Raw genomic sequence first — 55698 nt, 5'->3', positions numbered from 1 at the left:
CGCTCCGTACGACGTGGTCGAGGCGTTCAGTGATCTCACCACGACGACGGAGAGCATCGACACGGCCCAGCTGGCGAAGGCGCTCGACACGTTGAGCACGACGTTCGCGGACACGCCGGAGGAGGTGCGCGGCTCGCTCGAGGGCCTGTCGAGGCTTTCCCGCACGATCGCCTCCCGTGACAAGCAGCTGCAGGCTCTGCTGGCCCGGGCCAACACCGTCTCCAAGGTGCTGTCCGACCGCGACCAGGAGCTGGCGAAGCTGATCCGCGACGGCGACCTGCTGCTGAAGGAGGTCCGTGCCCGCCGCGCGCTCATCCACCAGCTGCTCGTCACCACGCAGGAACTGTCCCTGCAGATCACCGGCCTGGTCGAGGACAACCGCAGGCAGCTCGAACCCGCGCTCCAGCGCCTCGCGGCGGTGGTGAAGCTGCTCCGCGACAACCAGGAACACCTCGACAAGAGCATCGAGCTGCTCGCGCCGTTCCTGCGGGTCTTCGCCAACACGGTCGGCACCGGACCGTGGTTCGACACCTACATCCCCAACCTGGTCCCGTTGCCGGGCACGCCGCGGCTGCCTGGCCTGCCGGATGGGACGGGTTCGCTGCCTGATGGCGCGGCCGGAAACGGAGGCGGCCGATGACCTGGTCCGAACCCCGCCTCTCGTTCGTACGCCGGTTCTCCCGTGGCACCCACGCCCTCGCGGTCGTCGTCGCGCTGGCGGTCGTCGCGACCCTCACCTACGCCCTGTGGCCGGACGAGCCGCGCAAGCGACTCACCGCGCACTTCCCCCGGACGGTCGGGCTCTACGAGGGATCCGACGTCCGCGTCCTCGGCGTCCCGATCGGCCGGGTCGAGCGGGTCGTACCCGACGGTCGGGCGGTCCGGGTGGAGATGACCTACGAGGCGGAGTACGACATCCCGGCCGACGCCAGGGCCGCGGTCATCTCTCCGTCGATCGTCAGCGACCGTTATGTCCAGCTCACACCGGTCTACCGCAAGGGTCCGGTCCTCGCCGACGGTGCCGAGATCGCGCTCGACCAGACGGCGGTGCCGGTCGAGCTGGACCGGATCTATGCGAGCCTCGACGACCTCGCCGTCGCCCTGGGGCCGGAGGGGGCCAACAAGGACGGCTCACTGTCGCGGCTGCTGCGGGTGGGCGCGGACAACCTCGACGGTCAGGGGGAGAAGCTGCACGGCACCATCGGCGACCTCTCCGACGCCACGCAGACGCTCTCGGGGTCCCGGGACGATCTCTTCGCGACCGTACGCCAGCTGCAGCAGTTCACCAGCACCCTCGCCGCCAACGACGCTCAGGTCCGGGAGTTCAACACCGACCTGGCCGCGGTCGCCGACCAGCTGGCCGCCGAGCGTGGTGACCTGCAGCTCGCCCTCGACCACCTCGCGAAGGCACTGACGGAGATCTCGACGTTCGTCCGCGACAACCGCGGGGAGCTTCGGGCCAACGTCGACGGCCTCACCGAGCTCTCCAAGACCCTGGTGAAGCAGCAGGACGCCCTGCGTGAGGCACTCGACGTCGGGCCGGTCGCGCTCGCCAACCTCGACCATGCCTACAACGCCCAGACCGGCACGCTGGACACCCGCGACAACTTCGCCCAGCTCGACGATCCCGGTCTGTACCTCTGCTCGCTGCTGCTGCAGGCCGGTCAGCCGCAGTCGGTGTGCGACGACCTGCGCGGGGTCCTCGACGACCTTCCCCTGCCCGAGGTGCCCGGCGGGGTGGCGTCCCGGGTCCCCAGCGGTACCGCCGGACAGCCTCCGCGTGACCTGACGTTGGGGGGAATCCTGCGATGAGCCGCCTACTCAGCTGCGTTCGCCGGACGGTCCTCGCCGTCCTCGCGGGTGGGCTGCTCGCCGGATGCGCGTTCTCGGCGTACGACCTGCCCCTGCCGGGAGGTGCAGGCCCGGGCGGCGACAGCTACCAGGTCACCGTCCGGTTCGCCGATGTCCTCGACCTGGTTCCCCGCTCCGCGGTGAAGGTCAACGACGTCACCGTCGGCGAGGTCGAGGAGATCTGGCTCGACGGCTTCACGGCCAACGCCAGGCTCCGGCTCGACCGGTCCGTACGCCTGCCCGACAACGCGACGGCACAGATCCGCCAGACCAGCCTGCTGGGGGAGAAGTTCGTCTCCGTCTCCGCTCCGCGCGGCGGCCAGCGGTCCTACGGCCGGCTCGCGGACGGCGACGTCATCCCGCTCGCCCGGACCGGCCGCAGCGTCGAGGTCGAGGAGGTGCTCTCCGCGCTGTCCCTGCTGCTCAACGGCGGCGGCGTCGCGCAACTCAAGACCATCAACGTCGAGCTCACCAAGGCCATGGACGGCCGCGAGACCGACATCAACCAGCTGCTCCGCCGGCTCGACACGTTCGTCGGCGAGCTGGACGCGCACAAGCGGGAGATCAGCCGGGCGATCGACAGTCTCGACCGGCTCTCGGCGTCGCTCGCCAAGCAGCGGAGGACGATCGGGACCACCGTCGACGAACTGCCGGCCGCGCTGACGATCCTCGCCGACCAACGGGAGGACCTCACCCGGATGCTGGTGGAGCTGTCCAGGCTGGGCGACGTCGGCACCCGGGTGATCGAGGGGACCCGTGCGGACCTGCTCGCCAACCTCGAAGCCCTCGCGCCGATCCTCACCGAGCTGGCCAGGGCTGGCGACAGCCTGCCGAAGTCGCTGGAGTTGCTGTTCACCTATCCGTTCGCCGATTCGGCCGCCGACGCCGTGCAGGGTGACTACACCAACCTGCAGATCACGCTCGACGCCGACCTCGAGGGCCTGCTGTCGGGCTCGACACCGCCACCGCTGCCCCAGGTGCCGCAGCCTTCCGACGACGACCCGACGTCGCTGCCGACCGACGTCCCCACCCTCCTTCCGCTCCCGCCGCTCGGTGGTTCCGGTGCCTCGAGCGAGGACCAGTCCGACCTGACCGACCTGCTGTTGGGAGGCCTGGGATGACGACGAGGACGGTACGCATCCAGCTGGTGCTGTTCGTGATCCTCACTCTGGTCGGCGTGTCGATCGCGGGTTCCCGGTACGCCGGGATCGGGGAGGCGCTGTTCGGTGGCCAGCAGCGGGTCCGCGCCGAGTTCGCCGACGCGGGCGGGATCTTCGAGGGCGCCGAGGTCACCTACCGCGGCGTCGGCGTCGGCCGGGTGACAGAGCTCGCCCCGACCAGCACCGGTGTCGAGGTGACCCTCGCGTTGGAGCCAGCGGCCCGCGTACCAGCCGACACCCTCGCGGTGGTCGCCAACCGGTCGGCGATCGGCGAGCAGTACGTCGATCTCCAGCCCCGCGGGTCCGGCGGCCCGTACCTCCGCGACGGTTCGGTCATCGCGCGCGCCGACACCCGCACCCCGCTGTCGACCACTGCCCTGCTGCTCGACCTCGACCGGTTGGTCGCGTCGGTGCCGCGGCAGGACCTCGTCACGGTGATCGACGAGCTGGGCACCGCCTTCCGCGGCACCGGCCCCGACCTGTCCCGCCTCGTCGACGCGGGCAACGCGCTGGTCGAGAGCGCGGACGCGAATCTGACGCAGACCGTCGACCTGATCGAGGATGGTCGTACGGTCCTCGACACCCAGCGCGAGTCCGGCAGCGCGATCACGAGCTTCTCGGCCGACCTCGCCGACCTGTCCGACACCCTCGTCGAAGCCGACCCCGACCTGCGGACGACCCTCGACTCGGGTGTGGCGACCGCCCACCAACTGCAGGCGCTGATCGACGAGAACGCCGGCGACGTGCCGGTCCTGCTCGGCAATCTCCTCACCACGGGCCAGATCGTCCGGGCCCGGCTCGACGGGGTCCAGCACATCCTGATCCTGTACCCCTACGTCGTACGCGGCGGCTACACCGTCATCGCCCCAGACCCGAAGACCGGCGACTACACCGCACATTTCGGGCTCCAGCTCGGACCGGTTCCCGCTGCCTGCCGGAAGGGCTACGAGAGCACCCACAAACGTCCGCCCGAGCAGGTCGAACCCACCCCCGCCAACGTCGACGCCAGGTGCGACGACCGCACGAGAAACAAACGAGGTGCCCAGTTCGCACCGCCCTCCGCACCTGAGGGTGGTGACGACGACACGTACGCTGCCGCGGCGTACGACCCGGCAAGCGGTAGGGTCCGGCTGCCGGACGGCGGATCCGCACGTGTCGGCTCACTCGGGGGGCAGCGCAGCGCCTTTGGAGAGGATTCGTGGAAGTGGCTGCTGATCGGACCGCTCACCCAGTGAAGGACGGCGTCGGCGCCGAGCCGGCCGTCGACGAGGCGGCGGCCAACGAGTCTGCCGTGGCCAACGCGGTGGGTGACCAGCCCACCGCCGCCCAGTCTGTTGCGCCGCTCGCCGGCCATGCGGAGTCGGGCGACGAGGCGGTCCATGCCCGCCGGGTCAGGAACGTCCTCGTCGGCGTCCTCGCGGGCCTGTTCGTCATCGCGCTGGTCGGCGCGGCGATCCTCGGCCAGCGAGTCGCCGCGGCGCAGGACGAGGAGCGCCTGCGTACCGAAGCCGTCCACGCCGCCCGGCAACTCGTCGTCAACTTCACGACCGTCGACCACCGGTCGTTCGACAAGAGCACGAAGGGTGTGCTGGCGCTGTCGGCCGGCGACTTCCGCCAGCAGTACGCCAATGCGTCCAAGGAGCTCGAGCAGCTCGTCAAGGAGAACAAGACCGTCTCCTCCGGCAAGGTCCTCTATGCCGGCGTCGTGAGTTTCGACCCCGACTCGGCGCGCGTTCTGGTCGTGGCCGACGCCGACGTCACCAATGTCGCGGCCGACAAGCCGCAGCTGCGCACCTACCGCCTGCAGCTCGACCTGAGCCGGGAGCCTGACGGCTGGCGGGTCGTCGACCTGTCGTTCGTCGGATGAGGGGTCGGGAGCGGGCCGTGAGCGGTTCAACGGAGCATCGGGACGAAGGGAGCTGGCGGCAATGAGCGCGAGCACGTACATCCAGCCGGCGGAGGGCCCGCCGCCGCCCCCCGGAGGGAAGAGCTGGCTGCCGGTCGCCCTGGTCATCGGGCTCGCCGTGGGCGTGGTCGTCGCGCTGCTGGCGTGTGCCGCCCTCGGCTACCGCGCGCACGCGGCGAGCCAGCTGGACACGGCCCGGTCGGAAGGACTGGACGCCGCCAGGTCCGCGGCACCGGTGTTCATGGCGTACGACTTCCGCCATCTCGACCGCGACTTCTCCCGGGCGCGGAAGCTACTCACGGGCGAGTTCCGCAAGGAGTACGCCTCCACCACCGCACGGGTCGTCAAGCCGACCGCCGCCAAGACCCGGGCGGTGGTGGTCGCCGAGGTGCGGGCATCGTCGGTGGTGTCGGCGACGCCTGACCGGGTGGTCGCGCTGCTGTTCGTCAACCAGACGACGACCAGCAACCGCGCGGACGAACCGCGCACCGACCTGAACCGGGTTCTCATGACGGTCGAGCGGGTCAATGACCGGTGGCTCGTCAGCAAGGTCGACGCGCTCTGAGGCATCACCCGCGCCTTCCGGGCAACTAGCTCAAGTCGGGCGGTACGCACGGGCGAAAGGCCGGCAAACGGTCGCCGGGATGCTTGACGTGGCCTCACAGTAGGGCTCATGCTCGGCGAATAGGTCGTATCGGGGTCGGCAGGACTCCCCGCATTGGTGTCGGGCGACGGAGCAGTGGCAAGTCCAAAGAAATCTGAGGGGACTAGACAGCAGTGGGCGCTGTAGCTACACTGTCGCTTTGCCCTGCCTTCCGACCGCGCCTGGGAAATTCTTAGGTCGGTCCGGCATGTGAGAGACCCGCCATCTGCGAGATGAGCCGCAAGCCTCGGAAGGACCCCTTTTGGCCGCTTCGCGCACCAATGCGTCCACCACGTCCGCCCGTCCGAACAACTCCACCCGCGTCGAACCACCGCGCCGGATTTCGTTCGCCAAGATCAAGGAGCCTGCCGAGGTTCCCGACCTGCTCGCGCTGCAGGTCGAGAGTTTCGACACCCTGGTCGGCAACGACAGCTGGCAGGCCCGGGTGGCCGAAGCCCTCGAACAGGGCCGCACGGACGTTCCCGGCAAGTCCGGCCTCGAGGAGATCTTCGAGGAGATCTCCCCGATCGAGGACTTCTCGGGAACCATGTCCCTGTCGTTTCGCGATCATCGGTTCGAGCCGCCGAAGAACTCCGTCGACGAGTGCAAGGACCGCGACTTCACCTACGCCGCGCCCCTGTTCGTCACCGCGGAGTTCATGAACAACGAGACCGGCGAGATCAAGTCCCAGACCGTGTTCATGGGCGACTTCCCGCTCATGACGCCCAAGGGGACGTTCGTGATCAACGGCACCGAGCGTGTCGTGGTCAGCCAGCTCGTCCGTTCGCCCGGCGTCTACTTCGAGCGCGTACCCGACAAGACGTCCGACAAGGACGTCTTCACCGCCAAGATGATCCCCTCGCGGGGTGCTTGGCTCGAGTTCGAGGTCGACAAGCGCGACACCGTAGGCGTACGCCTCGACCGCAAACGCAAGCAGAACGTCACCGTCCTCCTGAAGGCGCTCGGCTGGACCGACGCGCAGATCCTCGAGGAGTTCGGCGACTACGAGTCGATGCGGCTCACCCTGGAGAAGGACCACACCTCCGGCCAGGATGACGCGCTGCTCGACATCTACCGCAAGCTGCGGCCAGGTGAGCCACCCACCCGGGAGGCAGCCCAGGCGCTGCTGGAGAACTACTACTTCAACCCGAAGCGGTACGACCTCGCCAAGGTCGGTCGCTACAAGATCAACAAGAAGCTCGGGTTGGAGCTGCCCCACGACCAGTCGGTGCTCACGATCGACGACATCGTGGCCGCCATCCGTTACCTCGTCGCGCTGCACGAGGGGCGGACCGAGCTGCCCGCACCGCAGGGTCCGATCGTGGTCGAGGACGACGACATCGACCACTTCGGCAACCGGCGCCTGCGCACGGTCGGCGAGCTGATCCAGAACCAGCTCCGCACCGGCCTCGCCAGGATGGAGCGGGTCGTCCGCGAGCGGATGACGACCCAGGACGTCGAGGCGATCACGCCGCAGACCCTGATCAACATCCGCCCGGTGGTCGCGGCGCTGAAGGAGTTCTTCGGCACCTCCCAGCTGAGCCAGTTCATGGACCAGACCAACCCGATCGCCGGGCTGACGCACAAGCGGCGGCTCTCCGCGCTCGGGCCCGGTGGTCTGTCCCGTGACCGGGCCGGCATGGAGGTCCGTGACGTCCACCACTCCCACTACGGCCGGATGTGCCCGGTGGAGACGCCCGAGGGGCCGAACATCGGTCTGATCGGGTCACTCGCCACCTACGGCCGGGTCAACCCGTTCGGCTTCGTGGAGACGCCCTACCGCAAGGTGGTCGACGGTCGGGTCACCGACCAGGTCGAATACCTCACGGCCGACGAGGAAGACCGCTACGTCATCGCCCAGGCCAACGCGCTGTTGAACGCCGACAGTACGTTCGCCGAGGACCGCGTTCTGGTCCGCAAGCGGCACGGTGAGGTCGACGCGATCGCCGCCGCCGAGGTGCAGTACATGGACGTCTCGCCGCGGCAGATGGTCTCGGTCGCGACGGCGATGATCCCGTTCCTCGAACACGACGACGCCAACCGCGCACTCATGGGTTCCAACATGCAACGCCAGGCGGTGCCGTTGATCCGTTCGGAGTCGCCGTTGGTCGGCACCGGCATGGAATACCGTGCCGCCGTCGACGCCGGTGAGGTCGTGACGGCCGAGAAGCCCGGTGTGGTCCGCGAGGCCTGCGCCGACTTCGTCGAGGTCGCCAACGACGACGGGACCTACCAGACCTACCGGTTGGCCAAGTTCCGTCGTTCCAACGCCGGGACCAACATCAACCAGCGGCCGCTGGTGTCCGAAGGCTCTCGGGTCGAGGTCGGCACGGTCATCGCCGACGGCCCGTGCACCGAGAACGGCGAGATGGCGCTGGGGCGCAACCTGCTGGTCGCGTTCATGTCGTGGCAGGGTCACAACTACGAAGACGCGATCATCCTGTCCCAGCGGATCGTGGAGGAGGACATCCTCACCTCGATCCACATCACCGACCACGAGGTCGACGCCCGCGACACCAAGCTGGGTCCGGAGGAGATCACCCGGGACATCCCGAACGTCTCCGAGGAGATGCTCGGTGATCTCGACGAGCGCGGCATCATCCGGATCGGCGCCGAGGTGACCACTGGGGACATCCTCGTCGGGAAGGTCACACCGAAGGGCGAGACAGAGCTGACGCCAGAAGAGCGGCTGCTCCGTGCGATCTTCGGAGAGAAGGCGCGGGAGGTCCGCGACACCTCGATGAAGGTGCCGCACGGCGAGAGCGGCACGGTGATCAAGCACCGGGTCTTCGACCGTGAGGAAGGCGACGAACTGCCGCCGGGTGTCAACCAGCTCGTTCGCGTCCACGTCGCCCAGAAGCGCAAGGTGCAGGACGGCGACAAGCTCGCCGGCCGGCACGGCAACAAGGGCGTCATCGCCAAGATCCTTCCGGTGGAGGACATGCCATTCCTCGAGGACGGCACGCCGGTCGACATCATCCTCAACCCGTTGGGCGTGCCCGCGCGGATGAACGTCGGCCAGGTGCTCGAGACGCACCTCGGGTGGGTCGCGAACGCCGGCTGGAAGATCGAGGGCGACGACGAGGACTGGAAGTCCAGGCTCGCGGCGATCGGCGCGGCCGAGGCGGAGTCCGGCACCAACGTCGCGACACCGGTGTTCGACGGTGCTCGCGAGGAGGAGATCACCGGGCTCCTGTCGTCGACCCTGCCCAACCGTGACGGCAACCGCATGGTGGCCCCTGACGGCAAGGCGAGGCTGCTCGACGGTCGGTCGGGGGAGCCGTTCCCCGAGCCGGTCGCGGTCGGCTACATCTACATGCTGAAGCTCAACCACCTGGTCGACGACAAGATCCACGCCAGGTCGACCGGCCCGTACTCCATGATCACTCAGCAGCCGCTGGGTGGTAAGGCGCAGTTCGGTGGTCAGCGCTTCGGCGAGATGGAGGTGTGGGCGCTCGAGGCCTACGGTGCCGCCTACGCCTTGCAGGAGCTGCTCACGATCAAGTCCGACGACGTCATGGGCCGGGTCAAGGTCTACGAAGCCGTCGTCAAGGGCGAGAACATCCCTGAACCCGGCATTCCGGAGTCGTTCAAGGTGCTCGTCAAGGAAATGCAGGCGCTCTGCCTCAACGTCGAGGTGCTCTCCAGCGACGGCATGGCCGTGGAGATGCGCGACAGCGAGGAAGACGTCTTCCGCGCAGCGGAAGAGCTCGGAATCGACCTGACCCGGCGTGAGCCGAGCAGCGTCGAGGAGGTTTGACGGCGGCCTGGCCGGACGATCGCGGGTTGTGCGACGTCCGGCCAGACCACCGACTTTGAGCGAATCCACAGTGCTGGCCCGGGGGGCAACCCCCGGACCCCCGAGCGACAACATAAGGGGTTCGAGAACACGTGCTCGACGTCAACTTCTTCGACGAGCTTCGAATCGGCCTTGCGACCGTCGACGACATCCGCCAGTGGTCGCATGGCGAAGTGAAGAAGCCCGAGACCATCAACTACCGCACGCTGAAGCCCGAGAAGGACGGACTCTTCTGCGAGAAGATCTTCGGGCCCACCCGCGACTGGGAGTGCTACTGCGGTAAGTACAAGCGGGTCCGCTTCAAGGGCATCATCTGCGAGCGGTGCGGTGTCGAGGTGACCCGTGCCAAGGTACGCCGGGAGCGGATGGGCCACATCGAGCTGGCCGCGCCGGTGACCCACATCTGGTACTTCAAGGGCGTGCCGAGCCGGCTCGGCTACCTGCTGGACCTCGCGCCCAAGGATCTCGAGAAGGTCATCTACTTCGCTGCGTACATGATCACCAGGGTCGACGACGAGGCGCGCACCCGCGACCTGCCGTCGCTCGAGGCGCGCATCGATGTCGAACGCAAGCAGCTCGAGCAGCGCCGCGACAACGACGTCGAGCAGCGGATGAAGAAGCTCGAGGAGGACCTCGGGCAGCTCGAGGCCGAAGGCGCGAAGGCCGACGCTCGCCGCAAGGTGAAGGAAGGTGCTGAGCGGGAGATCCGCCAGCTCCGTGACCGCGCCCAGCGTGAGCTCGACCGGCTCGAGGAGGTCTGGACGAGGTTCAAGAACCTCAAGGTCCAGGACCTCGAAGGCGACGAGATCCTCTACCGCGACATGCGCAACCGGTTCGGCAAGTACTTCGACGGCGACATGGGTGCCGCGGCGATCAAGCAGCGCCTCGACACCTTCGACCTCGAGGCGGAGGCGGTCAACCTTCGCGACATCATCAAGAACGGCAAGGGTCAGAAGAAGACCCGGGCGTTGAAGCGGCTCAAGGTCGTGTCGGCGTTCCTCACGACCAGCAACAACCCGCTCGGGATGGTGCTCGACTGCGTGCCGGTCATCCCACCGGACCTGCGCCCGATGGTGCAGCTCGACGGTGGCCGGTTCGCGACGAGTGACCTCAACGACCTCTACCGCCGGGTGATCAACCGGAACAACCGGCTCAAGAGGCTGCTCGACCTGGGCGCGCCAGAGATCATCGTCAACAACGAGAAGCGGATGCTGCAGGAGGCCGTCGACGCACTGTTCGACAACGGCCGCCGCGGCCGTCCGGTCACCGGGCCGGGCAACCGTCCGCTGAAGTCGCTGTCCGACATGCTCAAGGGCAAGCAGGGCCGGTTCCGCCAGAACCTGCTCGGCAAGCGGGTCGACTACTCCGGTCGTTCGGTGATCGTCGTCGGTCCGCAGTTGAAGCTGCACCAGTGCGGCCTGCCCAAGGGCATGGCGATCGAGCTCTTCAAGCCGTTCGTGATGAAGCGGCTGGTCGACCTCAACCACGCGCAGAACATCAAGAGCGCCAAGCGCATGGTCGAGCGAGCCCGCCCCGTCGTGTGGGACGTGCTCGAAGAGGTCATTGCCGAGCACCCGGTGCTGCTCAACCGGGCACCGACGCTGCACCGACTCGGCATCCAGGCGTTCGAGCCGCAGCTGATCGAGGGCAAGGCGATCCAGATCCACCCGCTCGTGTGTACGGCGTTCAACGCCGACTTCGACGGCGACCAGATGGCGGTGCACCTGCCGCTGTCGGCCGAGGCGCAGGCCGAGGCCCGGATCCTGATGCTCTCGACCAACAACATCCTCAAGCCGTCCGACGGTCGACCGGTGACCATGCCGACGCACGACATGATCATCGGGATCTTCTTCCTCACCATGGACCGCGACGATCTGCCGGGAGCGGGTCGGGCGTTCGGGTCGGTCGCCGAGGCGTTGATGGCGTTCGAACGGCACGAGATCCACATCCAGAGCAAGATCAAGCTCCGGTTCAAGGACCTCACACCACCGGTCGGCTGGACGGCTCCCGAGGGTTGGGAGCCCGGCCAGTCGATCACGCTCGACACCACGCTGGGCCTCGCGCTGTTCAACGAGGTCCTGCCGGCCGACTACCCGTACGTCGACTACGAGGTGGGCAAGAAGCAGCTCGGCGTGATCGTCAACGACCTCGCCGAGCGCTACCCCAAGGTCGAGGTGGCAGCCTGCCTCGACGGCCTCAAGGACGTCGGCTTCGGCTGGGCCACCCGGTCCGGTGTGACGATCTCCATCGGCGACGTGATCACGCCGCCGCGCAAGCCGGAGATCCTCGCGGGCTACGAGGACAAGGCGGCCAAGGTCCAGAAGCAGTTCGACCGTGGCCTCATCACCGACGACGAGCGCCGCCAGGAGCTCATCGAGATCTGGACCCAGGCGACCAGCGAGGTCGGCAAGGAGATGGAGGCGGGGTTCGACAAGATCAACCCCATCTACATGATGGTCCACTCCGGTGCCCGCGGAAACATGATGCAGGTACGCCAGATCGCCGGCATGCGTGGTCCGGTGGCCAACCCGAAGGGCGAGATCATCCCGCGCCCGATCAAGTCCAACTACCGCGAAGGCCTGTCCGTCGTCGAGTTCTTCATCGCGACGCACGGCGCCCGTAAGGGTCTGGCCGACACGGCGCTGCGGACGGCGGACTCCGGGTACCTCACCCGGCGGCTCGTCGACGTCAGCCAGGACGTCATCGTGCGCGAGGACGACTGCGGCAGCGAGCGCGGTCTGCTCAAGCGGATCGCGAGCAAGCAGCCGGACGGGTCCCTGCGCCGTGCGGACGACGTGGAGACGTCGGTCTACGCCCGGGTCCTCGCCGAAGAGGTCAAGGGCACCAACGGCGAGATCGCGGCCCCGGCCGGGACCGACCTCGGTGACCTTGTCATCGACCGGCTGGTCCTTGCCGGAGTCGAGGAGATCCGGGTCCGCAGCGTGCTCACCTGTGACTCGCGGGTGGGTGCCTGCGCGGCGTGCTACGGGCGTTCGCTGGCGACCGGCAAGCTCGTCGACATCGGCGAGGCGGTCGGCATCATCGCGGCCCAGTCCATCGGTGAGCCGGGCACCCAGCTGACCATGCGTACCTTCCACACCGGTGGGGTTGCCGGTGAGGACATCACGCACGGTCTGCCCCGGGTGGTCGAGCTCTTCGAGGCGCGCCAGCCCAAGGGGAAGGCGCCGATCGCCGAGACGGCGGGCCGGGTCCGGATCGAGGACTCCGAGAAGAGCCGGAAGATCGTGGTGATCCCCGACGACGGCAGCGAGGAGAAGGGCTACCCCGTCTCCAAGCGGTCACGTCTGCTGGTCGACGAAGGCACCCACGTCGACGTCGGTCAGCAGCTCACCCACGGCACTCCCGACCCGCAGGACGTGCTCCGCGTCCTCGGTATGCGTTCGGTCCAGCAGCACCTCGTGGACGAGGTGCAGGAGGTCTACCGCTCGCAGGGTGTGGCGATCCACGACAAGCACATCGAGACGATCGTCCGGCAGATGCTCCGCCGGGTGACCGTGATCGAGTCCGGCGACTCCGAACTCCTCCCGGGCGAGCTGGTCGACCGGATGAGGTTCGAGGAGGAGAACCGCCGCGTGGTCGCCGAGGGCGGCACACCGGCGTCCGGGCGTCCGGTGCTGATGGGTATCACCAAGGCGTCGCTCGCGACCGACTCGTGGCTGTCGGCCGCGTCCTTCCAGGAGACCACGAAGGTCCTCACGGAGGCCGCGATCAACGCCAAGAGCGACTCGCTGCGGGGTCTGAAGGAGAACGTCATCATCGGCAAGCTCATCCCGGCAGGTACCGGTATGGAGCGTTACCGCAACATCCGGGTGGAGCCGACCGAAGAGGCGAAGGCCGCGATGTACTCCATGGTGGGCTACGAGGGATACGACGCCGACTACTCCTTCGGCGCTGGCTCAGGAGAGGCCGTCCGCCTGGAGGACTTCGACTTCGGCGGCTACACCAGCTAGCACCACCCGCACGACACGCAGTGGGATGCGGCGGCCGCACGTAGACGTGTGGCCGCCGCTTTCGTGCCGAACGCAACAGAAGATCGACACCACCTGCCCGCCCGGCGGGCGCGGGGACGCCATCCGTTTTGACCAATGCCTGCCAGGCGGGGTAAGGTTCAACGTCGTGCCCGGCTGGTAGCTGGGCATTCGCGTGTGCCCTTCAAGGACGCACGTGTTGGTCTTCGAGATCCAGCTGATCGAGTCAGAGGCCGCCCGACTGGGCGCCGCAGCGACACTCCCGACCGCGGGGGTCGCGCGGGCCGCACGGCGTCGACAGCGCGAAGACGATCGACAGCCTGCCGAACGCGACAGTCCACACCGAAGAGACAGTCCTGACTAAAGAGATTGAGGAACGACGCGGTGCCCACGATCCAGCAGCTGGTCCGCAAGGGCCGCAAGGACAAGGTGTCCAAGAACAAGACGCCGGCGCTCAAGGGATCACCCCAGCGGCGTGGCGTGTGCACGCGCGTTTACACCACAACTCCTCGTAAGCCCAACTCTGCGCTCCGCAAGGTGGCCCGCGTCCGCCTGACGAGCCAGATCGAGGTCACGGCATACATTCCCGGTGTGGGACACAACCTGCAGGAGCACTCGATGGTGCTCGTGCGCGGCGGTCGGGTGGCTGATCTCCCCGGAGTCCGTTACAAGATCGTCCGCGGTTCCCTCGACACCCAGGGCGTCAAGGGACGCAAGCAGGCGCGCAGCCGCTACGGTGCGAAGAAGGAGAAGAGCTAATGCCGCGCAAGGGCCCGGCTCCCAAGCGTCAGCCGATCGTCGACCCGGTGTTCGCGTCGCCGTTGGTGAGCCAGCTGATCAGCAAGGTGCTCAAGAGCGGCAAGAAGCAGCTCGCGCAGCGCATCGTCTACACCGCCCTGGAAGGTTGCCGCGAAAAGACCGGCACCGACCCGGTGATCACGCTGAAGCGCGCGCTCGACAACGTCAAGCCGACCATCGAGGTGAAGAGCCGTCGGGTCGGTGGCGCTACCTACCAGGTGCCCGTCGAAGTGCGCCCCGGGCGTTCGACGACCCTCGCGCTGCGGTGGCTGGTGAGCTACTCCCAGTCCCGGCGAGAGAAGGCCATGTCCGAACGCCTGATGAACGAGATCCTCGACGCCTCCAACGGGCTCGGCGCGAGCGTGAAGCGGCGCGAGGACACCCACAAGATGGCGGAGTCCAACAAGGCGTTCGCGCACTACCGCTGGTAGGCGTCGCGGACCCGCGGAGCACGATGGGCAGGAGAGCCGCCGCACCCACGGGCGCCCTGCTCCACCCACACTGACCGAGAACCCACGGAAGACCACAAGCCTGATGGCGACTGACCTTCGCACCGTCGACCTGGCCAAAGTCCGCAACATCGGAATCATGGCCCACATCGACGCGGGCAAGACGACCACAACCGAACGCATCCTGTTTTACACCGGCATCACCTACAAGATCGGTGAAGTCCACGAGGGCGCTGCCGTCATGGACTGGATGGAGCAGGAGCAGGAGCGCGGCATCACGATCACGTCCGCCGCGACGACGGTCCACTGGAAAGACCACACGATCAACCTGATCGACACCCCCGGCCACGTCGACTTCACCGTCGAAGTGGAGCGCAACCTCCGGGTCCTCGATGGCGCGGTCGCGGTCTTCGACGGTGTGGCCGGTGTCGAGCCGCAGTCGGAGACCGTGTGGCGCCAGGCCGAGCGTTACGGCGTGCCCCGGATCTGTTTCGTCAACAAGATGGACCGGGTGGGCGCTGAGTTCCACCGCTGTGTCGACATGATCGTCGACCGGCTGAACGCCACGCCCCTGGTGCTCCAGATCCCCCTCGGCGCCGAGGGCGACTACATCGGTGTCATCGACCTCGTCCACATGCGTGCGCTGACCTGGCGCGGTGAGACGCAGAAGGGCGAGGACTACACGGTCGAGGAGATCCCGGCGACCCACACCGAGGCCGCCCGCGAGTGGCACGACCGGCTCTTCGAGACGCTGGCCGAAGCCGACGACGAGATCATGGAGCTCTACCTCGAGGGCATCGAGCCCACGGTGGAGCAGCTCGAGGCCGGGATCCGCCGCGCGACCCTCGCCAACAACCTCACGCCGGTGCTTAACGGCACGGCGTTCAAGAACAAGGGTGTGCAGCCGCTGCTCGACGCGGTGGTCGCCTACCTCCCGTCGCCGCTCGACGTCGGCAACGTCAAGGGTCACTCGATGCGTGACGAGGCCGAGATCCTCGAGCGCGAGCCGGACGAGGAGGCGCCGATGTCGGCGCTCGCCTTCAAGATCATGAGTGATCCGCACCTCGGCAAGCTCACCTATCTCCGGATCTACTCCGGCACTCTGACCTCCGGATCCCAGGTGCTCAACAGCACCAAGGACCGCAAGGAGCGGATCGGCAAGATCTACCGCATGCACGCCAACAAGCGTGAGGAGATCGAGAAGGCCTCCGCCGGCCAGATCGTCGCGGTGATGGGTCTGAAGCAGACCACGACAGGCGAGACGCTCTGCGGCCCCGAGGCTCCGGTCATCCTGGAGTCGATGAACTTCCCGGCCCCGGTCATCTCGGTGGCGATCGAGCCGAAGACCAAGGGTGACCAGGAGAAGCTGTCTGGCGCCATTCAGCGGCTGGCCGACGAAGACCCCACTTTCCAGGTACGCACCGACCAGGAGACCGGTCAGACGATCATCTCCGGGATGGGCGAGTTGCACCTGGACATCCTGGTCGACCGGATGAAGCGCGAGTTCCGCGTCGAGGCCAACGTCGGCAAGCCGCAGGTGGCCTATCGCGAGACAATTCGTGCCAAGGTCGAGAAGGTCGAATACACCCACAAGAAGCAGACGGGTGGTTCGGGCCAGTTCGGTCGGGTCATCATCGACCTGGAGCCCACTGGTGGGGACGGCGACGGCGGTTACGAGTTCGTCAATGCCGTGAGTGGTGGCCGGATTCCGAAGGAATACATTCCCGCGGTCGACGAGGGCATTCAGGAGGCCATGGAGTTCGGCGTACTCGCCGGATATCCGATGGTCGACATCAAGGTCACCCTGCAGGATGGTGCCTATCACGACGTCGACTCCTCCGAACTCGCCTTCAAGATTGCCGGTTCGATGGCCTTCAAGGAGGCGGCGCGGAGGGCGAAGCCGACGTTGCTGGAGCCGGTCATGAAGGTCGAGGTCACGACGCCGGATGACTACCTCGGTGATGTGATCGGCGATATCAACAGTCGCCGGGGACATGTCCAGAAGATGGATGAGTTGTCCGGCAACCGGGTCATCACGGCCCTGGTCCCGCTGTCGGAGACCTTCGGGTACGTTGGCGACCTGCGCAGCAAGACCCAGGGTCGGGCCGTACCCCATATGGAATTCCACTCGTACGCCGAGGTTCCGAAGACCGTGGCGGAAGAGATTGTGAAAAAGGCGCGGGGCGAGTGAGCCTCACGCCTGTCAGTCCCGTAAAGTTCGCTGCCCCGCGTCTCGCAACGGCGTAGCAAGCAAGAAACCAGGAGGAGCCCGAAGTGGCGAAGGCGAAGTTCGAGCGCACTAAGCCGCACGTCAACATCGGCACCATTGGGCATATCGACCACGGCAAGACGACTCTCACCGCGGCGATTACCAAGGTGCTGCACGAGAAGATGCCGGACGTCAATCCCTTCTACGCCTTCGACCAGATCGACAAGGCGCCGGAAGAGAAGCAGCGTGGCATCACGATCACGATTGCCCACGTCGAGTACCAGACGGACAAGCGCCACTACGCGCACGTCGACTGCCCGGGTCACGCCGACTACATCAAGAACATGATCACCGGTGCCGCGCAGATGGACGGTGCGATCCTGGTGGTCGCGGCGACCGACGGTCCGATGCCGCAGACCCGCGAGCACGTGCTGCTCGCTCGCCAGGTCGGCGTTCCTTACATCGTGGTCGCTCTCAACAAGTCCGACATGGTCGACGACGAGGAGATCCTCGAGCTTGTCGAGCTCGAGGTCCGGGAGCTGCTCAACGAGCAGGAGTTCCCGGGCGACGACTGCCCTGTGGTCCGCGTCTCGGCGCTGAAGGCGCTCGAGGGCGACGACGCGTGGGCAGAAAAGATCATGGAACTCATGAACGCCGTCGACGAGTCGGTCCCCGAACCGGTCCGTGAGATCGAGCGGCCGTTCCTCATGCCTGTCGAGGACGTCTTCACGATCACCGGTCGCGGCACGGTAGTTACCGGCCGGGTCGAGCGCGGCGTTCTGAAGGTCAACGAGGAAGTCGAGCTGGTCGGTATCCGTCCCGGCCCGGCCCCGAAGACCACGGTCACCGCGGTCGAGATGTTCCGCAAGATCCTCGACGAGGCTCGGGCGGGCGAGAATGTCGGCCTGCTGCTTCGTGGCACCAAGCGCGAGGACGTCGAGCGCGGCATGGTCATCGTGAAGCCGGGGACCAACACCCCGCACACGGACTTCGACGCTCAGGTCTACGTCCTGTCGAAGGAAGAGGGCGGTCGGCACAAGCCCTTCTTCAACAACTACCGCCCGCAGTTCTACTTCCGGACCACGGACGTCACCGGTGTTGTCCACCTTCCGGAGGGCACCGAGATGGTGATGCCGGGCGACAACACGGAAATGAAGGTCGAGCTGATCCAGCCGATCGCCATGGAAGAGGGTCTGAAGTTCGCGATCCGTGAAGGTGGCCGTACCGTCGGTGCCGGTCGGGTCATCAAGATCCTGAAATAGGCCAGTCAAACGAGGTGGGCCGCGCAGCCCTGGCGGGTGAGCGGCCCACCTCGCTTGGTCGGAGGGCCCGATTGGTCAACAATCGGGGCGCTCTGGCATACTGGTGCAGTTGCCTAGGCGGGCCGCCGGGGCGTGCTTCCGCGGGACTGTTCGTTTCGTGGGCAGCGCCGAGCCGGAGACCCCGCCCTGATCCCGAGGTGGTCTGGCAGGCGCGGATCCGCGATGCGGTTCGGCGCTGGTGGGTAAGCCGCGGGACAACTTGGCGCCCGGCACGACCGGCGTTTTCGATCTCCCTCACGGGTTCCGCAGCTGGGGATTCGTGCGGTTCGGGTGGGCGACACACCCGACCGCGGGGGTCGGAGGAACCGGACGCGGAGCGCCACCCAAGCGAAGCTCCACCCAGGAGTCTCGCGCTGACTTTGGGCCACGGCCGGCCGACGACCGAACGGCACTCGGGGGCCGCACAGCTCCCGGCGTACGAGAGAAGGACGCGAACACGCCATGGCGGGACAGAAGATCCGCATCAGGCTCAAGGCCTACGACCACCAGGTGATCGACAGTTCGGCGCGCAAGATCGTCGACACGGTGACCCGGACGGGCGCCAAGATCGCCGGGCCCGTGCCGCTGCCCACCGAGAAGAACGTCTTCTGCGTGATCCGCTCACCGCACAAGCACAAGGACAGCCGCGAGCACTTCGAGATGCGTACGCACAAGCGGCTCATCGACATCATCGACCCCACGCCCAAGACGGTCGACTCGCTGATGCGACTCGACCTGCCTGCGGGCGTCGACATCGAGATCAAGCTCTGAGGACCTCACTTATGAGCAGCGTTAAGACTGTGAGCCAAGGCGCGGCGCGTGAAGTACGCGGCCTGCTCGGCGAAAAGGTCGGCATGACCCAGACGTGGGACGACCAGAACCGTCTGGTCCCCGTCACCGTGGTCAAGGTCGGGCCGTGCGTCGTCACGCAGGTCCGCACTCCCGACAACGACGGCTACGCCGCGGTCCAGCTGGCATTCGGTGCCATCGACCCGCGCAAGGTCAACAAGCCGAAGCAGGGCCACTTCGCGAAGGCTGGAGTGACGCCGCGGCGGCATGTGGTCGAGGTGCGTACCGCTGACGCCTCGTCCTACACGACCGGGCAGGAGCTGACCGCCGACGTGTTCGCCGCCGGCGAGACCGTCGATGTGACGGCGACCAGCAAGGGCCACGGCTTCGCGGGCGTGATGAAGCGGCACGGCTTCCACGGCCTCCGCGCGAGTCACGGCGTCGAGCGCAAGCACCGTTCGCCCGGCTCGATCGGCGCGTGCGCGACGCCAGGACGGGTCTTCAAGGGCGTGAAGATGGCCGGCCGGATGGGCGGCGAGCGGGTCACGACCCAAAACATCACGGTCCACGCGGTGGACGCCGAGAAGGGCCTCGTCCTGCTCAAGGGCGCGGTGCCCGGCCCTCGTGGCGGCCTCGTGCTCATCCGCAGCGCGGCGAAGGCGAAGGGAGCGGCCAAGTGACGGCGACCATCGACCTGCTCGACCGCGAAGGCGGCAAGGCGGGCACTCTCGAGTTGCCGGCCGAGATCTTCGACGTCCAGGTCAACGTCCCGCTGATCCACCAGGTGGTTGTCGGCCAGCTGGCGGCGGCGCGGCAGGGCACCCACGCCACCAAGTCGCGTGGCCAGGTCCGTGGCGGTGGCGCGAAGCCCTACCGCCAGAAGGGCACCGGTCGCGCGCGGCAGGGCTCCCGGCGGGCTCCGCAGTTTGCCGGCGGTGGCGTCGTCCACGGCCCGCAGCCGCGGTCCTACACCCAGCGGACGCCGAAGAAGATGAAGGCCGCGGCACTTCGGGGCGCGCTGTCAGACCGGGCGCGGCACGGCCGTGTCCACGTCGTGACGGCGTTCGTCGACGGTGACGTACCTTCCACGAAGCAGGCGCTCGCGACACTGCGCTCGGTGACCGACCGCGACCACGTGCTCGTCGTCGTCGACCGGACGGACGCGGTGACCTGGCTCAGCCTGCGGAACCTCCCCGAGGTCCACCTGATCGCCGCCGACCAGCTCAACACCTACGACGTGTTGACGTCGGACGACGTGGTGTTCACGACACAGGCGTACGAGGACTTCACCGGCGCCGAGGTCGCAGTCGACGAAGCGCCGGCGAAGAAGACCGCCGCCAAGAAGGCGACCTCGGACGAGGCTCCGGCCAAGAAGACGGCGGCCAAGAAGACCACGGCCAAGAAGGCGACCGCCAAGAAGGCGACGGCGACGAAGGCCGCCGAGACCTCCGGCGCGGATGCCAACGCTGGGGAGGCTGACGAATGAGCAACATCCACAAGGACCACCGCGATGTGCTCGTCGCTCCGGTGATCAGTGAGAAGAGCTACGGCCTCCTCGACCAGAACAAGTACACCTTCCTGGTGCTACCCACCGCCAACAAGACCGAGATCAAGATCGCGGTCGAGAAGGTGTTCAACGTCAAGGTGACCGGTGTCAACACGCTCAACCGACAGGGCAAGCGCCGCCGTACCCGCTACGGCTGGGGGCAGCGCCCGAGCACCAAACGGGCGATCGTGACCGTTGCCGACGGGCAGCGGATCGACATCTTCGGTGGGCCCGTTTCTTGATCCCCACGAAAGCGCAACGCAAGCTCCGCGTTTTCGCGGGGGCCCCGAGAAGAGGGTTGAAGGGCTAAGTAGACATGGCTATCCGCAAGTACAAGCCGACGACACCTGGTCGTCGCGGGGCGAGTGTCTCGGACTTCGCCGAGATCACCCGGAAGACCCCGGAGAAGTCGCTGCTGCGTCCCCTTCCCAAGAAGGGCGGACGTAACAGCAGCGGCCGGATCACGACCCGGCACCAGGGCGGCGGTCACAAGCGGGCGTACCGACTGATCGACTTCCGGCGCTATGACAAGGACGGCGTGCCGGCGAAGGTCGCGCACATCGAGTACGACCCCAACCGCACGGCCCGGATCGCCCTGCTCCACTACGCCGACGGCGAGAAGCGCTACATCATCGCGCCGGCGCGTCTCGGCCAGGGTGCGGACGTGGAGAGCGGCACCGGTGCCGACATCAAGCCGGGCAACAACCTTCCGCTCCGCAACATCCCGGTCGGCACCACGGTGCACGCCATCGAGCTGCGTCCCGGCGGCGGTGCCAAGATCGGCCGCTCGGCCGGTGCGAGCGTCCAGCTGATCGCCAAGGAAGGCGCGATGGCGTCCCTGCGGATGCCGTCCGGTGAGATCCGGATGGTCGACGTACGCTGCCGTGCCACGGTGGGCGAGGTCGGCAACGCCGAGCAGAGCAACATCTCCCTCGGCAAGGCCGGTCGTAACCGGTGGAAGGGCAAGCGGCCGTCCGTCCGCGGTGTGGCGATGAACCCCGTCGACCACCCGCTGGGTGGTGGCGAGGGCAAGTCCTCCGGCGGTCGGCACCCGGTATCGCCGTGGGGCAAGCCCGAGGGGCGTACCCGCAAGAACAAGTCCAGTGACCGGCTCATCGTCCGTCGTCGCAAGAGCGGCAAGCAGCGCTAGAGGGAGCCTGACTGATGCCACGCAGCCTGAAGAAGGGCCCCTTCGTCGACGATCACCTGATGAAGAAGGTGATCGCCCACAACGACAAGGGGAGCAAGCAGGTCATCAAGACCTGGTCGCGCCGTTCGATGATCGTCCCGGCCATGCTCGGTCACACGATCGCCGTGCACAACGGCAAGACCCATGTGCCGGTCTTCGTGACCGAAGCGATGGTGGGGCACAAGCTCGGTGAGTTCTCGCCGACCCGCACCTTCCGTGGTCACGAGAAGGACGACCGAAGGAGCCGGCGCCGGTGACCGCCACAGCGAGGAGTGACGAGATGGAAGCCGCCGTGGAGGCCAGGGCGGTGGCGCGGTACGTCCGCATGACGCCGACCAAGGCCCGCCGGGTGGTCAACCTCATCCGCGGGTTGCCGGCCGAGCGTGCGGTGGATCTGCTTCGTTTCGCGCCCCAGGCCGCGAGCGAGCCGGTCCGCAAGGTGCTCGAGAGCGCCATGGCCAACGCCGAGAACAACCTGCAGTTGTCGAGAGCCGGTCTGAAGGTGGCGCGGGCCTACGTCGACGAAGGACCTACCGCGAAGCGCTGGCGCACCCGTGCCCAGGGCCGTCCGGGTCCGCTGCTCATGCGTAGTTGCCACATCACCGTGGTCGTCGAACCTGTCGACGAAGAGCCGGCGACTGCCGGCCGTACGTCCACCCAGAAGAAGCGGAGGGCCCGATAGTGGGACAGAAAGTCAACCCGCACGGGTACCGCCTCGGCGTCACGACCGACCACAAGAGCCGGTGGTACGCCGACAAGCTGTACAAGGACTACGTGTCCGAGGATGTCGCGATTCGGCGGCTGCTCACCAAGGGTATGGACCGGGCCGGTATCTCGAAGGTCGAGATCGAGCGCACCCGTGAGCGGGTCCGGGTCGACATCTACACCGCCCGGCCGGGCATCGTCATCGGCCGGCGTGGCGTCGAGGCCGACCGGATTCGCGGCGAGCTGGAGAAGCTCACCGGCAAGCAGGTGCAGATGAACGTCCTCGAGGTGAAGAACCCCGAGGTGGACGCACAGCTTGTCGCCCAGGGCGTCGCCGAGCAGTTGGCCAGCCGGGTGGCGTTCCGCCGGGCGATGCGCAAGGCGTTGCAGAGCGCGGCGAAGGCCGGTGCACAGGGCATCAAGGTCCAGTGCTCGGGTCGCCTCGGCGGTGCCGAGATGTCGCGGTCGGAGTTCTACCGCGAGGGTCGCGTGCCGTTGCACACCCTGCGCGCGGACATCGACTACGGCTTCTACGAAGCACGGACGACGTTCGGCCGGATCGGCGTGAAGGTCTGGATCTACAAGGGCGAGGTCCCCGTGTCGCGGGCCGAGCGCGAGGCGCAGCAGGCGGCGGCCAGGGCCGCAGCGCAGCGGCGTCCGGGTGGCGAGCGGCCACCGCGCGGAGGCCGTCGCGGCGGCGAGCGCGGCGGCGAGCGTGGCGAGCGCGGTGGGGGCCGCGACCGGCGCGAAGGCGGCCGGCAGCCACAGCAGGCGAGCGCGGAGGCGAGCAGTGGTTCGGCCGGCGCCGAGGCCGCTGGTACTCCTGCGGGCACTGCGAGTTCGGGACAGGAGAGCTGAACCATGCTGATCCCGCGGAAGATCGTTCACCGCAAGCAGCACCACCCGAAGCGGGGTGGCAAGGCCAAGGGCGGCACGTCGCTCGCGTTCGGCGAGTACGGCATCCAGGCGCTCGAGGGTCACTACGTCAGCAACCGCCAGATCGAGTCGGCGCGTATCGCGATGACCCGGCACATGAAGCGTGGCGGAAAGGTGTGGATCAACATCTTCCCGGACCGTCCGCTGACGAAGAAGCCCGCCGAGACGCGGATGGGTTCCGGCAAGGGCTCGCCCGAGTGGTGGATCGCCAACGTCAAGCCCGGACGGGTGATGTTCGAGCTGTCCGGCGTACCGGAGGCGACCGCGCGTGAGGCCCTGCGGCTCGCCATCCACAAGCTCCCTATGAAGTGCCGCGTCGTCGCACGTGAAGGAGGCGAGGGCTGATGGCCATGACGTCGAAGGCCCACGAACTGCGCAGCCTCTCCGCTGACGACCTCGCCGACAAACTGCGCGAGGCGAAGGAGGAGCTGTTCAACCTGCGCTTCCAGGCGGCGACCGGCCAGCTGGAAAGTCATGGTCGGCTCCGCGCCGTACGTCGCGAGATCGCCCGGATCTACACGGTGATGCGGGAGCGCGAGCTCGGTATCACCGCGCCGGCCGATGCCGAGGCCGCATCGGAGACGGTCGCATGAGTGAAGGGGTGGAATCGGTGACTGCCGAGACAGGTGTCGAGACGACGGCCGGCGAGAAGCAGCAGCGTGGACGTCGGAAGACCCGTGAGGGTCTCGTCGTGAGCGACAAGATGGACAAGACCGTGGTGGTCGAGGTCGAAGACCGCGTGAAGCATGCGCTTTACGGCAAGGTCATGCGGCGGACCAACCGGCTCAAGGCGCACGACGAGGCCAATGAGTGTGGCGTCGGCGACCGGGTCTTCTTGATGGAGACCCGTCCGTTGTCGGCGACGAAGCGTTGGCGCGTCGTCGAAATCCTGGAAAAGGCCAAGTAGCGCAGTGTCAGCCGGGGGACCCCCCGGTGCCCCCGCAGAGAAACGAAGAGGCCGGCCGGCAAGCTGGTCGTTCGAATGGGAGAAGTGCCGTGATCCAGCAGGAGTCGCGACTCAAGGTCGCCGACAACACCGGTGCCAAGGAAATCTTGTGCATCCGGGTGCTCGGTGGCTCCGGTCGACGCTACGCCGGGATCGGTGACGTGATCGTCGCCACCGTGAAGGACGCCATACCCGGTGGCAACGTCAAGAAGGGTGAGGTCGTCAAGGCCGTCATCGTGCGTACCGCGAAGGAACGCCGCCGTCCTGACGGGTCCTACATCCGCTTCGACGAGAACGCTGCGGTGTTGTTGCGCGATCATGGCGAGCCGCGCGGCACGCGCATCTTCGGACCGGTCGGTCGCGAGCTTCGTGAGAAGCGGTACATGCGCATCATCTCGCTCGCCCCGGAGGTGCTCTGAATCATGGCTCAGTCGCGCAAGAAGGGCCTGCACGTCAAGAAGGGCGACGTCGTACGTGTCCTGACCGGCCGTGATCGCGGCGTCGAGGGCAAGATCATCGACGTCGACACCACGCGTGGCCGGGTGTTCGTCGAAGGTGCCAACCGCGTGAAGCGGCACACGAAGGTCGTCCAGTCGCAGGGCCGCCAGGGCACGACCGGTGGCATCGTGACGCAGGAAGCTTCGATCCCGGCGTCCAACGTCACGCTGCTCGTCGAGGTCGACGGCAAGAAGGTGCCCACCAGGGTCGGTTACGAGCGGCGTGAGGTCGAGAAGCGTCGCGCCGACGGCACCACGTACACCGGTTCCCGCAGCGTACGCATCGCTCGGAAGACCGGCGAGGAGATCTGATGACAGCTGCCACCACCGAACGCAAGGCACTGCCCCGGCTCAAGGAGCGGTACCGGAACGAGATCGCGGGTCAGCTCCGCAAGCAGTTCGGCTTCGGCAACCCGATGCAGGTGCCGACCGTCGCGAAGATCGTCGTCAACATGGGTGTCGGCGACGCCGCCCGCGACTCCAAGGTGATCGATGGCGCCGTCCGCGACCTCACCGCGATCACCGGCCAGAAGCCGGCGGTCACCCGAGCCCGGAAGTCGATCGCCCAGTTCAAGCTCCGCGAGGGCATGCCGATCGGCGCCCACGTGACGCTGCGCGGTGACCGGATGTGGGAGTTTCTCGACCGGCTGCTGTCGCTGGCGCTGCCCCGGATCCGTGACTTCCGGGGCCTTTCGCCCCGCCAGTTCGACGGCCGCGGCAACTACACGTTCGGTCTCACCGAGCAGGTGATGTTCCACGAGATCGATCCCGACAAGATCGACCGGTCCCGTGGCATGGACATCACCGTCGTCACGACCGCATCGAATGACGAAGAGGGTCGCGCCCTCCTCACCGAGCTCGGGTTCCCGTTCGCCTCGGGGACGAGCGCCCGGTAACGGGCCCGCAGAAGCAAGGAGTCCAGACGTGGCTAAGACCGCCCTGATCAACAAGGCGAAGGCGAAGCCGAAGTTCGCGGTGCGCGCCTACACCCGCTGCCAGCGCTGCGGGCGCCCGAAGGCGGTGTTCCGCAAGTTCGGCCTGTGCCGGATCTGCCTGCGTGAGATGGCGCACCGGGGCGAGCTTCCCGGTGTCACCAAGAGCAGCTGGTGAGACCCGACGTGACGCCGATGTACGACCCTTCTAGTCGCCGCAGGTCCGAGTGCTCGGAAACCGCGGCGGGAAAGCGGCCAGTCCTATGAGCATGACTGATCCGATCGCAGACATGTTGACCCGTCTGCGCAACGCCAACCAGGCCTACCACGACGATGCCGCGATGCCTTACAGCAAGCTCAAGGCGGGCATCGCCGAGATCCTCCAGCAGGAGGGTTACATCGCCGGTTGGCGGGTCGAGGAGCCGAAGCCCGGTGCGGTCGGCAAGACGCTGGTGGTGCAGCTGCGCTTCGGTCCCAACCGGGAGCGTTCGATCGCGGGCATCCGGCGGATCTCGAAGCCTGGCCTGCGGGTGTACGCCAAGTCGACGGGGCTACCCAAGGTGCTCGGTGGTCTGGGTGTTGCGATCATCTCGACGTCGCAGGGCCTGCTCACCGACCGCCAGGCCAGCAAGCGACGCGTGGGCGGCGAAGTCGTCGCCTACGTGTGGTGACGAGTACGGGAAGGAGGAAGGACACCGCATGTCTCGCATCGGCAAGCTCCCCATCCCGGTGCCTTCGGGCGTCGACGTGGCGATCGACGGTCAGACGGTCACGGTGAATGGCCCGAAGGGCAGCCTCGCGCACACGGTGGCGGCACCGATCACGGTGCAACGCGAGGGCGAAAACATCGAGGTCAGGCGGCCCGACGACGAACGCAAGAGCAAGGAGCTCCACGGCCTCACCCGTACGCTGGTCAACAACATGATCATCGGCGTGACGCAGGGCTACGAGCGCAAGCTGGAGATCGTCGGCGTCGGCTACCGCGTCCTGGCGAGGGGTCCGCGGCAGGTCGAGCTCAAGCTCGGCTACAGCCACGAGATCATCTTCGACGCGCCAGACGGGGTGTCGTTCGCCGTGGAGTCCGCCACCAGGTTCTCGGTTTCCGGGATCAACAAGCAGCAGGTCGGTGAGGTGGCCGCCAACATCCGCAAGCTGCAGAAGCCCGAGCCCTACAAGGGCAAGGGGATCCGCTATGAAGGCGAGCAGGTCCGCCGCAAGGTCGGAAAGGCTGGTAAGTAACGATGGCCGCCAGTCTCAGCACCCACAAGACCACCAGTCCCAAGACGCGGGCGCGGCTGCGCCGGCAGTTGCGGGTACGCAAGAAGGTCTCCGGTACGCCGGCCCGCCCAAGGCTCGTCGTGACGCGTTCGGCGCGCCATGTCGTGGCCCAGGTGGTCGACGACACGTTGGGCCACACGATGGTGTCGGCGTCGACGCTGGAAGCGGATCTGCGTTCCCACGACGGCGACAAGACCGCACGTGCCCGCGAGGTGGGCGCGCGGCTCGCGGAGCGGGCGAAGGCCGCGGGTGTTTCCGCGGTGGTCTTCGACCGCGCCGGCCGGCAGTACCACGGCCGAATCGCCGCGCTCGCCGACGCTGCCCGCGAAGCCGGGCTCGAGTTCTGACGTTCGACCAGGAGAGATGAGGTAACCATGGCTGGACCCCAGCAGCGCCGCGGTAGCGGCTCTGGTGACCGCCGGGACCGCCGGGACGAACGTCGGGGCGGCTCCGCGGACAAGACCGCGTACATCGAGCGGGTCGTGTCGATCAACCGTGTCGCGAAGGTCGTCAAGGGCGGCCGTCGCTTCAGCTTCACCGCGCTCGTCGTGGTGGGCGACGGCGACGGCACGGTCGGCGTCGGCTACGGCAAGGCCAAGGAGGTGCCGGCCGCCATCGCCAAGGGTGTCGAGGAGGCGAAGAAGCACTTCTTCAAGGTGCCGCGTATCCAGGGCACGATCCCGCACCCGATCCAGGGCGAGAAGGCCGCCGGAGTCGTGTTGCTCCGTCCGGCGTCGCCTGGTACTGGTGTGATCGCCGGTGGACCGGTGCGGGCAGTCCTGGAGTGCGCCGGCGTCCACGACGTCTTGTCGAAGTCGCTCGGCTCGTCCAACCAGATCAACATCGTGCACGCGACCGTCGCCGCACTGCGGGCGCTCGAGTCGCCGGAGAAGGTGGCGGCACGCCGTGGCCTGCCGGTCGAGGACGTCACGCCGGCGGCGCTGCTGCGCGCCCGGGCGGAGGTGTCTGCCTGATGGCCGGACGTCTGAAGGTTCGTCAGGTGCGGTCGAGGATCGGCCGCAAGCAGAACCAACGGGACACCCTGCGTTCGCTCGGTCTCAAGCGCCTGAACGACGTGGTTGTCAAGGAGGATCGGCCGGAAATTCGCGGCATGATCTCGAAGGTGTCCCACCTGGTCGTGGTCGAGGAGGTCGACTGACGATGGCTACCCAGTCCAGTACGAAGAACGCCGCGGACGAAGGCGCCGCGACTGGCGGCAAGGCCAGCCGTCCGCTCCGCGTCCATCATCTGCGTCCCGCGCCCGGGGCGAAGACACCACGGACCCGGGTCGGACGCGGTGAAGGCAGCAAGGGCAAGACCGCGGGGCGCGGCACCAAGGGCAGCAAGGCCCGCGGCAGCGTCCCGGTCGGGCTCGAGGGCGGCGCGTTGCCGTTGCACATGCGACTGCCGAAGATGCGTGGCTTCACCAACCGCAACCGGGTCGAGTACCAGGTCGTCAACCTGCACAAGCTCGCCGAGCTCTACCCCGACGGCGGCGAGGTGACGGCGGAGGACCTTGCTGCGAAGGGCGCGGTCCGGTCCGGGCGTCCGGTCAAGATTCTGGGCACCGGCGACGCGAGCGCCTCATGGGAGGTGACCGCCGACGCGTTCTCTACGAGCGCGACGGAGAAGATCACCGCAGCGGGCGGCACCGTCACGAAGGGGTAGTCCAAGAGATCGGCGACAACTGGGGCGCTCTGTGCCATATGGCCCGCCAGACCGGCACAGAGGCGCCCCAAGCGTCATGTGGTCGCGGGTCGGCCTGTAAAGTCCTGAGGCAGTATCGTCCGGCTGTAACTTTCGGCTGTACCTTTCCGAACAAGGCGTCAGGGGACCGGGCAGGGTGTCGTATGGACAGCCGGTAGGTCCTCCGACCATAACTACCCGCCCCTCGAGGCGGTACGCAGGAGGACTGGGTGCTCACCGCGTTCGTCAACGCGTTCAAGACGCCGGACCTGCGCAAGAAGCTGCTCTTCACGCTCTTCATCATCGCGTTGTTCCGGGTCGGTTCAGTCGTGCCCACACCCGGCGTGGACGCCGCGGCGGTGCAGCGCTGCCTCAACCCGGTCCTGCAGGGGGGTAGCGGCAACAGCATCTACGGCATGCTCAACCTGTTCTCGGGCGGGGCGCTGCTGCAGCTGTCGATCTTCGCGCTGACGATCATGCCGTACATCACGGCAAGCATCATCGTCCAGCTGTTGACGGTGGTGATCCCGCGGCTGGAGGCGCTGAAGAAGGAAGGCCACGCCGGCACCACGAAGATCACGCAGTACACCAGGTACCTCACCATGGGACTGGCGGTCCTGCAGTCGACGACGATCGTGGCGCTGGCCCGGTCGGGTCAGATGTTCCCCGGCTGCACCGAGACGTTGATCCCCAACGACAGCATCCTCACGCTCGTCACGATGGTGATCACGATGACCGCCGGTACCGGCGTCATCATGTGGTTCGGCGAGCTCATCACCGACCGCGGTGTCGGCAACGGCATGTCCATCCTGATCTTCGTGTCGATCGCCGCCGCCTTCCCCACGTCGCTGTGGGCGATCCGCCAGCAGCAGGGTTGGGGCATCTTCTTCGTCGTGATGGCGATCGGTCTGGTCATCATGGGCGCCGTCATCTACGTCGAACAGGCGCAACGCCGGATCCCGGTGCAGTACGCCAAGAAGATGATCGGCCGCCGCGCCTATGGCGGAAGTTCGACCTACATCCCGCTCAAGGTCAACCAGGCGGGCGTCATCCCGGTGATCTTCGCGTCCAGCCTGAGCTATCTCCCCGTGCTGGCCGCGCAGTTCGACCCGACTGCACCGTGGGCGGCTTGGGTCAACGCCAACATCGCACGAGGCAGCCACCCCGTCTACATGATCGGCTTCTTCCTGCTGATCGTGGCGTTCACGTACTTCTACGTGGGCATCACGTTCAACCCGAAGGATGTCGCCGACAACATGAAGAAGCACGGCGGCTTCATCCCCGGCATCCGTGCCGGCCGGCCGACGGAGGAGTATCTCCAGTACGTGCTGTCCCGGATCACCGCACCCGGTTCGCTCTACCTGGGCGTCGTCTCCCTCATTCCGCTGATCGCCTTCGTGCTCATCGGCGCCAACCAGAACTTCCCGTTCGGCGGTACCTCCATCCTCATCGTCGTGGGTGTCGGCCTCGACACGGTCAAGCAGATCGAAAGCCAGCTGCAGCAGCGGCATTACGAAGGGTTCCTGCGCTGATGCGTCTGCTCATCATGGGTCCCCCTGGCGCCGGCAAGGGGACCCAGGCCAAAGAGATCGCGAGGCGGCTCGAGATCCCGGCCATCTCGACCGGGGAGATCCTGCGCAAGAACGTCGAGGACCAAACGCTGCTCGGCCGCGAAGCCAGACGCTACCTCGATCGCGGCGACCTGGTGCCGGACGAGATCATCAATGGCATGGTGCGGGCCCGCCTCGACGAACCTGACACCCGGCACGGGTTCCTGCTCGACGGCTTTCCGCGGACGTTGGCGCAGGTGGAAACGCTCGACAACATCCTCGCCGACGAGGGCGTCAAGCTCGACCGGGTCCTCGTCCTCAAGGTCGACAACGACGAACTCGTCCGCCGACTGCTGGGTCGCGCGGAGTCCGACGGGCGTACGGATGACACCGAAGAGGTGATCCGTCGCCGGCTGGAGGTCTACAGCGAGCAGACCGAGCCGTTGCTCGGGGTGTACGCGCAGCGCGGTCTCCTGGTGATCGTCAAGGGGATGGGTGAGGTCAACGAGGTCACCGAGCGCGTGCTGGCGGCGCTCGCGTAGGCAGCGGCCGTGGCAAGCACCCGCCCACCCGCGCGCTGCTTGGTTGGCGTGGATGTCGGGTCAGCGGTGGCGAAACAGCGGGCCTGGGGGAGAAGTGGCAGGTGAACGGCGTTGTTCCTCGACCGCAAGGTCCAGCTGAAAAAGCCCGAAGAGATCGCTCTCATGCGCAAGGCCGGGCTGGTGGTGGCGGACACGCTCGCGATGCTCCGCGACGCGGTGGCGCCGGGGGTCACGACAGGAGAGCTGGATCGGCTGGCTGAGGAGCTGATCCGGTCCCGTGGGGCGGTTCCGTCGTTCATGGGCTATCTCGGCTATCCGGCATCGATCTGTACGTCGGTCAATGACGAGGTGGTCCACGGCATCCCCGGCGAGCGTGTCCTGCGGGACGGCGATCTGGTGTCCATCGACTGCGGGGCGATCGTCGAAGGATGGCACGGTGACGCGGCGATCACCGTCGGCGTGGGCGAGATCTCGGCGGAGCTCCAGGAGTTGGCGAGGGTCTGCGAGGACGCGTTGTGGCGTGGCTTGGCGGCGATGCGGGTCGGTGGTCGGCTCGGTGACGTCTCGGCCGCTGTCGAGGCCGGTGTCCGGTCGGCGGGTGCTGCGTACGGCATCGTCGAGGACTACGTGGGTCATGGCATCGGCACCCAGATGCATCAGCCACCGAACGTGCCCAACGTCGGCAAGCCCGGCAAGGGTCCCAGGCTCCAGCCGGGATGGGCGATCGCCGTGGAGCCGATGATCACGCTCGGCTCGCTGGAGACCGACGTCCTCGACGATGACTGGACCGTGGTGACCGTCGACGGGTCGTACGCCGCCCACGTGGAACACACGGTGGCGCTCACCGAGCGCGGCCCCTGGGTCCTCACCGCCCACGACGGCGGTGCCGCGCGCCTCGCCGCGCTCGGCGTTCAGGTGGGAGCCCCACCCGCTGGCGGCCCACCCGCCGGCGGCAAATGACCATGCTGAGCGGGCCGGTGGAACCCGAACCAGGTGCCGACGCATGGCTGCGCTACCGCAGGCATGCTCGGCGTGGTCATTTGCGCGGCGACAGGCCGGCCAAGCGCGGGCATACCGGGTCGGGGTGACCCCCCGGGCGGGTCAGGGTGCTTCCGGATGCGCGGGGCGGTCCTGAGAGGGCAAGATATGACGGTGCCTTACGGACCGGAAATGCGTGCATCAGACGGTGATCGGGAGAAGATCGCCTCGCGCCTGCGTGACGCGCATGCGGAGGGCAGGCTGTCCCTCGGGGAGTTCCAGGATCGCCTGGACGCGCTGTACGACGCCCAGACCTATGGCGAGCTGGAGCCACTGGTCCGCGACATTCCGGTCATGCGTACCCACAAGACTCCGGCGATCGTCGAGGAACCTCGCGAATCGGCTCAGTCCCAGGAGGTGCGCAAGCGCTCCAAGGGCGACAAGGCGATGGCGGTCCTGTGGACCATCTGGGCGTGTGCCGTCAGCATCAACCTCGTCGTCTGGCTGATGGTCTCGGTCGGCAACGGCAATGTGGAGTACTTCTGGCCGGCGTGGGTCGCGGGACCCTGGGGCGCGACGCTGCTGGCCATCGAGGTGACGCGCCGCCAGTTCCGGGACTGAGCGGCAGGGCGCCACCCGGCCGAGGAACCCCTCTATTGCCCCAATTTCGCATCCTGACGCCCGTGACGTAGACTGCGACGTCGGTCTTTGCTCTGCCCTGTGGCACGTCTGTGCCTGACCTGGGGCCGTGGGCAGGGCTTTCGGAAGCGGGATGTCAGCCAAGCAGACGCCCGCCCAACGATCACAAGCCAGGCGAAGTGCGGAGGACATGCCGAAAAAGGAAGGTGTCATCGAGATCGAGGGCACGGTCGTGGAGGCGCTACCCAACGCGATGTTCCGCGTGGAGCTCCAAAACGGGCACAAGGTCCTCGCGCACATCAGTGGCAAGATGCGACAGAACTACATCCGGATCCTTCCCGAAGACCGCGTGGTTGTGGAGCTGTCGCCGTACGACCTGAGCCGAGGGCGGATCGTCTACCGCTACCGCTAGAACACCGAGCCTAGAGAGCACTGATGAAGGTCCAGCCCAGCGTCAAGAAGATCTGTGACAAGTGCAAAGTGATCCGGCGGCACGGCCGGGTCATGGTGATCTGCGAGAACCCGCGCCACAAGCAGCGCCAGGGCTGAGCGTCTGACGCCACCGGCCCAGGACCGCGGCGACCGGCACACCAGCGCAGGTCACCATCCCCACAACTGAAGCCGCCGAAAGAAATGGCGCGACCGCTCACCAGCACACGTCGTGGTGGTGTTGCCCCCGGCACGGAGGCCGGGGCCCTGCCGGATCGAAAGAGGTCCACCTGAGGACCGAATGATCCAGGGCAGGCAGGGACGCGGCGCGCATGAGACCTCCGCCAACCGAAAGGACACCTGCCCACATGGCACGCCTCGTCGGCGTCGACCTCCCGCGCGACAAGCGCATCGAGGTGGCGCTCACCTACATCTTCGGCATCGGCCGGACCCGGGCTCTGGCAACACTCGAGGGCACCGGGGTCAATCCGGACCTACGCGTCCACCAGCTCGGTGACGAAGAGATCGTCAAGCTCCGCGACTGGATCGACTCCAACTACCGGGTCGAGGGTGACCTCCGGCGTGAGGTCGCGGCCGACATCCGGCGCAAGATCGAGATCGGTTGCTACGAGGGCCTCCGGCACCGCCGCGGTCTTCCTGTGCATGGTCAGCGCACGCGGACCAACGCACGCACCCGCAAGGGTCCCAAGAAGACCGTCGCAGGCAAGAAGAAGCCAGGCCGCAAGTAGTCCCCGTTCCCGCGGAATCGTCAGCGTTTGCTCAGTGGTTTCGCCGGATGGGGCCAGGGCCCTCGATCTTTAGGAGTTCGTACACCAGATGCCTCCCAAGAGCAGAGCCGGCGCCGCCAAGAAGGTGCGCCGCAAGGAAAAGAAGAACATCGCCTTCGGGCACGCGCACGTGAAGAGCACGTTCAACAACACCATCGTGACCATCACCGACCCGACGGGTGCGGTGATCGCGTGGGCCAGTGCCGGCACGGTCGGCTTCAAGGGTTCGCGCAAGTCCACGCCGTTCGCCGCGCAGATGTGCGCGGAGTCCGCCGCTCGCCGGGCCATGGAGCACGGCATGAAGAAGGTCGACGTCTACGTCCGCGGACCGGGTTCGGGCCGCGAGACCGCGATCCGCTCCCTCACGGCCACCGGCCTCGAGGTGGGCACGATCCAGGACGTCACCCCCGTGCCCCACAACGGCTGCCGCCCGCCGAAGCGGCGCCGGGTCTGAGCCCCACTAGCGGTTAAGGAGTACGACGAGCGATGGCCCGTTACACCGGTCCGATGACCAAGAAGTCCCGCCGCCTGGGCACCGACCTGGTAGGCGGCGACAAGGCGTTCGAGCGCCGCCCCTACCCACCCGGCCAGCACGGCCGTGGCCGGCCGAAGGAGAGCGAGTACCTCCTTCAGCTGCGGGAGAAGCAGAAGGCGCGGCTTTCGTACGGAATTCTCGAGAAGCAGTTCCACCGCTACTACAAAGAGGCGCACCGCCGCGGTGGCAAGACCGGCGACAACCTGCTGCAGCTGCTGGAGTGCCGGCTCGACAACGTGATCTACCGCGCCGGTATCGCCCGCACGCGTCGGCACGCACGCCAGCTCGTGGTGCACGGCCACTTCGAGGTGAATGGCCGGAAGGTCAACATCCCGAGCTACCAGGTGGGCGCGCACGACGTGATCGACGTACGCTCGAAGTCGCGCGAGACGACACCGTTCCTGATCGCACGCGAAACCCATGGCGAGCGTCCCGTCCCCGGCTGGCTCGAAGTCCTGCCGGGAACCCTGCGGGTCCTCGTCCACCAGGTGCCCGTCCGGGCGCAGATCGACATTCCGCTCCAAGAGCAGCTGATCGTCGAGTACTACTCGAAGGTCTGATTCCACCTCACGAGATCGCTGCGCAAGCTCCGCGATTTCGTGGGGAACCCGAAAAGGAGTCGACCGGCGGGCTACGAACCTCCCGCAGGTCATTCATTCGTTGGCGTCATATGGCGGGCGCCGCGGAAAGGAAACAACAATGCTCATCGCACAACGTCCCACTCTCGCCGAAGAGGTTGTCAACGACTTCCGCTCGCGTTTCGTGCTCGAGCCCCTCGAGCCGGGATTCGGTTACACGCTCGGCAACTCCATCCGGCGGACGCTGCTGTCGTCCATCCCCGGAGCGTCTGTCACCAGCGTCAAGATCGACGGTGTCCTCCACGAGTTCTCGACGATCCCGGGCGTCAAGGAAGACGTCACCGAGGTCGTGCTGAACCTCAAGGAGCTGGTCGTCTCCAGCGAGCACGACGAGCCGGTGACGATGTACCTCCGCAAGCAGGGCCCGGGCGAGGTGACCGCTGCCGACATCGCGCCGCCGGCCGGTGTCGAGGTGCACAACCCGAACCTCCAGATCGCCACGCTCAACAGCAAGGGCAAGCTCGAGATGGAGCTGGTCGTGGAGCGCGGCCGCGGCTACGTCTCGGCGGTGCAGAACAAGCGGGTGGACGCGGAGATCGGCCGGATCCCGGTCGACTCGATCTACTCGCCGGTGCTCAAGGTCACCTACAAGGTCGAGGCGACGCGGGTCGAGCAGCGGACCGACTTCGACAAGCTGATCGTTGACGTCGAGACCAAGCCGTCGATGCGGCCGCGGGACGCGGTGGCGAGTGCGGGCAAGACGCTGGTCGAGCTGTTCGGGCTGGCACGCGAGCTCAACGTCGACGCCGAGGGCATCGAGATCGGCCCGTCGCCGGTCGACGCGCAGCTCGCCGCCGACCTGGCGCTGCCGGTGGAGGACCTCAACCTCACCGTCCGTTCGTACAACTGCTTGAAGCGGGAGGGCATCCACACGGTGGGTGAGCTGATCTCCCGCAGCGAGCAGGACCTGCTCGACATCCGCAACTTCGGCGCCAAGTCGATCGACGAGGTGAAGCAGAAGCTGTCCGGCATGGGCCTCGCGCTCAAGGACAGCGCGCCTGGATTCGACCCGAGTGCCGCGGTCGACAACTTCGACGAGGAAGAAGAAAGCTTCGCCGAGACCGAGCAGTACTGATACGGCCGTACGTAGGGCGGTCGTTCACGCAGGATCGCTTTCGTATGAAGGGGCCCCTCATCCCAGCGGTTGCTACGAGGGGTCCCTTCATCGGGGAACGTCCCCACCACTGACTCCGGTACCTCATACGGCCGGTGCAGGAAGGAGAACCAGCAATGCCCAAGCCCTCCAAGGGCCCTCGCCTCGGCGCCGGCCCGGCACATGAGCGGCTGATGTTGGCCAATCTCGCGACGTCGCTGTTCCGGCACGCCCGGATCACAACGACGGAGACGAAGGCGCGCAGGCTGCGGCCGTATGCGGAGAAGCTGATCACCAAGGCGCGGCGCGGCGATCTGCACGCCCGCCGGCAGGTGCACGCGGTCATCCGTGACAAGGAGATCGTGCACACCCTGTTCGCGGAGATCGGTCCCTACTACGCCGATCGGCCGGGCGGCTACACCCGGATCACGAAGATCGGTCCGCGCAAGGGTGACAATGCGCCGATGGCCGTGATCGAGCTGGTCCAGGGCCAGGTGGGTGGCGGCGACACCGGTGGTGCCGACGCTGGCACGGCGGCAAAGAAGGCCGCATCCGCGCCCGCTGCGGCGGAGAGTGAGTCTGCTCCGGCCGAGAGCGCGTCGCAGGAGGCTGCCGACGCGTCCGCGACAGACGCCGGGAACGAACCGGCGGAGGCTGCGGAGGACAGCGGTGACAGTAAGGACGACAAGTCCTGACGGCTGTCCCATCCGACCACGAGCCAGAGCCCGCTGAGCCTTCCATGCAGGAGGACAGCGGGCTCTCGCGCATCCAGCCGGCGGCAGAGTTGGTGCGTCTCCGGCTGGATGTGGCGTACGACGGAACCGACTTCGCCGGCTGGGCGGCTCAGCGTGGACAGCGCACCGTCCAGGGCGAGCTGGAGCGCGCGCTCGCCACGGTCCTGCGGCTCGCCGAGCCGGCGCCGACGACGTGTGCCGGGCGTACGGATGCCGGCGTCCACGCTCGCGGGCAGGTCTGCCACGTCGACGTCCCACGTCCGGCGTACTCCGCGGTGCCCGGCCGGGATTCCACCCACCCGCCCGCCGTGTCCCTCCACCGCCGGCTCGCAGGCACGCTGCCTGCCGACGTCCGCGTCCGGGGCGTCCGTGAGGCGCCGGCCGGGTTCGACGCGCGGTTCTCCGCGGTCTGGCGGCGCTATGCGTACCGCGTGTGCGATGACCTGGCGGCTGCGGATCCGCTCCGCCGGCACGAGGTGCTCCTCCACGCGCGCCCGCTCGACGTGGCGGCGATGAACGCGGCGTCGCACCGCCTGCTCGGCGAGCACGACTTCGCGGCGTTCTGTCGGCGGCGGGAGGGCGCGACGACGGTCCGCCGGCTGCTGGACCTTTCGTGGGAACGCGACGCCAGCGGTCTTGTGACCGCCCGGGTGACGGCGGACGCGTTCTGCCATTCGATGGTGCGGGCACTGGTGGGCGCATTGCTGGCGGTGGGTGTGGGCCGGCGCCCCGTCGAGTGGCCGGCGGCTGTGTTGGCGGGTCGCGTGCGGGACTCGGCCGTGAACGTCGTACCACCGCGCGGCCTTACCCTCGAAGAGGTGGGCTATCCACCGGATGACGACCTGGCCGCACGCGCGCACGCGGCTCGGCGGCGCCGGACCGTGGAGGCAGGGGACGGAGATTCGGCGGGAGCCGCCGGTTCATGAGCGATCACTACTTCTCCGCCGCGCCGGGCTCCCGGGCCGTGCCGCGGACCGTGTCGTTCTCGGCGTACGGGCGTGCGTACACGCTGACGTCCTCGAGCGGGGTGTTCGCCGGCGATCGGCTCGACCTGGGGACGTCCGTGCTGTTGCGGGAGGCGCCGCTGCCGAGTCGGCCCGGCACGTTTCTCGACCTGGGCTGCGGCTACGGCCCGATCGCCTGCGTGCTCGCGACCGAGCAACCTGGGGCGACCGTGTGGGCCGTGGACGTCAATGTGCGGGCGCTGGAGCTGACACGTACCAACGCCGCCACGCTCGGCATCGCCGGACGGGTACGCGTCGCGACGCCGGATGATGTGCCTGACGACGTGTCCTTCGACCAGGTCTGGTCCAACCCGCCGATCCGGATCGGGAAGCCGGCCCTGCATGTCCTCCTCGAGCGGTGGCTACCGAGGCTGACCCCCGACGGTGTGGCGTGGCTGGTCGTCGCCCGCAACCTCGGCGCCGACTCACTGCAACGCTGGCTGAATGGCGAGGGCTGGCGTGCCGAGCGGCACGCCAGCTCCAAGGGATACCGGGTTCTCGCCGTACGCCGGAGCTAGTTCCTCATCGCGTCCGGCGGGCGCGGGGTGGGCTCCGGCCAGTCCGGCCAGTCCGCGGGTGTCGGCGTGGTGGTCGGTGCGGGAGTGGGTCGCGGTGGGGCGGGGGATTCGGACGGCGTCGGCGTGGGTTCGGGCCAGTCCGGCCACGGCGTGGGCGTGGCCGTCGGCGAGTCCGACGGCGTCGGCGTTGGCTCGGATGGCCGCGGCGTGCCTGGCGGGCAGGTCGGGGCCGGTGGTGGAGAAGGCTCGAGCGGTTTGGCGGTAGGCGTCGGTGCGGTCGTTGGCCTGGTGGATGGTGCGGTCGCCGCCGGTGACTTCGACGGGAGCAGGGAGGGCGTCGGGGACGGTTGGGGTGTGCAGTCCGTGGGTCGTGGCGTGGGTGTCGCGGGCCGTGGCGTCGGCGTGGAGGGCGTGCCGTCGGCGGGGACGATGCCACGCTCCAGAATCGGGAGGGCCGCGACGCTCGTCACCGTACCGACCACAGCGAAGGCGGCGCCTCCGGCGACCATCGCGCGTCGAGCGTGTTGGCGTCGCCGCGCCCGCGCGAGTGCGAGATCGGCCATACCGGGAACCGGCCGGGCATGGTGGGCAAGGTCCTCGATCGCGTGCCGGATCCGACCGTCGGGATCGTCCGGCGGCATCTGCTGGTATGAGTGGGGAGTCACGGGCGTACCTCCATCGATGTGGGCTTGCGTGCCGCCGCTGCGGCTGCGGCCAGCGGGTGGTCGGCAAGGTCTGGAGCGAGGACGCGAAGTCGAGCGAGCGCTCGGGAGGTCTGGCTGCGTACGGTGCCGACCGAGCAACCGAGGACGGCGGCGACTTCGCGTTCGGGCAGGTCCTCGAGGAATCTCAGCACCAGGACGGCCCGTTGCCGTGGAGCGAGCTTCCGCAGCGCTTGCAGGACGTCCAGGCGCGGCCCGACCTGCTCGGCCGGATCACGGGCGGCAGGGTCGTGTACGGCGCCAGCGTTGCCGGCCCAGGGGGTGGCGGACGGGTCCTCGCGAATCCTCGCCCTTCGCCGCCAGCGGCTCACCTGGTCGTGGTAGATGGCACGCCGGACGTACGCCTCGGGTTCGTTGACCTTGTGCCACCTGGCCGCCAGCTTGGCGAGCGCGTTCTGCACGAGGTCCTCGGCGAGGTGCTGGTCGCCGGTCAGGACATATGCCGTGCGTAGCAACGCCAGCGAGCGCGCGTCGACGAACTCCCGGAACTCGTGCTCGGACCGTGCGTCCATGCAGGCATCCTCCCGTTGACTAGTCATCCCCTAAGACGCACGGACGTCCAGTCACTATGCCTGCAGTTCGGAAGGGAACCTGCATTCGAAAAGAAGCGGAAAGGACCACGCTCGGCAGGCGCTCCGGTTCGCCGCGGAAGCGACGCACGGCGCCAGGCAACCGGCCGACTGCTCTTACGTGGTCCTCTCAGACGCTCACGTCGAGCGCTCGTTCAGGAAGGAGCGTCGCCGAAGTCGGGGATCTCCAGCTGCCTACCACCCTGTAGCCGGTTGGTTGACCTCGGCGAGGAAAGCGCCGCGAGAGCCCGACCCCGTGATCACGGGATTCACGCCGACCTCTGGCAGGGATGGCGCCCGGTCCCGCCAACACCGATGATGAGCATCATCGTCGACGCCGGGCTCCGGTGTCTTGCGGGCGGAGATGCCCATGAACGTTCCTCTGATGCCGCCCCGTCAGCACCTGGTCCTGGCCTGCGTCCTCGCTGCCGCGGCGGTCGCCGCACTGATCCTCGGTGTCCGCTGGCTGGCCCCTGTGCGGACGGAGGGGATAACGGAGGGCATGACGGGGGGAGTGGCGGAGGGAGCGACCGCCATGCGTGGGGAGTCGTACGGAGGAGTCGAGGTGCAGGTGCCGGCGAGCTGGGGATACGGCACGACCGGCTGGCCGCCCTGCCTGCAGAAGGCAAGTGACTCGCCGTACGTCGGACGGCCCGTCGGCGGGATTCCCCTCATCGCCTGCAAGGAGAAGGTCGCTCCCCCCGACAAGCGGAAGGCCTATCTCTGGTTCGACGCCTACCGTGCACCGCCCGGTCTCAAGAACCACGACGGCGGTTGGGCCGAGGAGACGTGGGTCGTCGCGGGTGTCACCCTGACCGTGCTCTCCGACGATGCCACGCTGCGTAAGCGGATTCTCGACTCCGCCCGGGAGGTCCGCGAGACGGACACCTACGGGTGCCCGGTCGACCACCGGATCACCACCGGTCCGGACGCACGACCCGATCCCGGTACCGGCGGGCTCGCGACGGTCGGACAGGTCGCGTCGATCACGGTGTGCAGGTACGCCCTGGACCGCGGGCAGAACGTCGCTCCCCAGCCGGTGCTGTCCGCGAGTCGGCTCGCTGGCCCCGCTGCCCGGAAGCTTGTGGACGCCGTGCGCGCGGCACCGGAGGGCGGTGGACCGAACGAGCCCCAGAACTGCAGCGCGGACTGGGCCCTTGGCGAGGAGGTCATCGTCCTGCGGGTGAACGGCGACCGGGAGCAGGAGGTCTTTGTCCGCTACAGCGGCTGTGATGCCCACGGTATCGACGACGGCGCCACTCTGCGGGCACTCACTGCCGACGTCGTGCGGCCGTTGCTGCGCGGGCCGCATGCCCCGGGCGGACTCCAGGGGCCGGTCGGCCTGATGGTCTGGCCCCGGACCGGTACGAAGTAGACGCGGACCCGGTGGTTCCGGCGTACGACCGTAAACCGCTCGCGCCCGCTGACGGTGGACCGGGACACTGGGCTGCATGGGCTATGTGGACGTCGCGGGGATCCGGTACGAGCTGCCGGACGGTCGGGTGCTGCTCGACGACGTGTCGTTCCGGGTGGGTGAAGGCGCCAAGGTCGCCCTCGTCGGCGCGAACGGGTCGGGCAAGACCACCCTGCTCCGGATCGTCGCCGGCGACCTGGATCCGCACGCGGGTGCCGTGAGCCGCAGTGGCGGCCTGGGCGTCATGCGGCAGTTCGTCGGGTCCGTACGCGACGACACCACGGTTGCCGGCCTGCTGCTCTCGGTCGCGCCGCCGCGCATCCGTACCGCCGCCGAGTCCGTCGAGCGGGCCGAGCTGGCCATGATGGAACGAGACGACGAACCCACGCAGCTGCGTTACGCCCAGGCCCTCGCCGACTGGGCCGACGCCGGCGGCTACGACGCCGAGGTGTTGTGGGACGTCTGCTGCACCGAGGCCATCGGCCTGCCGTACGAACGCGCACGCTACCGGGAGGTCCGCACCCTCTCCGGCGGCGAGCAGAAGCGGCTCGCCCTCGAGGCCCTGCTCCGCGGTCCCGACGAGGTGCTGCTGCTCGACGAGCCGGACAACTTCCTCGACGTCCCCGCCAAGCTGTGGCTCGAGGAACGCCTCAACGAGTCGGACAAGACCGTGCTCTACGTCAGCCACGACCGGCAGCTCCTCGCCAACACCGCGACCCGCGTCGTCACGGTCGAGTTGGGCGCCGCCGGCAACTCGGTGTGGACGCATCCGCAGGGGTATGCGACCTATCACCAGGCCCGCCTCGACCGGTTCGCGAAGCTCGAGGAGCTTCGCCGGCGCTGGGACGAACAGCACGCCAAGCTCAAGGCGCTGGTCGCGCTGTACAAACGCAAGGCCACCAGCAACGACAAGATGGCTTCGGCCTACCACGCGGCGCAGACCCGGCTGCGGAAGTTCGAGGAGGCCGGGCCTCCGCAGGCGCTCCCACGCGAGCAGAACGTCAAGATGCGCCTGCGTGGCGGCCGCACCGGCAAGCGGGCCGTGATCTGCGAGACCCTGGAGCTCTCCGGTCTGATGCGAGCGTTCGACCTCGAGGTGTGGTACGGCGACCGGGTAGCGGTGCTGGGCTCCAACGGCTCCGGCAAGTCGCACTTCCTGCGGCTGCTCGCGGCCGGAGGTTCGCTCCCCGAACCCGAGCACCGGCCGGTGGGCGACGTCCCGATCGCGCCGGTCGCGCATACCGGCCGGGCGCGGCTGGGCGCGCGGGTACGTCCCGGCTGGTTCGCGCAGACGCACGAGCATCCGGAGCTGGTCGGTCGTACGCTGCTGGAGATCCTGCATCGCGGCGACGACCATCGGGTGGGCATGCCGCAGGAGGAGGCGGCGAGGGCGCTGGACCGCTACGAGTTGGCGCAGGCGGGCGACCAGACCTTCGAGTCGCTGTCGGGTGGCCAGCAGGCGCGGCTGCAGATCCTGTTGCTGGAGCTGTCCGGTGCGACCCTGCTGCTGCTCGACGAGCCGACGGACAACCTCGACGTCACCTCCGCCGACGCGCTCGAGGAGGGCTTGGCGTCGTACGAAGGAACTGTGGTGGCGGTCACCCACGACCGGTGGTTCGCGCGCGGGTTCGACCGGTACCTCGTCTTCGGCGAGGACGGCAGCGTGTACGAATCCGACACCCCGGTCTGGGACGAGGGTCGGGTGAGCCGCGCTCGCTGATGCGGCTACGCCTGAACGTGGCCGCATCAGCAAGGTCTCGGCTGATCAACTGCCTCCCGAACCACCCGAGCTACTGCCGCCGGACTGGCCGCCCTCGGCGCCTACGTAGTACCAGGCGCCGTCCTGCTCGAGGAACGCAAGTGTGGCCTCGCCCTCCGGCGTCCGGAGCGAAACCCCTGTCGTGCCCGGAAACCGGGTCGAATCGGTGGTCCCGACGATCTCCGCGTCCTTGGTCAGCTCGGCGAACTCACTGATGTCGGCCGCGGAGTCCGGTTGCATCTCGTTGATCTCCTCCTGGCTCAGCTCCTCCCCCATTGCCGTGAGGCAGTCTGGGTGTGCGACACAGTGCATCATCCATACCGTGTCGACATCCCGGCCTGTACGGCCGACAAGAACGTCTGGGCCGCTGCCTCGGGGCTGCTCTGGTCCGCGTCGGTACTTTCCTGGCTGTCCCGTTCAGTTCCGGTCCCGGCGTCGCCGCTGCTCACGGCCTTGCCTGCGGTCCCATTGCCACCGGCCGTGTTGTCAGAGTCGCCGCCGCCCTGGACGAGCGCGACGGTGACCACCAGGGCAACGACGAGCACCGCCGCACCGGCAGCGATGATCCAGGGCAGAGCACGCTTGTTCCCGCCGCCCGGCGGGACCTGCTGGCCGGGGGAGCCCTGCGGTGAGTAGCCCTGCTGGGGTGGGTAGCCGTGCTACTGGTGTGGCTGCTGCGGTGGGTAGCCCTGCTGCGGTGGGTAGCCCTGTGGCTGCTGTGGCGGGTAGCCCTGTTGCTGGTAGGGCTTCTGGGGCGGGTGGCCCTGCTGGTGTGGCTGCGGCGGCTGCTGGTGTGGGGCTTGCTGCTGGTGCGGCTGTTGCGGGTACTGCCCAGGCGGCGTTGTCATTGCTGGATCCTCCCCGTCGAGTGACCCCGGACATAAAAGGACATAGAGGATGCCACAACCGAAAGCGGATCGGTGTCACAGTCCGTTCACTGGCGCAGAGCTTTTCTACGAGACGGCGCGAACGGCGCTCGTCGGTGAGCACGGACCGCTTACGCCCGACCAGCTGTCCGAGATCGAGCAGGTCCTGCGAACCACACCAACCCAGTCATGGCCATCAATGGGTTCCGCCGGGCTTTTCCGTACTCGCGTGCCGGACTCAGATCGACGGGATGCTCTCCACCAGCAGGTCGGAGACGCAGAAGCAGGCCGGCGAGAAGTCCTTCGTCCACCCGAACCGGAGCAGGGTCGCGCGCAGGACCGACGGTGAGGCCCGGTAGTCGGTGGCGACCATCGACGCGAGGGGCACGACGGTGAGCTGTGGGACGCAGGCGAGCAGAGCGTCGCGGAGTCCCACGGTGACGAAGGCAAGCGGGAACAGCGCCGACGTGACGGCGGTGGCGTCGGGGCCCCCGACGCAGATCCACTCCTCCTCCGGCGGTTCGTACGCCGTCAGCGTGAGGTTGTGGGCCCGTCCGAGATGGGTGAGGGTGGTCTCGGCTCCGCGCCTGCTCCACTCCGGCAGGGGGGCGTTCCATGGTGCTGTGCCTTGCCAGCGGCTGAGTACGGGATCGAGGTCCATCATCGCAGGGCATAATTCCCCGCCCTACAACGCCAAAACTGCACGAGGCGTGTCGACACGAGGTCCGCGTCACGACAAGCCCCCATGGCGTCACGTGCGCCGCTCCTTGACGTTTCGAGCGGGACCACACGACGTCGCGCGCGCCGACCCTTGAGGTTTCGAGCGGGTCCCCACGACGTCTCGGACGCCGACCCCTTGAGGCTTCGAGCGGGACCGGATGACGTCTCGGGCGGCCGGCCATGATCATGACGAAAAGTCGGCTATGCGCCCCGAAACCTAATGATCACGATCATGATCACCGGGTGGTGGTCGTGGGGCTGGGGCTCCTCGGCTTGCGCAGGGTGAGCCGCAGGATCCGGTCGTCCTCGGCCACGATGTCGTTGCGGCCGTCCCGGTTGGACGTGGTGAGCCAGATGCTGCCGTCGGGCGCGTTGATCGCGTCCCGGATCCGTCCGTACCTCCCCACCAACGCATCTATCGGTCGACCGGCGATCCCGGCCCCCGGCCGCCACCGGATGCTGGCCTCGCCGGTGCCCGCTCCCGCGATCCGTTCGCTGCTGATGTTGACCGGGCCGCCGAGGCCCACGAGGTAGATCCGCTGACCGCGCAGGCAGGTGACGATCGCGGTACGACCGAGGATGGCGATGCCGTTTGTGACGCCGATCTCCGGCCGCCACACCGCGACCGGGTTGACCATGTTCGGCTCAGTCCCCATGCCCTGGACCTTGGGCCAGCCGTAGTTCCGTCCGGGTGCGATGAGGTTGAGCTCGTCCCAGACCGCCTCGCCGATCTCGGCGGAGTACATGCGCCCCTCGGCGTCCCAGGCCATCCCTTCGGGATTGCGATGCCCGTACGACCAGATCAGTGAGTCCTTGAACGGGTTGCCCGGGGCCGGCTTACCGTCGGTGGTCATCCGCAGGATCTTGCCGCCGAGATTGTCCAGGCCCTGCGAGCCTCCGGCGTGGGAGGCGTCGCCGGTACTGGCGTACAGATAGCCGTCGGGTCCGAACCTCAGCCGTCCGCCGTTGTGCACCCCGGCGCCGGGGATGCCAGTGACGATGGCCTCCGGCCGCGGGCGGCCGTTGAGCCGCACCCTGGCGATCCGGTTGTCCTTCTTCGTCGTGTAGTAGATGAAGATCGTCTTGTCTCGGGCGAACCTCGGTGAGACCGCGATGCCGAGCAGGCCGCCCTCGTTGTTGGCGTACACGCCCTCGATGCTGGTGAGGGGTTTGACGGTGAGCTCACCGCTCGCGTCGCGGCCGGGGCCGACCTTGAGGATGCGGCGTTTGTGTCGTTCGGTGACGAGCGCGCCGCCGTCGGGGAGAAACGCCACTCCCCAGGGGACGTCGAGCTTCGTCACGAGCGTGCTGACCGAGACGAGATCGTCGCCTTTGGACGATCCCCTGGGGTCTTGGTGATAGTGGAAGTCAGTGGGCGTGGGGATGTCCGTCGGCGATGGCGCCGGATCTGTCGTACACGCCGAAACCAGGGCAAGTGCCAGGCCCACGACCAGCGCGGCAGCGCGGATGCGGTACGGGGTCGGCACATCGCACTGCAATGCTGATGACAATTTGTGACAGGTCACGTACTGACGGTATCTTCCTGGTGGTGGCGGAGACGCCAGGTCCGGTTCTTCGGATCGTCCGGTGCGCCCCACCCGGGTCACGATCGCGGCCCCATTTTGACCCGTCTGCGCGGCCCCAGGTATCCTGAGCGGTCGTTGCGCTTGCTGGCCGTACGACTCCTGCAATATGTACGTCCACGGGCGGCGCGCGAAGCGCTCTGCCTCCCGCGGAGCCATGAGACCCCAGACCGACCATGGCTAGTGACATGGTCCACCACGATCGACTACGAAGGCCGACGACTGTGCGCACCTACAGCCCCAAGCCCGGCGACGTTCCACGCCAGTGGCACGTGATCGACGCGACCGACGTCGTCCTTGGCCGGCTTGCCAGCCAGACGGCGACGCTCCTGCGCGGCAAGCACAAGCCCACCTTTGCCCCGCACATCGACACCGGTGACTTCGTCATCATCGTCAATGCCGACAAGGTGGCACTGTCCGGCAACAAGCGTGAGACCAAGTTCGCCTACCGGCACTCGGGTTACCCTGGCGGGCTCTCCGCGGTCCCCTACGGCACCCTGCTCGACAAGAACCCCCGCAAGGCGATCGAACGCGCGGTCTGGGGAATGCTTCCCAAGAACCGTCTCAGCCGGAAGCTTCTGAAGAAGCTGAAGGTCTACTCGGGTCCTGATCACCCGCACCAGGCCCAGCACCCCGAGACCTACTCGATCCACCAGGTCGCACAGTAAGACCCAGATCAGTAACCACCAAGATTTCGCAGTTTCGACTGCGCCGAAGTGAGGAATCCCGTGGCCGAGTCCACCACCCAGCCGGTCGACACCGAGAACCCCGCTCCACAGGGCGCCGGTCAGCAGGGCGATGCCGAGAGCACCGTCGCCTACAGCTCCGAGAGCGCCCCGGTGAGTTCTCCGGCGCCGCGCCCGGCAGCGGTCGCTCCCGCGGCTGCGACCGGGCGGCGCAAGGAGGCGGTCGCGCGTGTCCGTCTGTTGCCCGGCTCGGGCGAGTGGCGGATCAACGGCAAGACGCTGGACCAGTACTTCCCCAACAAGGTGCATCAGCAGCACGTCAACGAGCCGTTGGCGCTGCTCGAGCTCGCCGGACACTACGACGTGATCGCCCGCATCGACGGTGGCGGCGTCACCGGCCAGGCGGGCGCCCTCCGGCTGGGCATCGCCCGTGCCCTCAACGAGGTCGACGTCGACGCGCACCGACCGTCGCTCAAGCGCGCGGGAATGCTCACGCGGGACGCCCGGGCGAAGGAGCGCCGCAAGGCCGGGCTCAAGAAGGCCCGCAAGGCCCCGCAGTACTCCAAGCGGTAAGTTCCTTCGGTCGTGGGCCGGCTCTTCGGCACCGACGGCGTTCGCGGGCTCGCCAACGGCGAGCTCACCGCCGAACTCGCGCTCGACCTCTCGGTCGCGGCCGCACACGTCCTCGGCGAGGTGGGAGCCTTCGAGGGACACCGACCTACCGCGGTGGTCGGGCGCGATCCCCGCGCTTCGGGCGAGTTCCTCGAAGCTGCCGTGGTCGCCGGCCTGGCGAGCGCCGGGATCGACGTCGTACGCCTGGGAATTCTTCCGACCCCCGCGGTCGCGCATCTCACGGCCAGCATGGGCGCCGACCTCGGGGTCATGCTCTCGGCCTCACACAACCCGATGCCCGACAACGGCATCAAGTTCTTCTCCCGCGGCGGGCACAAGCTCGACGACGCGATCGAGGACCTGATCGAGGCCCGGTTGCGGGAGCCGTGGCAGCGGCCGACCGGGGTCGGAGTGGGGCGCGTTCGCGACGACAGCGCCGGGTTCGAGACCTATGTCACGCACCTCGTCGACTCAGTGGTCCAGCCGCTCGACGGCCTCACCGTGGTGGTCGACTGCGCCAACGGCGCCGCCTACCGCACCGCTCCGGAGACACTGCGCCGGCTCGGCGCCACGGTCATCCCGATCCACGCCGAGCCCAACGGGATCAACATCAACGACGGCTGCGGTTCCACCCATCTCGAGACGTTGACCGCGGCGGTGGTCGGGCACGGCGCGGATGTCGGTATCGCCCATGACGGCGACGCCGACCGCTGCCTCGCCGTCGACGCGGCGGGTGAGGTCGTCGACGGCGACCATATCCTCGCGATCCTCGCCGCCGGGATGCGCGACGACGGGACCCTCCGCAACAACACCGTGGTCGTCACCGTTCTGAGCAACCTCGGCTTCGTTCTCGCGATGCAGCGCGAGGGGATCGACGTCGCGCAGACGAAGGTCGGAGACCGGTACGTCCTCGAGGCGATGAAGGCAGGCGGCTTCGCCCTCGGCGGCGAGCAGTCCGGACACGTGATCCTGCTCGACCACGCGACGACAGGTGACGGCGTACTCGCGGCCGTGCACCTGCTGTCCCGGATGGCGACGACCGGTCGCCCGCTCAGTGAGCTCGCCCGCGTGATGTCCCGACTGCCTCAGGTGCTGGTCAACGTCCGTGGTGTCGACAAGGCGCGGGCCGACTCCGACCCGGTCGTGCTCGCCGCGATCGAGGCCGCCACGGTGGAGCTCGGCGAGACGGGACGGGTCATCCTGCGGCCGTCCGGCACCGAGCCGGTGGTACGGGTGATGGTGGAGGCGCCGACGTTCGCGCAGGCCCAGCAGGTGGCCGATGAGCTGGCGACGACTGTGGAGCGGGCTCTCGCACTCTGAGGGTTCTCGGGCTCTGAGGGAGCTGTGCACGCGTCCGCTAATTCCGTGGCGCGGTCGCTGGCCGGCGTGCCAGGCTCCCGGCCGTGCAGAACTCCACGTACGAGGTTGTTCGCGTTGATCCGTTCGATGACGTCGCGTTTCGTGCCTGGTTCGACGCGAGGGAAGCGGGCATGGCCGCCGGCCGGATCGCGCCGCCGCCAAGAGCGTTCGTCGAACAACTCGTCCACTACCAGACCAGCTCGCAGACCTGCACCCTGCAGCCGTTCGTGGCGGTGGAACGGGACGTCGTCGTGGGTGCGGGCAACCTCGAGCTGCCGCTGCGGGACAACCGCACGCTCGCGATGTTCGATCTGGCGGTGCCGCCGGAGCGGCGGCGCGGAGTCGGTGCTGCCCTCCTTGCGTACGTCCTCGATCAGGCACGGGAGGAGGCAAGGACCAGCCTTCTCACCGAGGTGTTCGCGCCGCGCGGGACGGTGCTGGCGGACTGGCCGGGTGTCCGCTTCGCCGATCGGCACGGCTTCACCACCCGCATCACCGAGATCCGCCGCCAGCTCCGGTTGCCGGTCGACCGGGAGCGGCTGGAGGCGCTCGCCGCCGAGGCGGCCGAGAAGGCGTCGGACTACCAGCTGGTGGCGTGGGCGGGTCCGTGTCCGGTGGAGTACGCCGAGCAGTACGCCTACCTCAAGGGTCTGATCATGGCCGAGGCTCCGACAGGTGAACTCGACTACGAACCGGAGCGCTGGGACGTCGCCCGGCTCCGCGAGGAGGAGGACCTCGCAGTCCGCCAGGGCCGGTCGCTCTACACCTGTGTGGCACTCGCGCCGGATGGCACGTTGGCCGGGCACACCCAGATCGCGGCGTCGCGGCACCAGCCCGAGTGGGCGTTCCAGTGGGACACGCTCGTCCTGCGTACGCACCGCGGGCGCCGCCTCGGCCTCGCGCTGAAGGTCGCCAACCTGCAGGCGGTGGCGGCCGCCCAGCCGCAGGTCGAACGCATCACCACGTGGAACGCCGAGGAGAACGGGCCGATGATCGCGGTCAACGAGGCGCTCGGCTTCGAGATCGTCGAGCTGCTGCAGGAACGCCAGCGCGACCTGTGAGCGGCACCGTGACTGCCCGGCGCGGCCGGCAGTGCGACAGCCGTCCCCGGCCGGCCCTGCGACAGCCGTCCCCGGCCGCCCCTGCGACAGCCGTCCCCGGCCGCCCCTGCGACAGCCGTCCCCGGCCGCCCCTGCGACAGCCGTCCCCGGCCGGCCCTGCGACAGCCGTCCCCGGCCGGCCTGCGGCGGTCGGTCAGCTCGGCACGCCCCGGGCGGGTGCGAGGTGGCGGCCATGATCATGAAGCCGGACCGGACTGTGAAGGCAAACGGGGCCATATGTACGCAGAACCTTCATGATCACGATCATGATCACTAGATTTTGCGCAGGCGGACGCGGGTCACGGTGTGGTCGGGGCCTTTGTGCAGGACCAGGGTGGCGCGGCCGCGCGTGGCGGCGATGTTGTGCTCGAGGTTGGGCCCATTGATCGTGTCCCACAGCGTCCCCGCCTGGGCGACCGCCTCGTCGTGGGTCAGGTCGGCATAGCGCCGGAAGTACGACGCGTCGTCGCGGAACGCCGTCTCGCGCAGGGCGAGGAACCTCCTGACGTACCACTCGCGCACGTCGGCCGGCGAGGCGTCGAGGTAGATCGAGAAGTCGAAGAAGTCGCTCACGGCGAGGCCGCGCCGTCCGTCGCCGCGGGTCCGCGCCGGCGCAAGGACGTTGAGTCCCTCCACGAGCAGGATGTCCGGCGCGGCGACCTCGAGTTCGCCGCCCGGCACGATGTCGTAGGCGAGATGGGAGTAGACCGGCGCGGTCACGACCGGAACGCCGGACTTCACGGCGACGATGAAGCGAAGCAACGCCCGTTGGTCGTAGGACTCGGGGAATCCCTTGCGGTCGAGCAGGCCGCGGCGTTCGAGTTCGGCGTTCGGGAGCAGAAACCCGTCCGTCGTCACCAGCGAGACGCGCGGGTGGTCGGGCCAGCGGGCGAGGAGCTCACGGAGCAGCCGGGCGACCGTGCTCTTGCCGACGGCGACCGACCCGGCGATACCGATGACGAACGGGGTACGCGCGGCGGCGGCGTCCGGCGATCCGCCGTTCGCCTCGCCGGCGAGGAACGTCTGGGTGGCCCGGTGCAACGCCGCCGTCCCCCGTACGTACAGGTTGAGCAACCGGGTCAGCGGCAGGTAGACCTCCCTGACCTCGGTGAGGTCGATCTCGTCCCCGAGCCCTCGCAGCCGCTCGACCTCGGCGGCGCTGAGGGGGAGCGGGGTCTGAGCGGCGAGGCGGGCCCAGGCGGCCCGGTCGAGTTCGACGTACGGAGTGGCCGCCGCGGTGGCGGCCCGGCCCTCCTCGGTGCGCGGCATGGGGCAATTGTTCCCTGCTGTCCAAACTCCGCTGCGACTGGTGCATCTCGACTTGGCCGATCGTCGCTTGCCGTTCATGCGAGCTGGCTACGCTGTGCAGCCATGTGCGGAATTGTGGGGTACGTGGGTTCCGGCAGTGCTTCGAGCACTGGAGCCGGGGGAGGACAGGGCGCGACCAGGGGGGCTGTGAGCGTCGTCGTCGACGGCCTGCGCCGGCTCGAGTACCGAGGGTACGACTCGGCCGGTGTCGCCGTGCCCGACGGCCGATCGGTCCGCGTGAGCAAGCGGGCGGGCAAGCTCGCCAACCTCCAGACCGCTCTCGCCGAGGAACCCCTGCCGGCGAGCCGAGCGGCGATGGGACACACCCGCTGGGCCACCCACGGCGCGCCGACCGACCCGAACGCGCACCCGCACATCGACTGCCACGGCAAGCTTGCCGTGGTGCACAACGGCATCATCGAGAACTTCGCCGCCCTCCGTACCGAACTCACCGAATCCGGGCACCACCTGACCTCCGAGACCGACACCGAGACGGTGGCGCACCTGCTCGAGGACGCATGCGTTGCCTGCGGGGGCGACCTCGCCGCAGCCATGCGCCGGGTCTGTCGGCGCCTGGACGGCGCGTTCACGCTGGTCGCCATCCACGCGGACACTCCCGACCTGGTGGTCGGCGCCCGGCGGAACTCCCCACTGGTGGTGGGCCGCGGCGAGGGTGAGAACTTCCTCGCCTCCGATGTCGCGGCGTTCATCGAGCACACCCGCGAGGCGATCGAGCTCGGCCAGGACCAGGTGGTCGCGATCACCGCCTCCGACATCACCGTCACCGACTTCGACGGCGAGCCGGTCAAGACCCGCGAGTTCCACGTCGACTGGGACATCTCTGCCGCTGAGAAGGGCGGCTACGAGTACTTCATGCTCAAGGAGATCGCCGAGCAGCCCAAGGCGGTCGCCGACGCACTGCTCGGGCGGCTCGCCGAGGACGGGCGACTCCGCCTCGACGACATGCGGCTCACCGACGACGAGATCCGCGAGATCGACAAGATCATCATCATCGCGTGCGGGTCGGCGTTCTACGCGGGAATGACCGCGAAGTACGCCATCGAGCACTGGACCCGGATCCCGTGCGAGGTCGAACTGTCGAGCGAGTTCAGGTACCGGGACCCGATCGTCAGCCGGTCGACGCTCGTCGTCGCGATCTCGCAGTCCGGCGAGACGATGGACACCCTGATGGCGCTGCGGCACGCTCGCGAACAGCGGGCCCGAGTGCTCGCCATCTGCAACACCAACGGCTCGACCATCCCGCGAGAGTCCGACGCCGTGCTCTACACCCACGCCGGACCCGAGGTCGGGGTCGCGGCGACGAAGACGTTCCTGACCCAGGTCGTCGCGTGCTATCTCATGGGGCTTTACCTCGCGCAGGTGCGGGAGTCGAAGTTCGGTGACGAGGTGTCTGTCGAGGTCGACCAGCTCGACGCGATGCCGGCTGCCGTGGAGCAGGCGCTGGGCACGATGGGTCAGGTCCGGGCGCTCGCGCAGGATCTCGCGGGCGCCAAGTCGGTGCTGTTCATCGGCCGGCACGTGGGTTACCCGGTGGCGCTGGAGGGTGCGCTGAAGCTCAAGGAGCTGGCGTACATGCACGCGGAGGCGTTCGCTGCCGGTGAGCTCAAGCACGGCCCGATCGCGCTGATCGAGGACGGCCTTCCGGTGGTCGTTGTCGTACCTCCTCGCGGGCGGGACGCCCTGCACGACAAGATCGTCAGCAACATCCAGGAGATCCGCGCGCGTGGCGCCCGCACGATCGTCCTCGCCGAGGAGGGCGACCTGACCGTCGAGAAGTGGAGCGACGTACTGATCCGGTTGCCGAAGGTGCCGACGCTGCTCCAGCCGTTGGTTGCCACCGTGCCGCTGCAGATCTTCGCCTGTGAGCTCGCGATGGCGCGCGGCAACGACGTCGACCAGCCGCGCAACCTCGCCAAGAGCGTCACGGTCGAATAGCTCGCGTTCCCGCTGGTGGCCCGGCAGGGCGGCCGCAAATGACCACGCTGAGCATGCCTGCCGACCTTTGCGAGGTGTCGGCGCCTGTCCCGGCTACCACAGGCATGCTCAGCGTGGTCATTTGCCGGGGCGCCGCAACGTCAGATCGTGACCCCGACCAGATGGCCGACCGCGTACGTCACCGCCATGGCGAGTGCGCCACCGGTGACGGTACGCACGGCCGCACGCGGGGCGGGGGCGCCGCCGAGCCGGGCACTCAGCGTGCCGGTCAGGGCGAGTGCCAGGACGACGGCGACGAAGCAGACCGGTACGCGGGCGCTGGTCGGTGGTAGGCCGATCGCGAGCATCGGCAGCAGTGCGCCGACCGTGAACGCGGCGAAGGACGCGATCGCCGCCTGCCAGGGGCTGGTGAGATCGTCGGGATCGATGCCCAACTCCGCCTCGGCGTGGGCGCGGAGGGCGTCGTGTTTGGTGAGTTCGACGGCGACCTGGCGGGCGAGGTCGGGCGAGATGCCCTTGGTTTCGTACAGTCCGGCAAGCTCGTCGAGCTCGGTGTCGGGGAGTTCGGCGAGTTCGAGGCGTTCCTTGTCCAGCAGCGCCTGCTCGCTGTCGCGCTGCGTGCTCACCGAGACGTACTCGCCGGCCGCCATCGAGAACGCACCCGCGAGCAGCCCCGCGATCCCGGCGATGAAGATCGTGCCGAGGTCGTTCGTCGCCGCCGCGACGCCGACGACGATGCCGGCGATCGACACGATGCCGTCGTTGGCGCCGAGGACGCCCGCACGCAGCCAGTTCAGGCGTCCGGCGAGATTGCCGACGTGGAGGTCAGGCTCCTCCGGATGCACTCCCTCGGCGGTGCCGTTGCGTCCGGTGTCGCTCATGGCGGCACGTTAGCCCTCGATCGCTACCTTCGGTAGCGAGGAAAGGCTTGCCGACCTCGGCATGTCGCGTCGTGTCGTGTGGTGCACGACGGCGGATGCGCGAGGATGGGCCGGTGATCGTCGGTCTGGGTATCGATGTGGTGGACATCGAGCGGTTCGAGGCAACGATCCGGCGTACGCCTGGGCTGCGCTTCCGGCTGTTCACCGATGCCGAACGCGACCGGCCCGTCGCATCGTTGGCGGCCCGGTTCGCGGCGAAGGAAGCGCTGGCCAAGGCGCTCGGTGCGCCGGTCGGCCTGCACTGGCAGGACGCCGAGGTCGTGACGGACAGCGACGGGCGGCCGTGGCTGGAGGTACGTGGGTCGGTCGCCGAGCAGACGGAAAGGCTGGGAGTGACCGGCATGCACCTGTCCATGTCGCACGACGCGGGGATGGCCTCCGCCGTGGTGGTGCTGGAGCGGTGAGACCGCCAGCGACCGGCGACCCCGGCAACGAGACCCCGGCAACGAGACCGCGGAAACGAGACCGCGGAAACGAGACCGCGAGCAATGAGACCGCGAGCGATGAGACCGGAGCGGGGATGATCGGCTGATGCGAACGGCCCACACCGTGACGGAGGTCCGGGCCGCGGAGGCGGCTCTGATGGCGACCGTGCCCGACGGCACGCTCATGCAGCGGGCGGCGGCCGGACTCGCGACCGCGTGCGTGGACTACCTCGGTGGTACCTACGGCCGGTCGGTTGTCGTGGTGGCGGGTTCGGGGGACAACGGCGGTGATGCGTTGTACGCAGGTGCCCGGCTCGCCAGTCGCGGCGTCCGGGTCGGTGCAGTCGTGCTCGATCGGACCAAGGTCCACCAGGGTGGGCTCGCCGCGCTCCTCGCCGCCGGTGGGCGGGTGGTCGACGGATCGGCGTACGACCGGGCGATCGCCCAGGCCGACCTCGTACTCGACGGCATCGTGGGAATCGGTGGTAAGCCGGGTCTGCGTCCGGCCGCCGCGGCGGTGATGGATCTCGTCGAGGCCGACGGCGTTCCCGTGGTGGCGGTCGATGTTCCCAGCGGGATCGACGTCGACACGGGGGAGGCGCCGGAGCGGCACGTGCGGGCGGCGGTGACGGTGACCTTCGGCACGCACAAGGTCGGGCTCTTCGTCGACCCCGGGGCGACAGCGGCGGGGGTCGTCCACTTCGTCGACATCGGTCTCGGTCCGTACCTCCCAGAACCTGCCGTCGAGGCGCTCCAGGCGGCGGACGTCGCCGCGCTGCTGCCGGTTCCCGAGCGGGAGGCGCACAAGTACTCGCGCGGTGTCGTCGGGGTGGTCGCCGGTTCGCGGCAGTACACCGGTGCCGCCGTCCTCGCCGTGGGTGGCGCGCTCGGTGGGCCGGCCGGAATGGTGCGGTACGCGGGGCCGGCCGAGCCGGCGAGGTACGTACGGCAGCGCTGGCCGGAGGCCGTGGTCGGCGAGGGGCGCGTCCAGGCATGGGTGGTGGGCTCGGGGCTCGGCAGCGATCCGGAGCGGGCGGGGGACGTGCCGGGGATCCTTGCCGGTGGCGTGCCCGTGATCGTCGATGCCGACGGGCTGCGCTGGTTGCCCGACCGCTGCGACGGGCAGGTGCTGCTGACGCCGCACGAAGGCGAGCTGGGCCGGATGCTCGGCGTGGACCGGGTGCATGTCGCGGCCCATCGGCTCGCCTCAGCCCGGGAGGCCGCGCGCCGGTGGAACGCCACCGTCCTGCTCAAGGGCGCGTCCACGCTGGTGGCGGCGCCGGACGGTCGTGTGCGGGTCAACACGGTCGGCACCTCGTGGTTGGGCACGGCGGGCTCCGGTGACGTACTGTCCGGTCTCTGCGGATCCCTGCTGGCGGCGGGACTCGACCCGCTCGACGCGGGAAGTGTCGGGGCGTACGTCCATGCGACGGCGGGCGTCCTCGCCTCCCGCGGCGGCCCGATCGCGGCGCAGGACATCGCCCGCCACCTGCCCGAGGCGTACCGCCTCCTCCTCGGCGGTTCGTGACGCCGCACTGCCGCGGGGATCGATGGCGCGGCGTCATCGCGAGCGGTACGCCCGCGGCATGGCGGACGGGAACCGCTCCAGATAGGACTGCAG

Annotated in this window: 62 protein-coding genes and 1 pseudogene (1 of these 63 only partly in view); 56 read left to right on the top strand and 7 right to left on the bottom strand. The window is 68.2% G+C overall.

Annotated elements, in window-relative coordinates:
* The 46 genes and pseudogenes from ABN028_RS25465 to ABN028_RS25240 form a co-directional block, all read left to right on the top strand.
* Positions 1–640 carry the 3' portion of an MCE family protein gene (locus tag ABN028_RS25465; protein WP_349698372.1) on the top strand. Its footprint begins 395 nt before the window's first position, so 640 of the gene's 1035 nt are visible here — the last part of the coding sequence; the start codon falls outside the window, past its left edge; the stop codon is at positions 638–640.
* Positions 637–1812, top strand: a complete 1176-nt coding sequence (locus tag ABN028_RS25460) for an MCE family protein (protein WP_349698371.1) — start codon at positions 637–639, stop codon at positions 1810–1812. The genes ABN028_RS25465 and ABN028_RS25460 overlap by 4 nt, the downstream gene beginning before the upstream one ends.
* Positions 1809–2972 (top strand): MCE family protein, encoded by a 1164-nt coding sequence (locus ABN028_RS25455; RefSeq protein ID WP_349698370.1) that lies wholly within the window; start codon positions 1809–1811, stop codon positions 2970–2972. The genes ABN028_RS25460 and ABN028_RS25455 overlap by 4 nt, the downstream gene beginning before the upstream one ends.
* A complete protein-coding gene (locus tag ABN028_RS25450; protein ID WP_349698369.1) occupies positions 2969–4246 on the top strand; it encodes an MlaD family protein in 1278 nt (425 codons plus the stop codon). The genes ABN028_RS25455 and ABN028_RS25450 overlap by 4 nt, the downstream gene beginning before the upstream one ends.
* Entirely contained in the window at positions 4216–4878 is a 663-nt protein-coding gene (locus tag ABN028_RS25445) for an Rv1363c family protein (protein ID WP_349326720.1), read from the top strand. Before ABN028_RS25450 ends, ABN028_RS25445 begins: the two co-directional genes overlap by 31 nt.
* A gap of 61 nt (positions 4879–4939) precedes the next feature.
* Positions 4940–5482: an Rv1363c family protein gene (locus ABN028_RS25440; RefSeq protein ID WP_349698368.1), complete on the top strand. Its 543-nt coding sequence runs from the start codon at positions 4940–4942 to the stop codon at positions 5480–5482.
* 340 nt (positions 5483–5822) lie between these two features.
* The gene (gene rpoB, locus ABN028_RS25435) at positions 5823–9320 is read left to right on the top strand and encodes a DNA-directed RNA polymerase subunit beta (protein ID WP_502877548.1); all 3498 of its coding nucleotides are present in this window, start codon (positions 5823–5825) and stop codon (positions 9318–9320) included.
* Between the two features lie 131 nt (positions 9321–9451).
* Positions 9452–13330 carry a DNA-directed RNA polymerase subunit beta' gene (locus ABN028_RS25430; protein WP_349326722.1) on the top strand — a complete coding sequence of 1293 codons (3879 nt, stop codon included), beginning with the start codon at positions 9452–9454 and terminating at the stop codon, positions 13328–13330.
* 402 nt (positions 13331–13732) lie between these two features.
* Entirely contained in the window at positions 13733–14107 is a 375-nt protein-coding gene (gene rpsL / locus ABN028_RS25425; RefSeq protein ID WP_020575530.1) for a 30S ribosomal protein S12, read from the top strand.
* Positions 14107–14577 (top strand): 30S ribosomal protein S7, encoded by a 471-nt coding sequence (gene rpsG / locus ABN028_RS25420; RefSeq protein WP_349326723.1) that lies wholly within the window; start codon positions 14107–14109, stop codon positions 14575–14577. Before rpsL ends, rpsG begins: the two co-directional genes overlap by 1 nt.
* A 103-nt stretch (positions 14578–14680) precedes the next feature.
* Positions 14681–16786 carry an elongation factor G gene (gene fusA / locus ABN028_RS25415; protein WP_349326724.1) on the top strand — a complete coding sequence of 702 codons (2106 nt, stop codon included), beginning with the start codon at positions 14681–14683 and terminating at the stop codon, positions 16784–16786.
* 83 nt (positions 16787–16869) lie between these two features.
* Positions 16870–18066, top strand: a complete 1197-nt coding sequence (gene tuf / locus ABN028_RS25410; RefSeq protein ID WP_349326725.1) for an elongation factor Tu — start codon at positions 16870–16872, stop codon at positions 18064–18066.
* 501 nt (positions 18067–18567) lie between these two features.
* The gene (rpsJ, locus tag ABN028_RS25405; protein ID WP_349326726.1) at positions 18568–18876 is read left to right on the top strand and encodes a 30S ribosomal protein S10; all 309 of its coding nucleotides are present in this window, start codon (positions 18568–18570) and stop codon (positions 18874–18876) included.
* An 11-nt stretch (positions 18877–18887) separates the two neighbouring features.
* The gene (gene rplC / locus ABN028_RS25400) at positions 18888–19574 is read left to right on the top strand and encodes a 50S ribosomal protein L3 (RefSeq protein ID WP_349692174.1); all 687 of its coding nucleotides are present in this window, start codon (positions 18888–18890) and stop codon (positions 19572–19574) included.
* Positions 19571–20218, top strand: a pseudogene (gene rplD, locus ABN028_RS25395) (50S ribosomal protein L4); the annotation flags it as partial. The gene rplC and the pseudogene rplD, both read left to right, overlap by 4 nt.
* 158 nt (positions 20219–20376) lie before the next feature.
* The gene (rplW, locus tag ABN028_RS25390; protein ID WP_349326730.1) at positions 20377–20682 is read left to right on the top strand and encodes a 50S ribosomal protein L23; all 306 of its coding nucleotides are present in this window, start codon (positions 20377–20379) and stop codon (positions 20680–20682) included.
* Positions 20683–20756: 74 nt separating this feature from the next.
* A complete protein-coding gene (gene rplB, locus ABN028_RS25385; RefSeq protein WP_349326732.1) occupies positions 20757–21590 on the top strand; it encodes a 50S ribosomal protein L2 in 834 nt (277 codons plus the stop codon).
* Positions 21591–21604: 14 nt separating this feature from the next.
* Positions 21605–21886, top strand: coding sequence for a 30S ribosomal protein S19 (gene rpsS / locus ABN028_RS25380; RefSeq protein ID WP_349326734.1), 282 nt, complete (start codon positions 21605–21607; stop codon positions 21884–21886).
* The gene (gene rplV, locus ABN028_RS25375; protein ID WP_502879214.1) at positions 21883–22311 is read left to right on the top strand and encodes a 50S ribosomal protein L22; all 429 of its coding nucleotides are present in this window, start codon (positions 21883–21885) and stop codon (positions 22309–22311) included. Before rpsS ends, rplV begins: the two co-directional genes overlap by 4 nt.
* The gene (rpsC, locus tag ABN028_RS25370; RefSeq protein ID WP_349698366.1) at positions 22311–23192 is read left to right on the top strand and encodes a 30S ribosomal protein S3; all 882 of its coding nucleotides are present in this window, start codon (positions 22311–22313) and stop codon (positions 23190–23192) included. The genes rplV and rpsC overlap by 1 nt, the downstream gene beginning before the upstream one ends.
* 3 nt (positions 23193–23195) lie before the next feature.
* A complete protein-coding gene (rplP, locus tag ABN028_RS25365; RefSeq protein WP_349326737.1) occupies positions 23196–23615 on the top strand; it encodes a 50S ribosomal protein L16 in 420 nt (139 codons plus the stop codon).
* Positions 23615–23863, top strand: coding sequence for a 50S ribosomal protein L29 (gene rpmC / locus ABN028_RS25360; RefSeq protein WP_349326739.1), 249 nt, complete (start codon positions 23615–23617; stop codon positions 23861–23863). Before rplP ends, rpmC begins: the two co-directional genes overlap by 1 nt.
* A complete protein-coding gene (gene rpsQ, locus ABN028_RS25355) occupies positions 23860–24177 on the top strand; it encodes a 30S ribosomal protein S17 (RefSeq protein WP_349326741.1) in 318 nt (105 codons plus the stop codon). The genes rpmC and rpsQ overlap by 4 nt, the downstream gene beginning before the upstream one ends.
* 89 nt (positions 24178–24266) lie before the next feature.
* The gene (rplN, locus tag ABN028_RS25350) at positions 24267–24635 is read left to right on the top strand and encodes a 50S ribosomal protein L14 (RefSeq protein WP_349326742.1); all 369 of its coding nucleotides are present in this window, start codon (positions 24267–24269) and stop codon (positions 24633–24635) included.
* A 3-nt stretch (positions 24636–24638) separates the two neighbouring features.
* Positions 24639–25025 (top strand): 50S ribosomal protein L24, encoded by a 387-nt coding sequence (rplX, locus tag ABN028_RS25345; protein ID WP_349326744.1) that lies wholly within the window; start codon positions 24639–24641, stop codon positions 25023–25025.
* A complete protein-coding gene (gene rplE, locus ABN028_RS25340; RefSeq protein ID WP_349326745.1) occupies positions 25025–25609 on the top strand; it encodes a 50S ribosomal protein L5 in 585 nt (194 codons plus the stop codon). The genes rplX and rplE overlap by 1 nt, the downstream gene beginning before the upstream one ends.
* Before the next feature lie 28 nt (positions 25610–25637).
* Positions 25638–25823 (top strand): type Z 30S ribosomal protein S14, encoded by a 186-nt coding sequence (locus ABN028_RS25335; protein WP_192751518.1) that lies wholly within the window; start codon positions 25638–25640, stop codon positions 25821–25823.
* A gap of 85 nt (positions 25824–25908) precedes the next feature.
* Positions 25909–26316 carry a 30S ribosomal protein S8 gene (gene rpsH / locus ABN028_RS25330; protein ID WP_349326746.1) on the top strand — a complete coding sequence of 136 codons (408 nt, stop codon included), beginning with the start codon at positions 25909–25911 and terminating at the stop codon, positions 26314–26316.
* Positions 26317–26344: 28 nt separating this feature from the next.
* Positions 26345–26884 (top strand): 50S ribosomal protein L6, encoded by a 540-nt coding sequence (rplF, locus tag ABN028_RS25325; RefSeq protein WP_349326748.1) that lies wholly within the window; start codon positions 26345–26347, stop codon positions 26882–26884.
* Positions 26885–26886: 2 nt separating this feature from the next.
* Entirely contained in the window at positions 26887–27270 is a 384-nt protein-coding gene (rplR, locus tag ABN028_RS25320; protein ID WP_349326749.1) for a 50S ribosomal protein L18, read from the top strand.
* A gap of 27 nt (positions 27271–27297) precedes the next feature.
* Entirely contained in the window at positions 27298–27897 is a 600-nt protein-coding gene (gene rpsE, locus ABN028_RS25315) for a 30S ribosomal protein S5 (RefSeq protein WP_349698365.1), read from the top strand.
* Positions 27897–28082, top strand: coding sequence for a 50S ribosomal protein L30 (gene rpmD / locus ABN028_RS25310; RefSeq protein ID WP_349326753.1), 186 nt, complete (start codon positions 27897–27899; stop codon positions 28080–28082). Before rpsE ends, rpmD begins: the two co-directional genes overlap by 1 nt.
* A gap of 2 nt (positions 28083–28084) precedes the next feature.
* Positions 28085–28591: a 50S ribosomal protein L15 gene (rplO, locus tag ABN028_RS25305; RefSeq protein WP_349326755.1), complete on the top strand. Its 507-nt coding sequence runs from the start codon at positions 28085–28087 to the stop codon at positions 28589–28591.
* Between the two features lie 248 nt (positions 28592–28839).
* A complete protein-coding gene (gene secY, locus ABN028_RS25300; protein WP_349698364.1) occupies positions 28840–30141 on the top strand; it encodes a preprotein translocase subunit SecY in 1302 nt (433 codons plus the stop codon).
* Positions 30141–30701, top strand: a complete 561-nt coding sequence (locus ABN028_RS25295) for an adenylate kinase (RefSeq protein ID WP_349326758.1) — start codon at positions 30141–30143, stop codon at positions 30699–30701. Before secY ends, ABN028_RS25295 begins: the two co-directional genes overlap by 1 nt.
* Before the next feature lie 111 nt (positions 30702–30812).
* Positions 30813–31661 carry a type I methionyl aminopeptidase gene (gene map, locus ABN028_RS25290; RefSeq protein ID WP_349698363.1) on the top strand — a complete coding sequence of 283 codons (849 nt, stop codon included), beginning with the start codon at positions 30813–30815 and terminating at the stop codon, positions 31659–31661.
* A 210-nt stretch (positions 31662–31871) separates the two neighbouring features.
* Positions 31872–32300: a DUF1707 SHOCT-like domain-containing protein gene (locus ABN028_RS25285; protein ID WP_349326761.1), complete on the top strand. Its 429-nt coding sequence runs from the start codon at positions 31872–31874 to the stop codon at positions 32298–32300.
* A gap of 208 nt (positions 32301–32508) precedes the next feature.
* Positions 32509–32730: a translation initiation factor IF-1 gene (infA, locus tag ABN028_RS25280; RefSeq protein ID WP_349326762.1), complete on the top strand. Its 222-nt coding sequence runs from the start codon at positions 32509–32511 to the stop codon at positions 32728–32730.
* A 23-nt stretch (positions 32731–32753) separates the two neighbouring features.
* Positions 32754–32867, top strand: coding sequence for a 50S ribosomal protein L36 (gene rpmJ / locus ABN028_RS25275; RefSeq protein WP_020575560.1), 114 nt, complete (start codon positions 32754–32756; stop codon positions 32865–32867).
* Positions 32868–33115: 248 nt separating this feature from the next.
* On the top strand, positions 33116–33496 hold the full coding sequence (gene rpsM / locus ABN028_RS25270) for a 30S ribosomal protein S13 (RefSeq protein WP_349326765.1): 381 nt from the start codon (positions 33116–33118) through the stop codon (positions 33494–33496).
* 88 nt (positions 33497–33584) lie between these two features.
* Positions 33585–33989, top strand: coding sequence for a 30S ribosomal protein S11 (gene rpsK, locus ABN028_RS25265; protein WP_349326767.1), 405 nt, complete (start codon positions 33585–33587; stop codon positions 33987–33989).
* Positions 33990–34021: 32 nt separating this feature from the next.
* Entirely contained in the window at positions 34022–34630 is a 609-nt protein-coding gene (rpsD, locus tag ABN028_RS25260; protein WP_349326769.1) for a 30S ribosomal protein S4, read from the top strand.
* Between the two features lie 139 nt (positions 34631–34769).
* On the top strand, positions 34770–35783 hold the full coding sequence (locus ABN028_RS25255; protein WP_349326771.1) for a DNA-directed RNA polymerase subunit alpha: 1014 nt from the start codon (positions 34770–34772) through the stop codon (positions 35781–35783).
* A 155-nt stretch (positions 35784–35938) separates the two neighbouring features.
* Positions 35939–36496, top strand: a complete 558-nt coding sequence (rplQ, locus tag ABN028_RS25250; RefSeq protein ID WP_349698362.1) for a 50S ribosomal protein L17 — start codon at positions 35939–35941, stop codon at positions 36494–36496.
* A 44-nt stretch (positions 36497–36540) separates the two neighbouring features.
* Positions 36541–37461, top strand: a complete 921-nt coding sequence (gene truA, locus ABN028_RS25245; RefSeq protein WP_349698361.1) for a tRNA pseudouridine(38-40) synthase TruA — start codon at positions 36541–36543, stop codon at positions 37459–37461.
* Positions 37458–38057, top strand: a complete 600-nt coding sequence (locus ABN028_RS25240) for a class I SAM-dependent methyltransferase (RefSeq protein WP_349698360.1) — start codon at positions 37458–37460, stop codon at positions 38055–38057. Before truA ends, ABN028_RS25240 begins: the two co-directional genes overlap by 4 nt.
* On the opposite strand, the gene ABN028_RS25235 is transcribed toward ABN028_RS25240, so the two are convergent.
* Both ABN028_RS25235 and ABN028_RS25230 read right to left on the bottom strand, forming a co-directional pair.
* Entirely contained in the window at positions 38054–38722 is a 669-nt protein-coding gene (locus ABN028_RS25235) for a hypothetical protein (RefSeq protein ID WP_349698359.1), read from the bottom strand. The genes ABN028_RS25240 and ABN028_RS25235 overlap by 4 nt on opposite strands.
* Positions 38719–39291: a SigE family RNA polymerase sigma factor gene (locus tag ABN028_RS25230; RefSeq protein WP_349326780.1), complete on the bottom strand. Its 573-nt coding sequence runs from the start codon at positions 39289–39291 to the stop codon at positions 38719–38721. The genes ABN028_RS25235 and ABN028_RS25230 overlap by 4 nt, the downstream gene beginning before the upstream one ends.
* A gap of 427 nt (positions 39292–39718) precedes the next feature.
* Between ABN028_RS25230 and ABN028_RS25225 the strand changes: the two genes are divergently transcribed.
* Entirely contained in the window at positions 39719–40723 is a 1005-nt protein-coding gene (locus tag ABN028_RS25225) for a hypothetical protein (protein WP_349698358.1), read from the top strand.
* A gap of 76 nt (positions 40724–40799) precedes the next feature.
* On the top strand, positions 40800–42482 hold the full coding sequence (locus ABN028_RS25220) for an ABC-F family ATP-binding cassette domain-containing protein (protein WP_349326782.1): 1683 nt from the start codon (positions 40800–40802) through the stop codon (positions 42480–42482).
* Positions 42483–42527: 45 nt separating this feature from the next.
* Here the strand turns inward: ABN028_RS25220 and ABN028_RS25215 are convergent, their stop codons facing one another.
* A complete protein-coding gene (locus ABN028_RS25215; protein ID WP_349698357.1) occupies positions 42528–42797 on the bottom strand; it encodes a hypothetical protein in 270 nt (89 codons plus the stop codon).
* Positions 42798–43177: 380 nt separating this feature from the next.
* Between ABN028_RS25215 and ABN028_RS25210 the strand changes: the two genes are divergently transcribed.
* Entirely contained in the window at positions 43178–43393 is a 216-nt protein-coding gene (locus ABN028_RS25210) for a hypothetical protein (protein WP_349698356.1), read from the top strand.
* Between the two features lie 232 nt (positions 43394–43625).
* On the opposite strand, the gene ABN028_RS25205 is transcribed toward ABN028_RS25210, so the two are convergent.
* Positions 43626–44051, bottom strand: a complete 426-nt coding sequence (locus tag ABN028_RS25205; RefSeq protein ID WP_349326784.1) for a hypothetical protein — start codon at positions 44049–44051, stop codon at positions 43626–43628.
* A gap of 292 nt (positions 44052–44343) precedes the next feature.
* Positions 44344–45633, bottom strand: coding sequence for a PQQ-dependent sugar dehydrogenase (locus ABN028_RS25200; protein ID WP_349326785.1), 1290 nt, complete (start codon positions 45631–45633; stop codon positions 44344–44346).
* A gap of 281 nt (positions 45634–45914) precedes the next feature.
* Between ABN028_RS25200 and rplM the strand changes: the two genes are divergently transcribed.
* The 4 genes from rplM to ABN028_RS25180 all read left to right on the top strand — a co-directional run bounded on the left by rplM (position 45915) and on the right by ABN028_RS25180 (position 49408).
* A complete protein-coding gene (rplM, locus tag ABN028_RS25195) occupies positions 45915–46358 on the top strand; it encodes a 50S ribosomal protein L13 (RefSeq protein ID WP_349327325.1) in 444 nt (147 codons plus the stop codon).
* 60 nt (positions 46359–46418) lie between these two features.
* Positions 46419–46949 (top strand): 30S ribosomal protein S9, encoded by a 531-nt coding sequence (gene rpsI, locus ABN028_RS25190; RefSeq protein WP_349326786.1) that lies wholly within the window; start codon positions 46419–46421, stop codon positions 46947–46949.
* A 12-nt stretch (positions 46950–46961) separates the two neighbouring features.
* A complete protein-coding gene (gene glmM / locus ABN028_RS25185; RefSeq protein ID WP_349326787.1) occupies positions 46962–48308 on the top strand; it encodes a phosphoglucosamine mutase in 1347 nt (448 codons plus the stop codon).
* 83 nt (positions 48309–48391) lie between these two features.
* Positions 48392–49408, top strand: coding sequence for a GNAT family N-acetyltransferase (locus tag ABN028_RS25180; protein WP_349698355.1), 1017 nt, complete (start codon positions 48392–48394; stop codon positions 49406–49408).
* 312 nt (positions 49409–49720) lie between these two features.
* Here ABN028_RS25180 and coaA read toward each other — a convergent pair whose 3' ends face one another.
* The gene (coaA, locus tag ABN028_RS25175) at positions 49721–50716 is read right to left on the bottom strand and encodes a type I pantothenate kinase (RefSeq protein WP_349698354.1); all 996 of its coding nucleotides are present in this window, start codon (positions 50714–50716) and stop codon (positions 49721–49723) included.
* Positions 50717–50818: 102 nt separating this feature from the next.
* Between coaA and glmS the strand changes: the two genes are divergently transcribed.
* Positions 50819–52711: a glutamine--fructose-6-phosphate transaminase (isomerizing) gene (glmS, locus tag ABN028_RS25170; protein ID WP_349698353.1), complete on the top strand. Its 1893-nt coding sequence runs from the start codon at positions 50819–50821 to the stop codon at positions 52709–52711.
* Between the two features lie 140 nt (positions 52712–52851).
* Here glmS and ABN028_RS25165 read toward each other — a convergent pair whose 3' ends face one another.
* Positions 52852–53592: a VIT1/CCC1 transporter family protein gene (locus ABN028_RS25165; protein WP_349326792.1), complete on the bottom strand. Its 741-nt coding sequence runs from the start codon at positions 53590–53592 to the stop codon at positions 52852–52854.
* A gap of 113 nt (positions 53593–53705) precedes the next feature.
* Here ABN028_RS25165 and ABN028_RS25160 point away from each other — a divergent pair, with 113 nt between their 5' ends.
* Positions 53706–54056 carry a holo-ACP synthase gene (locus ABN028_RS25160; protein WP_349326793.1) on the top strand — a complete coding sequence of 117 codons (351 nt, stop codon included), beginning with the start codon at positions 53706–53708 and terminating at the stop codon, positions 54054–54056.
* Between the two features lie 127 nt (positions 54057–54183).
* Entirely contained in the window at positions 54184–55605 is a 1422-nt protein-coding gene (locus tag ABN028_RS25155; RefSeq protein ID WP_349698352.1) for an NAD(P)H-hydrate dehydratase, read from the top strand.
* The last annotated feature ends 93 nt before the right edge of the window (positions 55606–55698 follow it).

Source organism: Actinopolymorpha sp. B17G11, from assembly GCF_040196095.1.
Taxonomy (GTDB): Bacteria; Actinomycetota; Actinomycetes; order Propionibacteriales; family Actinopolymorphaceae; genus Thermasporomyces.
This window is presented reverse-complemented; position numbering and strand designations above follow the sequence as displayed.

What these genes read in the sequence shown, in the direction of transcription:
- ABN028_RS25460 (WP_349698371.1), top strand. Translation starts at nt 637, where the DNA reads ATGACCTGGTCCGAACCCCGCCTCTCGTTCGTACGCCGGTTCTCCCGT.
- ABN028_RS25455 (WP_349698370.1), top strand. Translation starts at nt 1,809, where the DNA reads ATGAGCCGCCTACTCAGCTGCGTTCGCCGGACGGTCCTCGCCGTCCTC.
- ABN028_RS25450 (WP_349698369.1), top strand. Translation starts at nt 2,969, where the DNA reads ATGACGACGAGGACGGTACGCATCCAGCTGGTGCTGTTCGTGATCCTC.
- ABN028_RS25440 (WP_349698368.1), top strand. Translation starts at nt 4,940, where the DNA reads ATGAGCGCGAGCACGTACATCCAGCCGGCGGAGGGCCCGCCGCCGCCC.
- rpsG (WP_349326723.1), top strand. Translation starts at nt 14,107, where the DNA reads ATGCCGCGCAAGGGCCCGGCTCCCAAGCGTCAGCCGATCGTCGACCCG.
- fusA (WP_349326724.1), top strand. Translation starts at nt 14,681, where the DNA reads ATGGCGACTGACCTTCGCACCGTCGACCTGGCCAAAGTCCGCAACATC.
- rpsJ (WP_349326726.1), top strand. Translation starts at nt 18,568, where the DNA reads ATGGCGGGACAGAAGATCCGCATCAGGCTCAAGGCCTACGACCACCAG.
- rplC (WP_349692174.1), top strand. Translation starts at nt 18,888, where the DNA reads ATGAGCAGCGTTAAGACTGTGAGCCAAGGCGCGGCGCGTGAAGTACGC.
- rplW (WP_349326730.1), top strand. Translation starts at nt 20,377, where the DNA reads ATGAGCAACATCCACAAGGACCACCGCGATGTGCTCGTCGCTCCGGTG.
- rplB (WP_349326732.1), top strand. Translation starts at nt 20,757, where the DNA reads ATGGCTATCCGCAAGTACAAGCCGACGACACCTGGTCGTCGCGGGGCG.
- rpsS (WP_349326734.1), top strand. Translation starts at nt 21,605, where the DNA reads ATGCCACGCAGCCTGAAGAAGGGCCCCTTCGTCGACGATCACCTGATG.
- rplP (WP_349326737.1), top strand. Translation starts at nt 23,196, where the DNA reads ATGCTGATCCCGCGGAAGATCGTTCACCGCAAGCAGCACCACCCGAAG.
- rpmC (WP_349326739.1), top strand. Translation starts at nt 23,615, where the DNA reads ATGGCCATGACGTCGAAGGCCCACGAACTGCGCAGCCTCTCCGCTGAC.
- rpsQ (WP_349326741.1), top strand. Translation starts at nt 23,860, where the DNA reads ATGAGTGAAGGGGTGGAATCGGTGACTGCCGAGACAGGTGTCGAGACG.
- rplX (WP_349326744.1), top strand. Translation starts at nt 24,639, where the DNA reads ATGGCTCAGTCGCGCAAGAAGGGCCTGCACGTCAAGAAGGGCGACGTC.
- rplE (WP_349326745.1), top strand. Translation starts at nt 25,025, where the DNA reads ATGACAGCTGCCACCACCGAACGCAAGGCACTGCCCCGGCTCAAGGAG.
- rpsH (WP_349326746.1), top strand. Translation starts at nt 25,909, where the DNA reads ATGAGCATGACTGATCCGATCGCAGACATGTTGACCCGTCTGCGCAAC.
- rplF (WP_349326748.1), top strand. Translation starts at nt 26,345, where the DNA reads ATGTCTCGCATCGGCAAGCTCCCCATCCCGGTGCCTTCGGGCGTCGAC.
- rplR (WP_349326749.1), top strand. Translation starts at nt 26,887, where the DNA reads ATGGCCGCCAGTCTCAGCACCCACAAGACCACCAGTCCCAAGACGCGG.
- rpsE (WP_349698365.1), top strand. Translation starts at nt 27,298, where the DNA reads ATGGCTGGACCCCAGCAGCGCCGCGGTAGCGGCTCTGGTGACCGCCGG.
- rpmD (WP_349326753.1), top strand. Translation starts at nt 27,897, where the DNA reads ATGGCCGGACGTCTGAAGGTTCGTCAGGTGCGGTCGAGGATCGGCCGC.
- rplO (WP_349326755.1), top strand. Translation starts at nt 28,085, where the DNA reads ATGGCTACCCAGTCCAGTACGAAGAACGCCGCGGACGAAGGCGCCGCG.
- ABN028_RS25295 (WP_349326758.1), top strand. Translation starts at nt 30,141, where the DNA reads ATGCGTCTGCTCATCATGGGTCCCCCTGGCGCCGGCAAGGGGACCCAG.
- ABN028_RS25285 (WP_349326761.1), top strand. Translation starts at nt 31,872, where the DNA reads ATGCGTGCATCAGACGGTGATCGGGAGAAGATCGCCTCGCGCCTGCGT.
- infA (WP_349326762.1), top strand. Translation starts at nt 32,509, where the DNA reads ATGCCGAAAAAGGAAGGTGTCATCGAGATCGAGGGCACGGTCGTGGAG.
- rpmJ (WP_020575560.1), top strand. Translation starts at nt 32,754, where the DNA reads ATGAAGGTCCAGCCCAGCGTCAAGAAGATCTGTGACAAGTGCAAAGTG.
- rpsM (WP_349326765.1), top strand. Translation starts at nt 33,116, where the DNA reads ATGGCACGCCTCGTCGGCGTCGACCTCCCGCGCGACAAGCGCATCGAG.
- rpsK (WP_349326767.1), top strand. Translation starts at nt 33,585, where the DNA reads ATGCCTCCCAAGAGCAGAGCCGGCGCCGCCAAGAAGGTGCGCCGCAAG.
- rpsD (WP_349326769.1), top strand. Translation starts at nt 34,022, where the DNA reads ATGGCCCGTTACACCGGTCCGATGACCAAGAAGTCCCGCCGCCTGGGC.
- ABN028_RS25255 (WP_349326771.1), top strand. Translation starts at nt 34,770, where the DNA reads ATGCTCATCGCACAACGTCCCACTCTCGCCGAAGAGGTTGTCAACGAC.
- rplQ (WP_349698362.1), top strand. Translation starts at nt 35,939, where the DNA reads ATGCCCAAGCCCTCCAAGGGCCCTCGCCTCGGCGCCGGCCCGGCACAT.
- truA (WP_349698361.1), top strand. Translation starts at nt 36,541, where the DNA reads ATGCAGGAGGACAGCGGGCTCTCGCGCATCCAGCCGGCGGCAGAGTTG.
- ABN028_RS25240 (WP_349698360.1), top strand. Translation starts at nt 37,458, where the DNA reads ATGAGCGATCACTACTTCTCCGCCGCGCCGGGCTCCCGGGCCGTGCCG.
- ABN028_RS25230 (WP_349326780.1), bottom strand. Translation starts at nt 39,291, where the DNA reads ATGGACGCACGGTCCGAGCACGAGTTCCGGGAGTTCGTCGACGCGCGC.
- ABN028_RS25225 (WP_349698358.1), top strand. Translation starts at nt 39,719, where the DNA reads ATGAACGTTCCTCTGATGCCGCCCCGTCAGCACCTGGTCCTGGCCTGC.
- ABN028_RS25220 (WP_349326782.1), top strand. Translation starts at nt 40,800, where the DNA reads ATGGGCTATGTGGACGTCGCGGGGATCCGGTACGAGCTGCCGGACGGT.
- ABN028_RS25215 (WP_349698357.1), bottom strand. Translation starts at nt 42,797, where the DNA reads ATGGGGGAGGAGCTGAGCCAGGAGGAGATCAACGAGATGCAACCGGAC.
- ABN028_RS25205 (WP_349326784.1), bottom strand. Translation starts at nt 44,051, where the DNA reads ATGATGGACCTCGATCCCGTACTCAGCCGCTGGCAAGGCACAGCACCA.
- coaA (WP_349698354.1), bottom strand. Translation starts at nt 50,716, where the DNA reads ATGCCGCGCACCGAGGAGGGCCGGGCCGCCACCGCGGCGGCCACTCCG.
- glmS (WP_349698353.1), top strand. Translation starts at nt 50,819, where the DNA reads ATGTGCGGAATTGTGGGGTACGTGGGTTCCGGCAGTGCTTCGAGCACT.
- ABN028_RS25165 (WP_349326792.1), bottom strand. Translation starts at nt 53,592, where the DNA reads ATGAGCGACACCGGACGCAACGGCACCGCCGAGGGAGTGCATCCGGAG.
- ABN028_RS25155 (WP_349698352.1), top strand. Translation starts at nt 54,184, where the DNA reads ATGCGAACGGCCCACACCGTGACGGAGGTCCGGGCCGCGGAGGCGGCT.